We start from the raw sequence: 53,707 nt of genomic DNA, 5'->3' as shown, positions 1-53,707 counted from the left end.
AGTGGTCGTACCTGCCCGAGGCGCACAACGACTTCATCTTCGCCATCCTCGGGGAGGAGCCGCACCCCCGCGGCACCCGAGGCGCCCGCCGGGCTCGCCGCCCCCAGGGGCGGGGCGGCCGCGTCCGTCCCGCCGGGCGCGAGCCGCCGGCGCGCCGCGCCGACCGTGAGCTCCGGGCTCTCCGCCCGCAGGGCCGAGCGCAACGCCGCCGAGCGTCGTCTGCTGAGGCGCCGGGTCGCCCTCGCCGTCGGGGTCGTGGGGCTGCTCACGGCCGCGGCCTGGGTGCTCCTGGTCTCGCCGCTGCTGGCGCTCCAGGAGGACAAGATCGACGTCACCGTCACCGGGACCACCGTCGACCCCGCCGCCGTCCACGACGTGCTCGTGAGCGCCGTCGGCACGCCCCTGCTGCGCGTGGGACCGGCGGGCCTGGTGGACCGGCTCGAGGGCATCACCGAGGTCAAGGAGGCCCAGGTGTCCCGCGCGTGGCCGAACGGCCTCGCCGTGACCGTCGTCGCCCGCGAGCCCGTGGCGGCGGCCGCCACGGCCGACGGCTGGGTGCTCATCGACCCCGCCGGTGTGCAGGTCGGCACGGTCGCGGAGGTCCCGGAGGGGCTGCCCGTGGTCACCGTGCCGCTGGAGACGAGCGAGGCGACGGCCCCCGCGCTGGCGGCCGTCCTGACGGTGCTGGGCACCCTGCCGGAGGACCTGCTCGCGCAGGTCGCCGAGGCGGGCGCCACCACGCCGGGGCAGGTCACGCTGCGGCTCCACGACGGCGCGACCGTGCGCTGGGGGAGCGCGAGCGAGAACGAGCTGAAGGCCGCGGTGCTCGGGGTCCTCCGCCAGCAGCCGGCCCAGGTCTACGACGTCACGGTGCCGCGGACACCGACCACCGCCTGAGCGGGCGGGGAGACACGCGACACGCACGACACACCCGCGATGGTCGTTGCTGAGGGCACCCCGCCCACCTAGCGTCACTGATGGCAGAAATTGACATAAGTCTAACCCTGAAGTAGAGGTTTAGGGTTGGGCCCGGCAGCACAACGAGAGGGACCGACGTGGCGGCACCGCAGAACTACCTGGCGGTCATCAAGGTGGTCGGCATCGGCGGCGGTGGCGTCAACGCCGTCAACCGGATGATCGAGGTCGGGTTGAAGGGCGTGGAGTTCATCGCCGTCAACACCGACGCACAGGCCTTGCTGATGAGCGATGCCGACGTCAAGCTCGACGTCGGCCGTGAGCTGACACGGGGGCTCGGCGCGGGCGCCGACCCCGAGGTCGGCAAGAAGGCGGCCGAGGACCACGCGGAGGAGATCGAGGAGGTGCTCCGCGGCGCCGACATGGTCTTCGTGACCGCCGGCGAGGGCGGCGGCACCGGCACGGGCGGCGCGCCCGTCGTCGCCCGCATCGCCCGCTCCCTCGGTGCGCTGACCATCGGCGTGGTCACCCGCCCCTTCACCTTCGAGGGACGGCGCCGGTCCAACCAGGCCGAGTCCGGCATCGACGCCCTGCGCGCCGAGGTCGACACCCTCATCGTCATCCCCAACGACCGGCTGCTGTCCATCAGCGACCGCAACGTCTCGGTGCTCGACGCCTTCAAGTCTGCCGACCAGGTCCTCCTCTCGGGCGTCCAGGGCATCACCGACCTCATCACCACGCCGGGCCTGATCAACCTCGACTTCGCCGACGTCAAGTCCGTCATGCAGGGCGCGGGCAGCGCCCTCATGGGGATCGGCTCGGCCCGGGGCGAGGACCGTGCGGTCCAGGCCTCGGAGTTCGCCATCTCCTCCCCGCTGCTCGAGGCCAGCATCGACGGCGCCCACGGCGTCCTGCTGTCCATCCAGGGTGGCTCGGACCTCGGTCTCTTCGAGATCCACGAGGCCGCACGCCTGGTCCAGGAGGCCGCCCACCCCGAGGCCAACATCATCTTCGGTGCGGTCATCGACGACGCCCTGGGCGACGAGGTCCGCGTGACCGTCATCGCCGCCGGCTTCGACGAGGGCGCGGGCCCCGTCTCCAACCGTCAGCAGGCCGCACGCCCGGCCACCCAGGCCGCGCCGCCGGCCGCGCCGCCCGCCGCGCCGTCGCCGGAGAGCGCCGAGCAGCCCGCGCACCGCGCCCCCCTGCCCACGCCGGGCACGGAGCAGTACGCGACGTCGGTGCCCGCGCCCGCGGTCAGCAACGGCAACGGCCACGTGCCCGCCTTCATCGGCGAGGACGGCGAGCCGCAGCGGCGCTCCTTCGAGGTGCCCCGCGTCTTCGACGAGGAGCTGCCCCGGTCCCGCCGCGACGAGGACCTGGACATCCCCGACTTCCTCAAGTGACTTCTGCGGGAGGGGCGCCCCTGCTCCTGCCGGCCGATCTCGGCCCCGGCGCGCGTGGTGGGTTCACCACGCGCGCCGGCGGCGTCTCCGGGGGTCCCTACGCCGGCGGGCGGGCCGGTGGGCTCAACCTCGGTCGTCACGTCGGTGACGACCCGTCGGCGGTGCTCGCCAACCGCGGGCGGCTCGCCGCGGCGGTGGGCGCCCCGGTGGCCTGGATGGACCAGGTCCACGGCGCGCGGGTCCGCGTCCTCGACGGGCCGCCGCGGCCGGGGTCCGTCAGCGTCGGGGAGTGCGACGCCCTCGTCGCCGCCGGGCGCGCCGGTGCGGACCGCCCGGCTGCCGAGGGCGACGGTCGGGTCCCGGTGGCCGCCGACGGCGGACCGGTGCCGGTTGCCGCCGACGGGCCGGTCCCGGTCGCCGTGCTCGTCGCCGACTGCGTCCCCGTGCTGATCGCCGACGCCCACGGCCGCGGCGTCGCCGCCGTGCACGTCGGCCGGCAGGGCCTGGTCCGCGGCGTGCTGGCCGCCGCACTCGCGGAGCTGGCCGCCCGCGGCATCGCCGCGGGCGACCTCTACGCCGCCGTCGGGCCGAGCATCTGCGGGCGGTGCTACGAGGTGCCCGCGGCCCTGCGCCGGGAGGTGGACGCCCTCGTCCCCGGGACGGCGGCGACGACGTCGTGGGGCACGCCCGCCCTCGACCTGCCGGCCGGGGCCCTGCGCCAGCTCGGCGAGGCGGGCGTGGCGCGGATCTCGCACCTGGCCGCGTGCACCCTGGAGGACGACCGGTTCTACTCCTACCGGCGGGCGGCCAGGGACACCGGCTCCGCGGCGACCGGTCGCTTCGCGGGCGTCGTGATGGCGCGCCGGCCCGACGTGGCGGTGCCGCGGACGCACGCGGCGGGTGCACCGCGCTGACGTGCCCGGACGCGTCGACGACACGCCGCGCTGACGTGCCAGGACGTGCCAGCCCGCTGGTCTAGCGTCAACCCCAGCGGCACGCGCAAGCATGCGTCGGGCCCGCGGATGAGCGAACGGGGAGCAGCCATGGCTGGAACGATGCGCAAGATGATGGAGTACTTGTCCCTCGCCGAGCCGGAGGACGAGCTCTACGAGGACGCCGAGGCCGAGGGCTACCGCGACGAGGAGGAGCCCGCCCGCGAGGCCCGTCCCGACCGGACCGAGCACCGCGCCGAGGTCACCCCGATCTCCCGCGCCGCCGTCCTGAGGACCGAGGAGCCTGTCGTGACCGAGGACCTTCGTCGTATCGTGACGGTTCACCCGTCCACCTACAACGAGGCCCGCGTCATCGGAGAGGCCTTCCGCGAGGGGACGCCGGTCATCATGAACCTCACCGGCATGAGCGAGTCCGACGCCAAGCGCATGGTCGACTTCTCCGCCGGGCTCGTCTTTGGCCTCCACGGGGCGATCGAGCGGGTCACGAACCGTGTGTTCCTTCTCTCTCCTGCTACCGTCGAGGTCGACAACGACCGCCCGGACGGCGACCGCCGCTCTGGTCGCTTCTTCAACCAGAACTGAGCAATTGGCCCTCTTTCGCGAGATCCTCAGTCTCCTGCTGAGCCTGTACCTGCTGATCCTCATCGGACGGTTGGTCTTCGACTGGATCCAGGTGTTCGCACGCAGCTGGCGCCCCACGGGCATCGTCCTGGTGCTGGCGAACCTGCTCTACGGTCTGACCGATCCGCCGCTCCGCGCGCTGCGACGCCTCATCCCGCCGCTGCGCATCGGACCGGTGGCGATCGACCTCGGCTTCCTGGTGCTCTTCATCGCTGTCTCCATGCTCAGCAGGATCGTTTGACACTTCGCATTTCCCGCCTCGCGTGCGAGGCGGCTAATCTCCACGCAGGCAGGTTCCGCGAACGGTCCGCTACGGTGGCTCCGGTGAGCAGCGGGATCGAACGCTCATGACCGAACGACACATAGACCGAGGTGACGACTGATGGCGCTGCTCACAGCAGACGACGTCCTCAACAAGAAGTTCCAGCCCACCAAGTTCCGTGAGGGCTACGACCAGGACGAGGTCGACGACTTCCTGGACGAGGTGGTCAGCACGCTGCGCGTGGTGACGGGCGAGAACGAGGAGCTCAAGGCCAAGCTGGCGGCCGCCGAGCGGCGGATCGCGGAGCTGAGCCGCGGCGATGGTGCCGAGACCCGGTCTACGGAGGCGGAGAAGCCGGTCGTCGAGCAGCCCAAGCAGGCCCCCGCGGCCAAGCCGGCCCCGGCGCCCGCCTACGCCGCGGCGGCGCCGACCCCGGCGAACGAGCCCGAGTCCGCGACCGGCATGCTGGCCCTGGCCCAGCGTCTGCACGACGAGTACGTGCGCAACGGCAAGGAAGAGGGCGACCGCATCGTCTCCGAGGCCCAGGTCGAGGGGCAGCGGATCATCAAGGAGGCCGAGGACCAGCACAACCGGACCCTCACCCAGCTCGAGCAGGAGCGTTCGCTGCTCGAGCGCAAGATCGACGAGCTGCGCACCTTCGAGCGTGACTACCGCACCCGCCTGAAGAGCTACCTCGAGTCGCTCCTCAACAACGTCGAGGGCGGCGCGCCGGCCAAGGCCGAGGCCACCATCTGACGAGCCCGGCACCTGACGGCGACGACCCACCGGGTCGTCGCCGTCGGTCGTTCACGGGCGACGTGCTGCCCCGGTGCGCCGGCCCCGCGGTGGTCGGCGGGCGCCGACGACGGGCCACGCGTCGGGCGGGTGCCGGCGTCGGGCGGGTGCCGGCGTCGCCGGTCTCGGCCCGCCGCGACGGCGGGTCGCTGCGGCGTGGGACACTGCCTGCGATGGACATCCAGCCTGAGACGCCGCCCACCGTGCGCGGCGAGCGCCCGACCGACGCCCCCGACACCGCCCCGGCGCCGGCGGCCGCCGGCACCCCGGAGGGCGCACCCCCCGGGAGCGGCGAACGCACCGTGTCCCCGGAGCACCGGCGCAGGCTCCTCGCCACGCTGCTGGCCCTGACGGTGGTGATCACCGCCGTCGACCAGGTCACCAAGTACCTCGCCGAGTCGCGGATGACCCCCGGCACGCTGACCCCGGTCCTCGGCGACCTCCTCGGGCTCCAGCTCATCTACAACCCCGGGGCGGCCTTCTCCCTGGCCACCGGCATGACGTGGATCTTCACGCTGATCTCGCTCGTGGTCGTCGTCGTCGTGCTCCGCGTCTCCCGCCGGCTCGGCTCCCTCGGCTGGGCGGCCGCCCTCGGCATGCTGCTCGGCGGCTGCCTGGGCAACCTCATCGACCGGCTGCTGCGCGAGCCCGGCTTCGCCCGCGGCCACGTCGTCGACTTCATCAGCTACGGCGGCTACTTCGTCGGCAATGTCGCCGACATCGCGATCGTCTGCGCCGCGATCCTCATCGGGATCCTGGCCGTGCGGGGCCGTGAGATCGACGGCTCGCGCGCCGTGGAGCGTGCCGGGGCGGGCGGCGCCACCGACGGCGCGGCCGGGCGGGGCACGGCCGGGGACGGCGCGGCCGCCGGCGGTGCGACGTCCGCCGCGGGAGCGCGCGCCGCGGAGGCCAACGATGACTGACGTGCGTTCGCTGCCCGTGCCGGACGGGCTGGCGGGGGAGCGGGTCGACGCCGGCCTCGCCCGCCTGCTGGGCTTCTCCCGCACCCGGGCCGCCGAGCTCGCCACCGCGGGCCACGTGCGGCTCGACGGTCGCACCCTGGGCAAGTCCGACCGCCTCGTGGCCGAGGGCTGGCTCGAGGTCACGCTGCCCGACGTGGCGCCCGCCGAGACGCTCGCCCCGATCCCGGTCGAGGGCATGAGCATCGCCTACGAGGACGACGACGTCGTCGTCGTGGACAAGCCCGTCGGGGTGGCGGCGCACCCGAGCCCGGGCTGGGACGGCCCGACCGTCGTCGGCGCCCTCGCGGCCGCCGGGCACCGTATCTCGACCTCCGGGTCCGCCGAGCGGCAGGGCATCGTCCACCGGCTCGACGTCGGCACCTCCGGCCTGATGGTCGTGGCGAAGTCCGAGCTCGCGTACACGGTGCTCAAGCGCGCCTTCAAGGAGCGCACCGTCGAGAAGGTCTACCACTGCCTCGTCCAGGGGCACCCGGACCCCTCGACGGGCACGATCGACGCCCCGGTCGGCCGGCACCCCGTGCAGGACTACCGGATGGCCGTGGTGTCCGGCGGCAAGGAGTCGGTCACCCACTACGAGACCCTCGAGGCGATGGCCGGGGCCTCCCTCCTCGAGGTCCACCTGGAGACGGGGCGCACCCACCAGATCCGCGTGCACATGGCCGCGGTGCGCCACCCCTGCGTCGGGGACGTGACCTACGGCGCCGACCCCCGCCTGGCCGAGCGGCTCGGGCTGACCCGGCAGTGGCTGCACGCGGTCCGCCTCGGCTTCGACCACCCCAGCACCGGCCAGTGGATCCAGGTGAGCAGCGACTACCCCGAGGACCTGGCCGGGGCGCTGGAGAAGATGCGAGAGGGGATGCGCTGATGGCGGGGACGCTGACCGAGGACGACCGCACCCTGGACGACGGGACGCCGGGCGGCGTCGCCGTCGTGCGCGTGACCGGCCGCGACCAGCTCGAGCAGGCCTGGGCGGTGCGCATGGAGGTCTTCGTCGCCGAGCAGCACGTGCCCGCCGAGGAGGAGGTCGACGAGCTCGATACGGCCCCCACGACGACGCACGTGCTGGCCGTCGAGACCGCCAGCGGCGCCGTCCTCGGCACCGGCCGGCTGCTCACGGACCCGGCCCACCCGGGCGAGGTGCACCTGGGCAGGCTCGCGGTGCGCGCGGCGGCGCGCGGGCGCGGCGTGGGCGCCCGGATGGTGGTGGCCATCGAGGGCATCGCGCTCGCCGAGCACGGCACCGCGGCCGCGGCCGCCGCGCCGGAGCCGCTCTCGGTCACCGTGGTCCTCTCGGCGCAGGAGCAGGCCCTCGACTTCTACCGGCGGCTCGGCTACGAGCTCGTCAGCGGCGAGCGGTACCTCGACGCCGGGATCTGGCACCAGGACATGGCCCACCGCATCACGGCCTGACCGGCGCGGCCGGGTCCCGCTCGCGGTGTGCACGCGGCGCCCGCGCAGTCCGGCGGCGCCCGCGCACGTGCCGCCCGCCACACCTGGTGGCGCGCAGCCGCGCGGCTGCGGGACACGGCCTGGGGACACGCCGCCGGGCGCACGGGAGTGTCACCCGGGCGACCTAGACTGACGCCATGGCAGCTGGGAATGATGACTTCGTCCACCTGCACGTGCACACCGAGTACTCGATGCTCGACGGTGCGGCGAAGCTCGAGCCGCTGTTCGCGGAGGTCGACCGGCTGGGCCAGAAGGCCATCGCCATGACCGACCACGGCTACATGTTCGGCGCCTACGACTTCTGGAACAAGGCGACCAGGGCCGGCGTCAAGCCGATCATCGGGGTCGAGGCGTACCTGACGCCCGGCACCGCGCGCGCCGACAAGACGCGGGTGCGCTGGGGCGACGACTCCCAGAGCGACGACGACGTCTCGGCGCGCGGCTCGTACACGCACATGACCATGCTGGCCCGCACCACCGCGGGCATGCACAACCTCTTCCGGATGGCCTCCCTCGCCTCGCTCGACGGGCAGATGGGCAAGGCCCCGCGCATGGACCGCGAGCTGCTCACCACCTACGGGGACGGGCTGATCGCCACCACGGGGTGCCCCTCGGGGGAGGTGCAGACCCGCATGCGGCTGGGCCAGTACGACGAGGCCGTGCGCGCGGCCGCGGAGTTCCAGGACATCTTCGGCAAGGAGAACTACTACGTCGAGCTGATGCAGCACGGTCTCGACATCGAGCGTCGGGTCATCCCGGACCTGCTGCGCCTGTCCAAGGACATCGGCGCGCCGCTGCTGGCCACCAACGACTCGCACTACGTCAAGGCCGAGGACCACACGACCCACGATGCGCTGCTGTGCATCAACTCCGGGTCGGTGCTGGCGGACCCCAACCGGTTCAGGTTCACCGGCGACACCTACTACGTGCGCTCGGGCGCCGAGATGCGCGAGGTCTGGCGCGACCACCCCGACGCCTGCGACAACACCCTCCTCGTCGCCGAGCAGTGCGACGTCACCTTCCGCACCACCGCGGAGGGCGCCAACTACATGCCCCGCTTCGACGTCCCGGCGGGGGAGGACGAGAACTCCTGGTTCGTCAAGGAGGTCGAGAAGGGGCTGCACTTCCGCTACCCGGCGGGCATCCCGGACCACGTGCGCAAGCAGGCGGAGTACGAGGTCGGGATCATCACCCAGATGGGGTTCCCGGCCTACTTCCTCGTCGTCGCGGACTTCATCAACTGGGCCAAGTCCCAGGGCATCCGGGTGGGCCCCGGCCGTGGCTCCGGCGCGGGCTCGATGGTCGCCTACGCCATGCGCATCACCGAGCTGGACCCGCTCGAGCACGGGCTGATCTTCGAGCGCTTCCTCAACCCGGACCGCGTGTCCATGCCCGACTTCGACGTCGACTTCGACGAGCGCCGGCGCGGTGAGGTCATCGACTACGTCACCCGCAAGTACGGCGACGACCGCGTCGCGCAGGTGGTCACCTACGGCACCATCAAGGCGAAGCAGGCCCTGAAGGACTCCTCCCGGGTGCTGGGCTACCCCTACGCCATGGGCGAGAAGCTGACCAAGGCGATGCCACCGTCGGTCATGGGCAAGGACATCACCCTGTCGGGCATCTTCGACCCCAAGGACAAGCGGTACGCCGAGGCGGAGGAGTTCCGCCAGGTCCACGGCGCCGACCCCGAGGCCCAGAAGATCGTGGCGACCGCGCAGGGCCTCGAGGGCATCAAGCGGCAGTGGGGCGTGCACGCCTGCGCCGTGATCATGTCCTCCCACCCGCTGATCGACATCATCCCGCTGATGCGGCGCCCGCAGGACGGCGCCATCATCACCCAGTTCGACTACCCCACGTCCGAGACGCTCGGTCTGCTGAAGATGGACTTCCTGGGCCTGCGCAACCTCACGGTGCTCGGCGACGCCCTGAACAACATCGTCGCCAACGGCAAGGACCCGGTCGTCCTCGAGGACCTCACGCTGGACGACCCGACGGCGTACGCGCTGCTCGCCCGCGGCGACACCCTCGGCGTGTTCCAGCTCGACGGCGGCGGCATGCGCACCCTGCTCCGCCTCATGCGCCCCGACAACTTCGAGGACATCTCCGCCGTCGGCGCCCTGTACCGGCCGGGCCCGATGGGCGCGAACTCGCACACCAACTACGCCCTGCGCAAGAACGGCCAGCAGCCGATCGAGCCGATCCACCCCGAGCTCGAGGAGCCCCTCAAGGAGATCCTCGGCAAGACCTACGGCCTGATCGTCTATCAGGAGCAGGTCATGGCCATCGCGCAGAAGGTCGCCGGGTTCACCCTCGGCCAGGCCGACCTGCTGCGCCGCGCGATGGGCAAGAAGAAGAAGGCCGAGCTGGACAAGCAGTACGCCGGCTTCGAGGGCGGCATGCTCGAGCGGGGGTTCTCCAAGCCCGCGGTCAAGGCCCTGTGGGACATCCTGCTGCCGTTCTCCGACTACGCCTTCAACAAGGCGCACTCGGCCGCGTACGGCGTCATCTCCTACTGGACGGCCTACCTCAAGGCCAACTACCCGACCGAGTACATGGCGGCCCTGCTCACCTCGACGCAGGACAACAAGGACAAGCTCGGGATGTACCTGGCGGAGTGCCGCCACATGGGCATCACCGTCCTGCCGCCGGACGTGAACACCTCCGCGGCCAACTTCACCCCGGTCGGCACCGACATCCGCTTCGGTCTCGCCGCGATCCGCAACGTCGGCGCCAACGTGGTCGGCGCGATCATCGAGACGCGCGAGGCCAAGGGCTCGTTCGACTCCTTCACGGACTTCCTCGACAAGGTGCCCGCGGTGGTGTGCAACAAGCGCACCATCGAGTCCCTCATCAAGGCCGGCGCCTTCGACTCCCTCGGGCACACCCGCCGCGCGCTCGTCGCCCGCCACGAGGAGGCCATCGACGCCGTCGTCGACGTCAAGCGCAACGAGGCCGTCGGCCAGTTCGACCTCTTCGCCGCCCTCGGCGGGGACGACGGGGGAGCCGCGGGCTTCAGCGTGGAGATCCCAGACCTGCCCGAGTGGGACAAGAAGCAGAAGCTCACCTTCGAGCGGCAGATGCTGGGCCTGTACGTCTCCGACCATCCGCTCGCGGGGCTGGAGCACGTCCTCCAGCGGGCCGCCGACACGCAGATCTCGACGCTGCTCGAGGACGACTCCCGCCCGGACGGCTCGAGCGTGCACGTGGCCGGTCTGATCACCTCCCTCCAGCGGAAGATGACCAAGAACGGCAACCCGTGGGCGATCGCCACGGTCGAGGACATGGCCGGCTCCATCGAGGTGCTCTTCTTCCCGCAGACCTTCGCCACGGTCTCCACGGCGCTCGCGGAGGACACCATCGTCACCGTCCGCGGACGCCTCAACCGCCGCGACGACATCCCGACGATCTACGCGCAGGAGCTGACGCTGCCGGACGTCTCCGAGGCCGAGAACGGGCCTGTGAGCCTGACGATCCAGGAGTCCCGGTGCACCGGCCCGGTGGTCGAGCAGCTGCGGGTGGTGCTGAGCAACCACCCCGGCACGGCCGAGGTCCGGCTGCGGCTCACGACCGCCGGCCGGGCCCAGGTCTTCGCGCTGGCGGACCGCTTCCGGGTAGAGCCGGGGCCCTCCCTGTTCGGTGACCTCAAGGCGCTGCTCGGGCCCAGCTGCCTGGTGCACTAGCACCGGGAAACGCCGGAGGTCCGCGCCCCCACGGGCGCGGGCATCCGTGTCCGGTGGTGCGCCGGGTCAGGCCGTGGTGCGTGCCTTGATCCGCGCGCTGGCGTCCTCGTGCGTGACGCCGAAGTTTGCCCAGATCCCGGCGAGCATGACCGCCGCCACGATGGCGCACGCGCCGAAGAGCAGGAAGTTCGAGTTCACGCCCAGGCCGGCGGCGAGCAGGATGCCGCCCACCTGCGGGGCGGCGACCGCGCCGATGCGCCCCATCCCGAGCCCGAAGCCGAGGGCCGTGCCCCGGAGGTGGTCCGGGAAGTAGGTCGAGATCGCCGCGATGATCAGGCACTGCGTGCCGTGCGTGCCGACACCCGCGACGACGAGGACGACGTAGACCAGGGCCACCGGCGGGGTGGTCAGCAGGGCCAGCAGGGCGACGCCCGCCAGCCCGGCCGCGACCACCGCGGTGGGCACGGTTCCGAACCGGTCGCCTGCCCATGCGGTGAGCACCGATCCGGCGACGGCGCCGAGGTTGAGCGCGAGGGCGAAGAGCAGCGCGGACCCGAGGTTGTAGCCGGCGTCCTGCATGAGGTTCGGCAGCCACGTGCCCAGTCCGTACCAGGCCATCAGCGTCACGATGGTCGTGGTGGCGAACAGGATGGAGACGAACAGGAAGGGCGGCCGCAGGAGGGTCGTGAAGCCCGACGGCTCGCGGTCCGCCGCTCGGTCGGCAGGGCGGTCGTCGGGGAGCACCTTCCAGGCGAGGGGGACGAGGACGACGAGGGCCACGAGCGCGACGGCGAACATGGGCCGCCACCCGAATGCCGGGATCATCGGGATGCCCAGCAGGGCGGCGATCGACCCGCCGATCGGCACGCCGGACATCATGAGCGTGGCGACGCTCGCCCGCCAGCGCCGGGGCACCAGGTCCGCGGCGAGTGCGTTGGCGCTGGGCACGAGGCCGCCCAGGCCGAGCCCGGCGAGGAAGCGGAACGTGCCGAACATGACCGGGCCGGTGGACACGGCGCAGAGCGTGGTGAAAACCGACAGGACGATGGCGGAGGCGATGATGGCTCGGCGCCTGCCCACGCTGTCCGAGAGCCGGCCCGCGGCCAGCGCCCCGACCATCATCCCGAGGAAGGCGAGGGAGCCCACGGTGCCGGCCTGGGCGGCGCCGAGGGACCACTCCTCGCGCAGGAGCTTCTGCACGGTGCCGTAGACGATGAGGTCGTAGCCGTCGAACACGACGAACAGCCACGCCACGACGACCGCCACCATGGAGCTGCGGCGGTCCGGCGCCGGTGATGCGCCCGGGGGTGTGGCGGGGGTGGTCGTCTGAGCTAGCGCCATTGCCATGGGTTCTCCAGATTCATGATGCGAACCGGTCTGAGTGACCGGCATCACAACACGGGGACCTTAGTCCCGACTTCCGTCATGCACAAACCTTGAGAGGACTATTCTGCAGAGCGGAAAGATGACGCGGTGCGGGCGCGTCGCCGACGCCCGCCGACCAGGCGGCGCGCGGATCGCGCCACAACCGCCGCCGCCCTCACCGGTATCCCGCGGAACGGGCACGCCATCGCCCCCAATCGGGCAGCCGTTGTGGCGCGATCCGCGCGCCGGGCGCTCCGGCCGCGCGACGTGCCGGGCATGAAGGGTGCTCGCGCTGCGGTTTCGCGGCGCTCCGGCTCTTCGGCGCTCCGGCGCCAAGGCGCTCGGACCCACCGGGCTCCCTGCGCTCGGCACCCGGCTGCGCGTCCGCACTGCGGGTCCGCGGACCGCGACAGGCCACAGGTCCGGATGGCTCGGTGCCGGCTGGTGTGCTCGGCTGTCGGCGCCCGACCACTCCGCGTGCTGGGCGGGCCCTCAGCCGACCCGGGCGGCGATGGTGCCGGTGGGAAGGGCGACCTCGACGAGCATGCCCGGGGCGAGCTGACGGCCCCGCCGCGTCTCGACCTCGCCGTCCACGCTCACCTCGCCGTCCGTGATGAGCTCGCGGGCGTTCGCGCCGGACTCCGCGAGGTTGGCGAGCTTGAGGAACTGCCCCAGGCGGATGGTGCCGGTGGTCGGGACGGTGGGGATGAAGTCATCAGCGCTCATGCCACGATCCTGCCAGGCGGCGCGGCTGGTCCAGGGCGCAGACCGCGCCCGGCGGCGCGCCACGGCTCGCGCTGACGTGGCTCGTCCCGGGCGCAGACCCACCCGGCCCGCCACGGGCGTGGCCGTCCCGGACCCCAGCGCCCGCCCCGGACGTCCCGCCGGGCGGCCGCCGCCGCGAACTAGGATCGGGGCCATGCTCAAGCGCATCGACCTGCGAGGTCAGACCCTCAGCCCTGCCGAGCTCGCCACCGTCCTGCCGCGCGCGGCACTCGACGTCGAGGGCGCCATGGCGCAGATCCGCCCGGTGCTCGAGGACGTGCGGTCCCGTGGCGCCGCCGCCCTGCGCGACCTCGGCGAGAGGTTCGACGGCGTGCGTCCGGAGCACCTCCGCGTCCCGGCGGCCGCCCTGCGTGACGCCCTCGCGGACCTCGACCCCGCCGTGCGGGAGGCGCTCGAGATCTCCATCGCCCACAACCGCGCCGGGCACACCGCCCAGCTCCCGCGGGAGACGACCACGGAGATCACGGGCGGCGGCGTCGTCCGTCAGCGCTGGGTGCCGGTGCGCCGCGTGGGCCTGTACGTCCCGGGCGGCCTCGCGGTCTACCCCTCCAGCGTGGTGATGAACGCGGTCGCCGCGCAGGTGGCCGGGGTGGAGGAGCTGGTGATCGCCAGCCCGCCCCAGAAGGACTTCGGCGGGCTGCCCCACCCCGTGATCCTCGCCGCGTGCGCGCTGCTGGACGTGGACGAGGTCTACGCCGTCGGCGGCGCCCAGGCCGTGGCCATGCTCGCTTACGGCGCCCAAGTCGAGAACGACGTCGACCGCGCCGACGTGGCCGCCGCAGGCACGGCGGGGGAGACCCTGTGCGAGGCCGTCGACGTCGTGACCGGCCCGGGCAACATCTACGTCGCCGCCGCCAAGCGCGCCGTGATGGGCACGGTGGGCATCGACGCCGAGGCCGGCACCACCGAGATCGCCGTCCTCGCCGACGCCACCGCGGAGCCCGCCTACGTCGCCGTGGACCTCATGTCCCAGGCCGAGCACGACCCGGCGGCGGCCTCCGTCCTCATCACCGACTCGCCGGAGCTGGCGGACGCCGTCGACCGGGAGATCGACCGCCGCGTCCCGGCGACCAAGCACGCCGAGCGCATGCGCAGCGCGCTGTCCGGGCCGCAGTCGGGCACCGTGCTGGTCACCGACCTCGACCAGGCCGTCGCCGTCGCCGACGCCTACGGCGCCGAGCACCTGGAGATCCAGACGGCCGACGCGGCAGACGTCGCGGGACGGATCCGCAATGCGGGGGCGATCTTCGTGGGGCCGTACTCGCCGGTCCCGCTCGGGGACTACCTCGCCGGCTCCAACCACGTGCTCCCCACGGGCGGCACGGCACGGTTCGCCAGCGGCCTGAACGTCATGGCCTTCATCAAGTCGGTGCAGGTCATCGACTACGATGAGACCGCCCTCAAGGAGCTCGCCGGCCCGCTCACCGCGCTGGCCACGTCCGAGGACCTCCCCGCGCACGCCGAGGCCGTCAACGCCAGGTTCTGACCCGCCGCGGGGCGTCGGCCGGGGCAGCGGCGGGCGCACCGCTCAGGGATGGTGCGGCAGCACGACGGGTCGCCGGGGGCGCACGGCCCGGCCGGCGCGCCGGGCCAGGTTGCTGGTGAGCGCCTCGAGCGGGCCCCGGCCCACCCGCGCGCGCCAGACGACGGCGATCGCCAGCACGGCGACCACCTGCGCGACGTAACCCGCGGTGGCCCCCAGGACGTCGAACGGGGAGTTCACGAACAGCACGTGGGCGGTGTACAGCGTGAGGGTCATGCCGCCCGCGGCCGCCAGCGGCACCAGCAGCGCCCCCGCCACCCGGGCGAGCAGCAGCATCCCGCCCAGCAGGGCGACGGCGGACCCCCCGGTCTGCGCGAGGTCCACCGGGGTGGTGGAGTGCGGGGCGTCGCTGGCGAGCCACCACCAGGTCGAGGTCGGCGTCGTCCCGTCCGGGCCCCAGACCAGCAGGTCCGTGACCTGGGCGGTGCTCATGCCATCGGCCTCGGCCGCCGCGTAGATCCGGTCCTGGCCACCGAGCGCGCCGAGCAGGATCCCGGAGACGGCGGCGGCCGCGAGCGCCACCGTGACGCCGGCGGCGAGCAGGCCGGCGGCCACCCGGGTGTCCGTCAGCCGCAGCCGGCCGATCACCACGCCCACGCAGATGTAGGCCATCCACGGCAGCGCCGGGTACAGGCCGGTCAGGGACAGCTCGAGGCCAAGCCGCAGGGGGTGCTCGAGGAGCAGACCCAGGCTGGGGTTGTCCCCGAACGGCTCGGGCAGTCCCGGTCGCACCAGCTGGCTGAGCACCGGCACCACCAGTGCGACGCTCACGCCCGTGACCAGCACCGCACGGGTGCTGAGGAAGACCACCGGGATCGCCAGCAGGAAGAGCACGGCGTAGAACGTGAGGATGACGCTGGCGAGCTCGGGGTCCGTGAAGCCCAGCGCGAGCCCGATCGCGCCGACCACGAGCGCCCGCGTGGCGAGCGACGCGGCGACGTGGCCGCGGTCCGCGGCCGGCACCTGGCGGCGCCCGGTCATGAACGCGATCCCGATGCCGGCGAGCACCGCGAACGTGGCGGCGGAGCGTCCCGCCGCCAGCGCGTACGTCCACGTCACGTTGCCCTGGGCGTCGAACGCCCACAGGCTGTGCACAGCCATCATGCCCAGCAGGGCGACGCCGCGCGTGGCGTCGACCCCGACCACGCGGGGCTTCGCGGGGCGGGTGACCGCCCCCGGAGCCGGCGGTGAGACTTCTGCTCGCGTCATGCTCCTCACGATCGTCCCGTACCGCCCGGGAGGCATCCCCCGGCGGTCGGCTCTCACCCCCGCCGAGCGGCGGGGGTCCGGCCGCGGGCGCGCCCCGTTCCCCCTCTGCGGCGGTCGGCGATGGGGGATCATGAGGTGTCCGCGGGAGGAGGGATGGTCGTGATCCGCGCCATGATCGTCGACGACGAGGCCCTCGTGCGCTCCGGGCTCAGCCTCATCCTGGGCTCCGCCGCGGACATCGAGGTGGTCGCCGCGTGTGACGGCGTCCACGCCGTCGAGGAGGTGCAGCGGCACCGGCCCGATGTCGTCCTCCTCGACCTGCGGATGCCCGAGGTCGATGGGCTCACCGTCCTGCGCGAGCTGGCCCGCCGGCCCGGCCCGCCCGCCGTGGCGATGCTGACCACGTTCGACACCAACGACTACGTCGCGCAGGCGCTGGGCGCGGGCGCCGCGGGGTTCCTGCTCAAGGACACCGAGCCGGAGCAGCTCGTGCACGCGGTGCGCGTGCTGGCCGGCGGCGGCAAGATCCTGTCGCCCGGGGTCACGGAGGCGGTGATCGGCGGCTACCTCGGCTCGGGCGCCCAGCCGGGCCCGCGCGCGCGGATCGCCACGATGACCCCGCGGGAGCGGGACGTGCTGGCCCTGATCGGCGAGGGGCTGTCCAACGCCGACATCGGCCGCCGGCTCTACCTGAGCACGGCGACGGTCAAGGACCACGTGAGCGCGGTGCTGGCGAAGCTGGCCGTGACCAACCGGGTCCAGGCGGCGGTCATCGCCCGGGACGCGGGCATCGTGGCCGCCCCGCCGACCGGGCGATGAGCCCCGCCCCCTGGCGTCCCGTCGCGGTGGACGCCGCCCTGGTGGTCCTGGCGCTGCTCGACGCCCTCTTCAGCGCCGGCCGGGAGGGGGGCGCCCCGCTCGTCCTCTCCGTCGTCGCGGCCCTGGGCCTGGTGGTCCGCCGCCGGTGGCCGTACGCCGCCTTCGCCCTGAGCATGCCGGCGCTGTACGTCGCGTACGTCCTGGTCGCACCCCTGGCCGGCCTGTACGCGGTCGCCGCGAGCACGCGCGCGAAGATCCCGCTCGTGGTGTGCGGCGCGCTCGCGGCCGCGGGGTACTACCTGCCCTGGCCGCCGGGGGAGCTGGGCGGCCGCGTGGGCCCCCACGACCTCCTCGGGCTGATCTACACGGCCGTCTTCGTCGGCGCCCCCCTCGCGCTCGGTCTGCTCACGCAGACCCGCCATGACCTCGCCGACCGCCTCGCCGAGCTCCGCGCCGGGCAGGAACGCGAGCGCGAGCTCGTCTCCGAGCGCGTCCTCGCCGGGGAACGCGCGCGCCTCGCCCGGGAGATGCACGACGTCGTCTCCCACCAGGTCAGCCTCATCGCCGTCCAGGCCGGGGCGCTCCGCATCACCGCCCCGGACGCAGCGGTCCGAGAGACGGCGGCGACCATCCGCGAGCTCAGCGTGCGCACCCTCGACGAGCTTCGGCACATGATCGGCGTGCTGCGCGCGGCGGGCGGCCAGCCGGTGGAGCTGGCGCCCCAGCCGCGGCTGGCGGACCTGCCCCGCCTCGTCGCGGACAGCGGGCAGCGGGCCAGCGTGGACCTGCACGCCGTCGACGGGCGGGAGTGGGCCGAGCCCACCGAGCGGGCCGCCTACCGCACCGTCCAGGAAGGCCTGACGAACGTGGGCAAGCACGCCCCCGGGGCCGAGGTGGCCGTCCGGGCGGCGCCGCGGGGGACGGGCCTGCTGGTCACCGTGTGTAATGGACCCCCGGCCGAGGCGCCGGCGCCCGACCTCCCGGCCGGCGGGCACGGCCTGATCGGGCTGCGCGAGCGCGCCGAGCTGCTCGGCGGGGAGCTGACGGCGGGCCCGACGCCCGACGGCGGGTTCCTGCTCGAGGCCTACCTGCCCAACGCCCACGAGCCGCGCCGGGGCGCCCCCGCGTCATGAGGCGGAGCCCGCCACGGCCGGGGCACCGATCCCGGTGTTGCGCGCGGGCGGGCCGTCTCAGCGCTGGGCGAGGACGAACGGGTAGACGGCCGCCGCGCCCGCCTCCCGCAGGAGCCGCGCCGCGACGGTGAGCGTCCACCCCGAGTCGGTGTAGTCGTCGACCAGCACGACGGTGCGGCCGGGCAGCCCGGCCGCCGCGGCCTCGCTCAGCCCCAGCCGCAGCCGGTGCTGCACGCCCGCGAGCCGTTGCGCGGAGTTGACGTCGTGGCGGCCGGGCGGCCGACCGGGCTCCGGCGCGACGGCGCCGACGACGGGCGCCCGGAGGATCTGCGAGACCCCCTTGGCCAGGTGCGCCACCAGGTGCGGGCGGGTGGCCGAGGACACCACGACGATGCCGTCGACCCCCGGCGAGCCGTCGGCACGCCTCAGCGTGGGCGCCCACTCCTCGAGGACCTGCTGCACGGGACGGCGCAGGGCCGTCGGCAGCAGCCCGTCGGCGCCGCGGGCCGCCTCGGCGCGGGGGCCGGGCGCGGGGGAGCCGGTGCCGGTCTCGGAGGGGTCGTCGGCCGCCCGGGACGGGTCGCCGGGAGCCCAGGCGGGGGCGGCCGGGGCGCCGCCCGGCCCGGGCTCGAGCATCTCGCGCAGGGGCACCGACCAGCCGAGCCCGTCGAGGCGCCCCACGCCGCGCCCGGTCTCGGCGCGCTCCCCGTCGGGGATCTTGCCCCGGAGCTCCAGACCCAGCGCCTCCATCCCCGTGGGCCACTGCCGCCGCGGCGTGACTTCGATGCCCGGCCGGTCGAGCGCGGCCCGGGCCTGCTGCACCGCCCCGGCGTCGACCGTGGCGTCCAGGTCCATGCCGCCGCACAGGTCGCACCGCCCGCACCGCCAGCCCGGCGCCAGGTCCGGGTCGTCGAGCTGGTGGCGGAGGTAGGCCATCCGGCACGCGGCCGGGTCCAGGCGTTCGTAGTCGAGCATGGCCTGCTGCTCCGACCGGCGGGTCGCGGCGACGCGGGCGTACCGGTCCGCGTCGTAGGCCCACGCCCGCCCGGTCGCCTCCCACCCTCCCTTGACCCGGCGGACCGCACCGTCGACGTCCAGGACCTTGAGCATGGTCTCCAGCCGGCTGCGCCTCAGGTCCACGTGGGTCTCGAGCCTGGCGGTGGACATGGTGCCGCCCTCGGTGAGCGCCGCGAGCGACTCGCGCACGGCGCGCTCCGGCGGGAAGGCCAGGGACCCGAAGTAGTCCCAGATCTGCTGGTCCTCGCGGCCGGGCAGCAGGACGACGTCGGCGCGGTCGACGCCGCGGCCCGCACGGCCGACCTGCTGGTAGTAGGCGATCGGCGACGCGGGTGCACCGAGGTGGATGACGAACGCGAGGTCGGGCTTGTCGAAGCCCATGCCCAGGGCCGAGGTCGCCACGAGCGCCTTGACCCGGTTCGCCTTGAGGTCCGCCTCGAGCTGCTCGCGCTCGGTCGTGTCCGTCTGCCCGGTGTAGGCGCGCACCTCGTGCCCGGCGGCGCGCAGCTGCTCGGACACCTCCTGTGCCGCGGCGACCGTGAGGGTGTAGATGATCCCTGAGCCCGTGTGGCGGCCGAGCTGCTGCCCGAGCCACGCGACTCGGCTCGGCTGGTCCGGCAGGCCGAGGACGCCCAGGTGCAGGGACGGCCGGTCGAGGGACCCGCGCAGCACGAGGACGTCGTCGTGCCCCTGGCCCACGCCGAGCTGCTCCGCGACGTCGGCGCTGACCCGCTCGTTCGCCGTCGCCGTTGTCGCCAGGACGGGGATGCCCGCGGGAAGCTCACCGAGCAGCGTGCGGATGCGCCGGTAGTCGGGGCGGAAGTCGTGGCCCCAGTCCGAGATGCAGTGCGCCTCGTCCACGACGACGAGCCCGGCCGTCGCGGCAAGCCGGGGGAGCACCTCGTCCCGGAAGCCGGGGTTGTTCAGGCGCTCGGGCGAGCAGAGGAGCACGTCGACCTCGCCGTCGGCGATGGCCGCGTGGATCTGGTCCCACTCGGTGACGTTGGCGGAGTTGATCGTCACGGCACGGATCCCGGCCCGGGACGCCGCACCGATCTGGTCGCGCATGAGGGCCAGGAGCGGGGAGATGATCACCGTGGGCCCCGCCGGTGCCCGGCCGCCGGCGCCCGCGCGGAGCAGCGCGGTGGCGACGAAGTACACCGCGGACTTGCCCCACCCGGTCCGCTCGACGACCAGGGCGCGCCGCCGGCCGGCGACCAGCGCCTCGATGGCGGTCCACTGGTCCTCCCGCAGCCGCGCGTCGTCGCGGCCGACCAGCGCGCGGAGGGCGGACTCTGCCTGGGCGCGCAGGTCCGCGTCGGCGTCCCGGTGGTTCGTGGTGGCGGTCAGGTGCTCGCTCATCGGTGGTCCTCTCGGTCGGGTGCCACGCTCTCACAGTCCGCCCACACGGCCTCGACGGGCGGCGCCGGCCTGGGGGTACCGCGCCGCCCGGCGGCGCGGGCCGTGGGGACCAGAACCGTCCGCAGCCGCCCCGATGCGCCAGGATGAGCCTGACCGTCCGGGAGAGGGAGCACGAGCATGGGCACCACGGTCTGGGACGCCGGCGTCTACGACACCTTCGCCGAGCAGCGGGCGCGCCCCGTGGCCGACCTCCTGGCGCGGGTCGGCGCGGCGGCGCCGCGGCTGGTCGTGGACCTCGGGTGCGGCGCCGGGGCGTCGACCCGGCCGCTCCTGGCCCGGTGGCCCGGGGCCCACGTCATCGGCGTCGACTCCTCGCCCGAGATGCTCGCCCGTGCCCGCGCGATCGACACGGAAGGCCGCATCGAGTGGGTCGAGGCCGACATCACCAGGTGGTCCGTCCCCGCCCCGGCCGACGTGATCGTCACCAACGCCGTCCTGCAGTGGGTGCCGGGGCACCTCGACCTGCTCGCGGGCTGGGTGGCGGCGCTCGCGCCCGGCGGGTGGTTCGCCATGCAGGTGCCGGGGAACACCGACGCCCCGAACCACACGCTCCTGCGCGACCTCGTCCGCGACCTCCCCGAGGGGCCGGCGCTGGGCCGGCTCCTCCTCGACAAGGGCGGCAGCCACGACCTCGCCGGGTACGCCGAGGCGCTCCACTCCGCCGGCTGTGACGTGGACGCCTGGGAGACGACCTACCTGCACCTGCTCGACCCCGCCGGCGCGCAGGCCAGCCCCGTGCTCGAGTGGATGCGCGGGACCGGCCTGCGCCCCGTGCTGGGCCGCCTCGGGCCGGAGCGGGAGGCGGAGCTGCTGCGCCGTTACGGTGACGCACTCGCCCGCGCCTACCCGCGTGGGCCCGCCGGCGTGCCGATGCCCTTCCGGCGGGTCTTCGCCGTCGGGCACCGGCGCCCGCGGCCCTGAGCCGGGCCGTCCCTCGGCCCGCCGCGGCGCTGAGCCGGGCCGTCCCTCGGCCCGCGGCGGCCCTGAGCCGGTCCGTCCCTCGGCCGGCTCCGCCGGCGCCCGCCGCGCCGCCTAGACTTCTCGGCGTGACAACCACGCCCGCGACCGAGGCCACCGGCGCCGCCGTCCGCCTGCCGCTGCGCGCCGGCCTGGAGGGCCTGACGCCCTACGGCGCCCCGCAGCTCGACGTGCCGGTCCTGCTCAACGTCAACGAGAACCCGTACCCGCCCTCCGACGCCGTCGCCGCGGACATCGCCGACGCGGTCCGCAAGGCCGCCCACGGCCTGAACCGCTACCCGGACCGCGACTTCGGCGAGCTGCGGGCCGAGCTCGCCGAGTACCTGCGCGTGGAGTCCGGCGTCACCCTGGCCCCCGAGCAGATCTGGGCCGCGAACGGCTCCAACGAGGTCATGCTCCACCTCCTCCAGGCGTTCGGGGGGACCGGGCGCACGGTGCTCTCCTTCGCGCCGACGTACTCGATGTACCCGGAGTACGCGCGCGACACCCTCACCGCCTGGGTGGCCGGCAGCCGCGAGGAGGACTTCACCCTCGACCCCGAGCAGGTGCGCGCCCAGCTCGCCGAGCACCGGCCCGCCGTCATCCTCCTGGCCAGCCCCAACAACCCCACGGGGACCGCGCTGCCCCTGGCCACCATCGAGGCGATCTGCGACGCGGCCGCCACCGCCGGGCCGACGGCGCCCGACGGCGGGGCCACCGCGTGTGTCGTCGTGGTGGACGAGGCGTACGGGGAGTTCCGCCGGGAGGGCACGCCGAGCGCGCTCGCGCTCCTGGGCCGCTACCCGCACCTCGCCGTCTCGCGCACCATGTCCAAGGCCTTCGGCATGGCCGGGTTGCGCCTGGGCTACCTCGCGGCCGACCCGGCGCTCGTCGACCTGCTGCGCGTGGTCCGGCTGCCCTACCACCTCTCCGCGCTCACGCAGGCCGCCGCGCTCGCGGCGCTCCGCCACCGCGGCGAGCTGATGGGGCAGGTGGCGTCCCTGCGGGCCGAGCGGGACGCCCTCGTCGGCTGGCTGCGCGAGCGCGGCCACCGGGTGGCGGACTCGGACGCGAACTTCGTGCTGTTCGGCCTCTTCGAGGACCGTCACGCGGTATGGAATGGTCTGCTGGAACGCGGGGTCCTGATCCGCGAGGTCGGACCCCAGGGTTGGCTGCGCGTGTCTGTCGGCACACCGCAGGAGACGGCCGCCTTCAAGGCGGCCCTGAAGGAGGTGCTGGGCCGGTGACGGAGCAGGGCATGAGGCTCATGGAGCAGAGCACGACCGGCCGTACGGCACGGGTGGAGCGCAAGACGTCGGAGTCCGACGTCGTCGTCGAGCTGGACCTCGACGGCACCGGGAGGACGGACATCTCCACCTCGGTGCCCTTCTACGACCACATGCTCACGGCGCTCGGGAAGCACTCCCTGATCGACCTGACCGTGCGCGCAACCGGCGACATCGAGATCGACGTGCACCACACCGTCGAGGACGTCGCGATCTCCCTCGGCGAGGCGCTGCGCCAGGCGCTCGGGGACAAGCGGGGCATCTCCCGCTTCGGGGACTCGCTGGTGCCGCTGGACGAGGCGCTGGCCCAGGCCGTCGTCGACATCTCCGGGCGCCCGTACCTCGTCCACACCGGCGAGCCGGCCGGGCAGGAGTACCACCTCATCGGCGGACACTTCACGGGCTCGATGACCCGCCACGTCTTCGAGGCCCTGGCCTATCACGCCGGGATCTGCCTGCACGTGCGGGTCCTGTCCGGACGCGACCCGCACCACATCGTCGAGGCGCAGTTCAAGGCGCTGGCCCGCGCGCTGCGCGCCGCCGTCGCGCTCGACCCGCGCGTCGAGGGCGTGCCCTCCACGAAGGGGGCGCTGTGAGCACGGCCGACGGCACCCCCGACGAGGCGGCCGGCGGCCGGCCGGCGGACGCGCCACTCACCGAGGCCGACATCCAGCACATGCTCGCGGCACTGGGCGACGTCGCGGAGACGGCCGAGCCGGGGCCCAGCCCCGAGGGCGCCCCCGCGGGTGCCCCTGAGGGCGCGCCCGCGGGGGCGCCCGCGCAGGGCCGCGCCCATGGCACGCCCGCCAAGATCGCGCTCGTGCTGACGCCGGTCGCCTCGGCGCCGGCCCTGGCGGGGCTGTGCGCGATGAGCGGGATCGACGTGGACGTCGTGCCCTCGCCGTCCGGCGCCATCGCGGTCCTCGAGCTCGCCGCGAAGGAGGCCCCCGCGGACGAGTGGGACATGTCCGAGCTGGTCGGCGAGAACGGCGGGGCGAGCCTGCCCCCGGAGGCGGAGGAGCTGGCTCTCGCCCTCTCCCGCCTGGCGCGCGCCGGCGTCGTGCTCCTCAGCGCCGACCTGGCCACGGACGTCGGGATCGAGTCGGGGCTGTCCGGCCAGGTCCACGCCCGGCAGTACACCGGCGGGGAGGCCGGGGACGACGTGCCCGCCGGCCTCGTCCTTGCCGGCGCCGACCAGGTGGTCGAGGACCTCATCCTCGGCCGCGTCCGCCCCGACGCCGTCCGCGGGCACCTGCGCTCCGGCACCCTGCCCCGGTGGAAGGCCACGCGGATGTTCACCCGCGGGCTCAAGCGGAGAAAGCCATGAGCCCGCGCGTCGTCGTCCTGAACTACGGGTCGGGCAACGTGCGCTCGGCCGTCCGCGCGCTCGAGCGCGTGGGCGCCGACGTCGAGCTGACCGCCGACCGGGGTGCCGTGGCCGCGGCCGACGGCCTGGTGGTGCCCGGCGTCGGCGCCTTCGCGGCCGTCATGGACCAGCTCCGCTCCGTGGGCGGGGACCGCATGATCGAGCGGCGTCTCGCCGGCGGTCGGCCCGTGCTGGCCATCTGCGTCGGCCTGCAGGTGATGTTCACCTCCGGGAAGGAGCACGGCGTGACCACCCCGGGCCTGGACCAGTGGCCCGGCGAGGTCGTCCGGCTCGAGGCGGACGTCGTGCCGCACATGGGCTGGTCCCCGGTCGAGGCGCCCGAGGGCACCGTGCTCTTCGACGGCGTCGAGGACGAGCGCTTCTACTTCGTCCACTCCTACGGCGTGCAGACCGACCCGGCCGCGGCGCTGAAGCAGGACACCGCCCTCGCCCCGCCGCTGGTCACGTGGGCGGAGCACGGCTCCCGGTTCGTCGCCGCCGTCGAGAACGGCCCGCTCTCCGCGACCCAGTTCCACCCCGAGAAGTCCGGCGACGCCGGCGCCCACCTGCTGCGCAACTGGGTCACGTCCCTGCGCTGACCGCTGCCGGGACGACCCTGACGAGAAGAGAGAGACACCACACATGAGTACACCGCGCCTGGAGCTGCTGCCCGCCGTCGACGTCGTGAACGGCCAGGCGGTGCGCCTCTTCCAGGGCGAGGCCGGCTCGGAGACCGCCTACGGCGACCCCGCCGAGGCCGCCCGCGCCTGGACGTCCCAGGGCGCCGAGTGGATCCACCTCGTCGACCTCGACGCCGCCTTCGGGCGCGGCAGCAACCACGAGCTGCTCGCCCGCATCGTCGCCGAGCTGGACGTCAAGGTCGAGCTCTCCGGCGGCATCCGCGACGACGAGTCGCTCGAGCGGGCCCTCGGCTCGGGCGCCCGGCGCGTCAACCTCGGCACCGCCGCGCTGGAGGATCCGCAGTGGACCGCCCGCGCCATCGCCAAGCACGGCGACAAGGTCGCCGTCGGCCTCGACGTGCGCGGCACCACGCTCGCCGCCCGCGGCTGGACCCGTGAGGGCGGCGACCTGTGGGAGGTCCTCGAGCGCCTCGACGGTGACGGCTGCGCCCGGTACGTCCTGACGGACGTCACCAAGGACGGCACGCTGCGCGGGCCGAACGTCGAGCTGCTGCAGGAGGTCTGCGCGCGCACCCAGGCGCCCGTCGTCGCCTCCGGCGGGGTGGCGAACCTGCACGACATCGAGGCGCTGCGGGCCCTGACCGACGTCGGCGTCGAGGGCGCCATCGTCGGCAAGGCCCTGTACGCCGGCGCGTTCACGCTCACCGAGGCGCTCGACGTCGCCGGGCGGCCATGAGCGGGCGCGACGAGCCCCCGTCGGGTGAGCACGGCCCGCGGGGGGACGCCGCGCAGGTGCTGCGCGGCCACAACCCGGGGCTCGTCCAGCCCGGCGGCCGCCCCGCTCTGCCGGCGGACTCGGCGGGCCAGCCGTGGGCGGGGCGGGCGCTGAAGTCCAACCCGTTCGCCGGCGACGACGGCACGATCGAGTCGTCCATGGCGGCTGCCCTGGCCCGCACGGACGACGGCGAGCGGGTCCGCGCCGTCGTCGAGGCGATGCGCGCCGGCCGGGTCCTGGTCCCGGTGGTCGCCCACGAGCACCCGGGCACCGACGCCGAGGGCCGGGTCGCGACCCACGACTCGGACAAGTTCCGCACCGGTGACCGCGCCGCCGACGCGATGGCGTCCGCCGCCATGGTCTCGGTCCGCACCCCCGACGGCCGCGCGGCGCTGCCCGTCTTCTCCTCCATCGAGGCGCTGCTGCGCTGGGACGCCACGGCCCGGCCCGTGCCGGTGGAGGCCACCCGCGCGGCGCTGTCGGCGGTGGGGAAGACCGACTCGCTCCTCGTCCTCGACCCGGGCAGCGAGGTCACGGTGCTCGTGCCGCGCCCCGCGGTGTGGGCGCTCGCCCAGCAGCGCCCCTGGACGCCGTCGTGGGCGGACCCGGAGCTGCCCGGGCTGGTGGTGGCGGCGCTGCGGGGCATCCCCGAGCTCGTCGGCGTGCGGCTCGAGCGGGGCGGGCGCGCGGAGCTGCGGATCGTCCTCGCGGTGCACGCCGGCCTGACGCCCGAGCAGCTCAGGGAGCCGGTCGCCCGCGCCGGCCAGGCCCTCGCGGACGCGACCGAGGTGCGCGAGCGGGTGGACTCCATGGAGCTCTACCCGGTGGCCGCCGAGGCCGCCCCGTAGCCGCCGGTCAGCCGCACGGCTCCAGCGGCGCGAACGCGGCGTCGTCGGCGAGCAGGCCGGCGAGGAGGCTCACCGGGACCAGGAGGCTGTGCCCCTGGTCGTCGCCGGCGTAGACGACCCCGACCACCCGGCCATCCGGGTCCAGGGCCGCGCTGCCCGAGCTGCCGCCCGCCACGACCGCGTCGGAGACGATCACCTGGTCCATCCCGGTGGCCAGCGGGTCCGGGGCCGTGCCGAGCACCGTGCCGCGGCTGGTGGTCGGGGCGCCGCCGCGCGGGTACCCCACCACGACGAGGCCGGTGCCGACCGCCGGGTCGACGCCCGCCAGGCCGGGGACCTGAGGGAGCGGCTCGGCGGTGCGGATCAGGGCGAGGTCGGCGACGGCGGCGCGGCTGACCGAGACGACATCGAGGTCCTGCCCGTCGTAGGTGGAGACCTGGAGCTCGGCCGAGTCCTCGACGACGTGCCGGTTCGTGACCACCGTGTGCTCGTCCAGCGCGAAGCCGGAGCCGGTGGACAGCGACCCGCAGCCCACGTTGCGCACCCGCACCGCCATGCGCTGGGCCCCGGCGACCCCGTCCGGGCTGAGCACACCCGCGCCGGCCACCTCGGGCGCGGTGACCGCCGGCACCCAGGACGACGGCGTCGGTCCGGGCATGGGCGGCAGGACGCCGCAGCCCGCCACGAGGACCGGCGCCAGGAGGACGGCGGCCGCGAGGCGCGCGCCGGGCGCCGCGGGCCTCACCGGTCCAGCTCACGCTGGAGACGGTCGTTCGCGGCAGCCGCCTGGTCGCACAGCGTGGCCACCTCCCCCTCGAAGCGGGCGAGTTCGGCGGGGTCGTACAGGTCCGCCTCGTGGAGGTACCCGATGAGCGTGTCCTGGCCCGCGACACAGCTCTGCAGCGAGGACGCGACCGAGGCCGCCGCCTCGGAGACACGCTCCTGGGAGGTGGCGAGCTGGCGCTGGACCTCCCGGTCGTCACCGGTGCGGGCCTTCTCGTCCGCCAGCTCGATGATGCGCGCCTGCGCCGTGTCGAGCTGCGCCGTCGCCGTGCCCAGCTCGGAGGTGCGCTGGTCGAGGTCGGCCTCGGCGCGCGCCAGGCGGGTCCCCAGGTCGGTCGCGGTGGCCTCGAGGGCGCCGGCGCGCACGGACCAGGAACGGGCCAGCACGCCCAGATAGGTGCCGCCGGCCAGCGCGGCGACGAGCACCACGACGAGGGCGACCACGAGCCGGCGCGGGCGCCGCGGCGGCGCACCGGTGACCTCGGGCGCGGTATCCCCGGCGGCCTCGCCCGTGGCGGCGTGCGCGAGAACCCCCTCGGCGTCGTCGGCGGTGTCCGCGGAGCCGGCGCCGCGGGGCGGGCGGCCGGCCTCGACCGTGGGCGACGGCGCCGTGCCAGGCGCGGCCGGTGTGGCCCGCGTCTCGTCGGTCAACGCGCTGCGGACCTGGAGGGTGCGTGCATGCGTGGTAGTCTTTCAGATCGACCGACCCGGATCGTGCTGCGCGAAGTGCGTGGCGCGCCCCGGGCGCGCAAGCGGAGATTCTCCCACCTTGGTCGCGACTGACCGCCGAGAGGCGGCCGACGGCGACCGGGTCCTGGTCGACGAGGGTTCGCCCTCGTCACTGCCCGTGCGGGCGGCGCCTCCGGCGTCCCCACCGCGGCAGACCGTCCGGGCCTCCGCGTGCGACTGCACGACGGGGGCCTTCCTCGTTTCGGCGGCGGTCGTGACAAGAAACGAGAGGAGCACAGCATCAGCGAGCCCCGTATCAACGATCGGATCCGCGTTCCCGAGGTACGTCTGGTCGGCCCCGCCGGCGAGCAGGTCGGCGTGGTCCGGGTCGAGGACGCCCTGCGCCTGGCGCAGGAGGCAGATCTGGATCTGGTCGAGGTCGCCCCCGACGCACACCCGCCGGTCGCCAAGCTCATGGACTACGGCAAGTTCAAGTACGAGTCCGCCATGAAGGCGCGCGACGCCCGCCGCAACCAGGCCAACACGGTTCTCAAGGAGATCCGCTTCCGCCTGAAGATCGACCCGCACGACTACGCGACCAAGAAGGGTCACGTCGTCCGGTTCCTCGAGGGCGGCGACAAGGTCAAGGTCATGATCATGTTCCGTGGCCGCGAGCAGTCGCGCCCGGAGATGGGTATGCGTCTGCTGCAGCGTCTGGCGGAGGACGTCTCCGACCTCGGCTCGGTCGAGTCGTCGCCGCGCCTGGACGGCCGCAACATGACGATGGTCATCGGCCCCCACAAGAAGAAGGCCGAGGCCAAGAGCGAGCAGCGGCGCAAGCGCGAGGAGGAGCGGGTCGCCAAGACCGCTCCCGCCGAGGCCGCTCCCGCCGCGCCCGAGGCCGCTCCCGCCACGAAGCCCGCCGCCGTTCCCGAAGCGACGCCCGCTGCGGCCACCCCGGCCGCCGCTCCCGCGGATCCGGCCACGCCCGTCGCGGCTCCCGCGGTTCCGGCCACGCCCGAGGCCGCTCCCGCGGCTCCGGCCACGCCCGAGCCCGCTCCCGCGGCAACGCCCGCCCCGGCGACGCCCGCCCCGGCGACGCCCGCCCCGGCTCCGGTGGCGACGCCCGTTCCGACGCCCGCGCCGGCCCGGACACCCGCCCCGGCCCCCGCGCCGCGGGCACCCGCCCGGCCGAGGCCCACCCCTGCTGCTGGAGAGCCCACCGCCTCGTAGCGCACCACCTGTAAGACGCCCCTGGTCCCCACCGGGCCAGGGCTGGACAGATCTGCGCCGGAACGTCGGCGCAGTCGACCGAGGGACGAAAATGCCGAAGAACAAGACGCACTCGGGTGCGAAGAAGCGCTTCCGGACGACCGGCAGCGGCAAGCTCATGCGTGAGCAGGCGAACAAGCGTCACCTGCTCGAGCACAAGTCGAGCAAGCGCACGCGCCGCCTGTCGATGGACCAGGTCGTCGCCCCGAGCGACGCCAAGAAGATCAAGAAGCTGCTCGGCATCTAAAGCCGTCCCAACGTAAGGAGATTGACGTGGCACGCGTCAAGCGGGCGGTCAACGCCCAGAAGAAGCGCCGCACGACCCTCGAGCGCGCCAGCGGTTACCGCGGCCAGCGCTCGCGCCTGTACCGGAAGGCGAAGGAGCAGGTCACCCACTCGATGACCTACGCCTACCGCGACCGTCGCGCCCGCAAGGGCGACTTCCGCCGTCTGTGGATCCAGCGCATCAACGCTGCGGTCCGCGCGGAGGGCATGACCTACAACCGCTTCATCCAGGGCCTCAAGGCCGCCGGTGTCGAGGTGGACCGTCGCATGCTCGCCGAGCTCGCCGTGACCGACATCGCCGCGTTCAACGCGCTGGTCGCGACGGCCCGGGCGGCGCTGCCGGCCGACGTCAACGCCCCGGCCGCCGCCTGAGGCGAACGCACGCGCCGCTGACCGCCGCCGTCGCGGCGGGCGCGAGCACTGACATGACCGAGCGCCTGGACATCCCCGACCTGACCAACGCCCGCGCCGACCGCGTGGCCCGGGTCAAGGGGCTGGCCAGGCGCTCGGCGCGTCAGCGGCACCGGCAGTTCCTCGTCGAGGGGCCGCAGGGCGTGCGCGAGGCGGTCCGCCACGCGCCCGGCCAGGTCCGCGACGTCTACGTGACCCCGGAGGCCGCGGGGCGGTACCCGGAGATCGTGGGCGCCGCGCGCGCCGCCGGCCGCCACGTGCACACCGCCACCCCGGACGTGCTGGCCGCCATGAGCGCCGACGCCCAGGGCGTCCTGGCGGTGCTCGGCAGCGACGGGCCCACGACCTCGCCGTCCTTGGCGGACCTTGCCGCCCTCCGCGGCGGCGCGGGCCCCCGGCTGGTGGCCGTGCTCGCCGAGGTCGCCGACCCCGGTAACGCCGGCACCGTCATCCGCGCCGCCGACGCCGCGGGCGCCGACGCCGTCGTCCTCGCCGCGGGCAGCGTCGAGGTGCTCAACCCCAAGGTGGTGCGCTCCACTGCCGGCTCCCTGTTCCACCTGCCCGTGGTCACCGGCGCCTCCCTCGCCCAGACCCTCGCTACCTTGCGCGGCGCCGGGCCCACCCCGCCGGCCGTGCTCGCCGCCGACGGCGCGGGGGAGTGGGACCTCGACGAGCTCCAGGACCGTGCGCACTCCGCCGTGGCCGCGCCGCTGCTGCCCGAGCCGTGGGGGTCGGGCGAGCTCGCCGCCACGGCGCTGGTCGCCCCGGACCTGGCGGCCCCCACCGTGTGGGTCTTCGGCAACGAGGCCCGCGGGCTCGGGGAGGACGAGCGCGCGCTGTGCGACGCGGCCGTGCGCGTGCCCATCCACGGCCTGGCCGAGTCCCTCAACCTCGCCACCGCCGCGACCCTGTGCCTGTACGCGTCGTCGCGCGCCCAGCGGCGCGCGGCGGAGGACCGGTGACGCAGCCGGACCCGGCCGGCCCCGAAGGCCCCGGCGCGGCGCCGTCGGTAGTCCTCAGCGCCACCCCGTCGGACGTCTCGGCGCTGGTCGCCCGCGTCCAGGCCGTGGTCGGCCGCGGCGGTCCCGGCCGGGCGGGGCGGGCGCTCATCGGCATCGTGGGCGCCCCGGGGGCCGGCAAGTCCACCCTCACCGCGGTCCTGGCGCGCGCGCTGGCCGACGCGGGCACGGCCAGCGTCGTCGTGGGCATGGACGGCTTCCACCTCGCCCAGGCCGAGCTCGACCGGCTCGGCCGCGCCGACCGCAAGGGCGCCCCGGACACCTTCGACGCCGAGGGTTACGTGGCGCTCGTGCGCCGCATCCGGGTGCAGCGTCCGGGCGCGCCCGCCGTCTACGCGCCCCGCTTCGACCGCGGCCTCGAGGAGCCCGTCGGCAGCGCCGTGCCCGTCTTCGCCGACACGCCCGTGGTGCTCACCGAGGGCAACTACCTGCTCCTCGGCGCCGAGCCCTGGCACCGGCTGCGGCGCCTGTTGGACGAGACGTGGTTCGTCGAGGTCGACGAGGGCGACCGCCGACGGCGGCTCCTCGACCGGCACCTCTCCTTCGGGCGGCCGCGCGAGTTGGCGGAGGCCTTCGCGCACGGCTCGGACGAGCGCAACGCCCACCTGGTCGCCGCCACCCGGGGCCGCGCCGACCTGGTGGTGCGCTGGGGCTGACTGGCCCCGTCAGGCGGTGGCCGGCCGGCCCTGCTGCACGTACTTGACGAGCTCGTCCCGCTCGCCCTCGAGCTCGTCCAGGCGCTGCTTGACGATGTCGCCGATGCTCACGATCCCCACGAGGCGTCCGTCGACGACCACCGGCAGGTGCCGCACCCGGCGGTCTGTCATCGTGCGCGCGAGGGACTCGAGATCGTCCTCCGGGGCGCAGGTGACCACCTCGGCGGACATGAGGTCGCGGACGTGCGCCCCCAAGGACGCCGAGCCGTCCCGGAGGTGCAGCACGATGTCGCGCTCGCTGACGATGCCGTCGACGCGCGAGCCGTCGTCGGAGACGACCACGGCGCCGATGCGGCGGGTGGCAAGAAGGTCGAGCAGCTCCGCCAGGGTCGCGTCGCTGCGGATCGTGGTCACGGTCGCGCCCTTGCGCCGGAGCACCTCTGAGATTCGCATGCCCGACGGTACTGCGAACCGCCGCTCTGGGCCAGGACATGGCGCTGCGGAGGCCGGCTGGGGCGCCCGGAGGGCTGCCGGTCGACGACCCGCCCTCGCGGGGCAGGGCCTGCGCCACCCGTTGACCGCGCCCCCGGCGAGCGGGATCATCCCGGCATGAGCGTCGTCCCGATCCCGCCGCACACCCGCTGGGTCGGTGACCCGCGCGGCGGCGGGCGCGGCCTCCGGGTCTCGTCCCACGCCGCGGCGGGCGTGCTCGTGCTGAGCGTCTGGCGGGCGGACGAGTGCGTCGCCACCGTGCGGCTGCGGCCCGACGAGGCCGCCGCGCTGGTCAGCGGCGTGGTCGAGGGCCTCGCGGATCTCACGCAGGGGACGACCGCCACGCGTGACGTCTCCTAGCCGCGGCGCCCGTGCCACGATGAGTTGATGAGGCTCTTCGTCGCCCTCGCGCTGCCCGCCGACGTGCAGGCGCACCTCGACCTGGCGGTGGGGGCGATGTGGCCGGATGGCGCGGTGGACGACCCGCGGCGCGGGCCCCAGCCGCTGCGCTGGGTGCCGCTCGACCAGCGCCACGTGACCCTGGCCTTCTACGGGGAGGTGCCCGACGGCGTGCTGCCGGAGGTGGAGGTCTCGCTCGGCGAGGCGGCGGCGCGCTTCGCCCCGCTGCGCCTGGAGCTGCGGGGCGCCGGGGTGTTCTCCCACCGGACCCTGTGGGTGGGCGTGCACCAGCCGGCGGACGGCGGGGCGAGTGGGGACGACGCGACCTCGGACGGCGGCGTGGTCGGGGGCGCGGTCGGGGGCGTGGGCGCGGCCGGTGACGCGGGAGCGGTCGGCGGCCCGGTGAGCGAGGACGGCCTCGTCCGCCTCATGTCCGCCTGCGAGGACGCCGGCGAGCCGTTCGCCCGCGTCGAGCGGCGCGACCGGCACCGGGCCCACGTGACCATCGCCCGGCTCAGCGCACGGCGGCCCGCCTCCGACGAGCTCGCGAGCCGGGCGCACGCCCTGTCCGTGTACGCGGGGCCGCCGTGGACCGCCACGGAGGTCGACCTGGTGGCCTCGCGGCCCGGTGCGGGCAAGAGCGGCGGCCCGCTCTACGAGGTGCTCGCGCGGTTCCCGCTCGGCGGGACGGCCGGCGACGAGGCCCGCACCCCCCGCCCGCCGGCCGGCTGAGTGCGGGCCCCGGCAGGCGCCGCACGCCGACGATGACGTACGCGGGGCCCTGGCGCGCCGCTCCTCGGGCGCCCTAGGCTGGCAGCCCGCCGGCGCACCGTGGCGCCGGCGCCACGGAGGAGGCAGCCATGTCCGGTCGTGTGGTGCACTTCGAGATCCCGTTCGACGACGCCGAGCGCGCGCGCAGGTTCTACAGCGAGGCCTTCGGCTGGCAGATGCAGGGGATGCCCGAGCTCGACTACACGGTGGTCTCCACCGGGCCCTCGGCGCCGGACGGCGGCATGCCCGCGGAACCGGGGTACATCGGCGGCGGGATGATGCAGCGGCAGGAGCCGGTCCGTTCCCCCGTCGTGGTCATCGACGTCGACGACATCGACTCGGCGCTCGAGAAGGTCGCCTCCCTCGGCGGGTCGACCGTGGTGCCCAGGCAGCCCATCGGCGACATGGGTTACTCGGCGTACTTCAAGGACAGCGAGGGCAACCTCGTCGGGCTCTGGCAGAACGCGACCCCGGGCGCCTGAGAGCCGCGGACCCGGGCCGCGCCGCGACGGCGCGACCCGGCTTCGCCGCGACGGCGCGACCCGGCGCCGCCGGCTTCCGTGAGAGCATGGCGGCGTGCGCCGCGTCGTCGTCGTGCCCGGCCGCGCCGGGCGATTTACCGGGCCCGCCCAGGGCCCGGTCTGACGCGTCTGCAAGACCCTTCCGTGCCCGGGCGGGCGCCCGAACTAGACTGACCCGCTGGCGGAGCGCCGACCGATCGCGCGCGCCGCCGCCCCGACCCGCCCGGAAGGTACGCATGACCTCCTCAGACCCTGCCCCGATCTCCCCGCTCGACGAGACGGCCGTCGCCGCCGCCGTCGAGCACGGCCTCGCCGCCGTCGCCGCCGCCGCCACCCTCGAGCAGCTCAAGGAGGCGCGCCTCGCCCACACCGGCGACCGCAGCCCCCTCGCCCTGGCCAACCGGGCCATCGGCGGGCTGGACAACACGGACAAGGCGGCCGCCGGCAAGCTCGTCGGCCAGGCGCGGGGACGGCTGGGCAAGGCCATCGCCGCCCGGCAGGCCGAGCTCGAGATCGAGCGCGACGAGCTGGTCCTGCGCACCGAGACCGTCGACGTCACACTGCCCACCACCCGCGACCCGCGGGGCGCCCGCCACCCCCTCGAGACGCTCATGGAGGACGTCTCCGACTTCTTCGTCGCCATGGGCTGGGAGATCGCCGAGGGCCCCGAGGTCGAGCACGAGTGGTTCAACTTCGACGCCCTGAACTTCGGCGCCGACCACCCGGCGCGCCAGATGCAGGACACCTTCTACGTCGAGGCCCCCGGCGACGGCGCGACCTCCGGCCTGGTGCTGCGCACGCACACCTCCCCGGTGCAGGCCCGCACCTTGCTCGCCCGGGACCTGCCCGTCTACATCGCGTGCCCCGGCAAGGTCTTCCGCACCGACGCGCTCGACGCCACGCACACCCCCGTCTTCCACCAGGTCGAGGGGTTGGCCGTGGACAAGGGGCTGACGATGGCGCACCTCAAGGGCACCCTCGACCACTTCGCCCGCGCCATGTTCGGCCCGGAGGCGCGCACCCGCCTGCGGCCGAGCTTCTTCCCGTTCACCGAGCCGAGCGCCGAGATGGACCTGTGGTTCCCGCAGAAGAAGGGCGGCCCGGGCTGGATCGAGTGGGGCGGCTGCGGGATGGTCAACCCGCAGGTCCTCATCGCCGCCGGGATCGACCCTGACGTCTACTCCGGCTTCGCGTTCGGCATGGGCATCGAGCGGACCCTCATGCTCCGCCACGGTATCGCCGACATGCACGACATGGTCGAGGGTGACGTGCGCTTCTCTCTCCAGTTCGGCACCACCGGAAGGGGCAACTGACATGCCGTACGTCCCGCTGACCTGGCTCGCCGAGCACACCCAGGTGCCCGCCGGCACCACCGCCGCGCAGCTCGCCGCCGCCCTCGTCAAGGTCGGACTCGAGGAGGAGCGCATCGTCGAGCCCTCCGTGACCGGCCCCCTCGTGGTCGGCCGCGTGCTCTCCGTCCTCAAGGAGGAGCAGACGAACGGCAAGACGATCAACTACTGCCGCGTCGACGTCGGGCCGGAGCACAACGACGCCCCCGGCACGGGCAAGGAGCCCGCGGAGGTGCCCAGCCGCGGCATCATCTGCGGCGCGCACAACTTCACCGAGGGCGACCACGTCGTCGTCGCGCTGCCCGGCGCCGTCCTGCCCGGCCCGTTCCCCATCGCCTCGCGCAAGACGTACGGGCACCTCTCCGACGGCATGATCTGCTCCGCCCGCGAGCTCGGGCTCGGGGAGGACCACTCCGGCATCATCGTCCTCGAGGAGCTGCTCGGCGCCGACCACGTGCCCGCCGTCGGCACCGACGCCCTCGCGCTGCTCGGCCTGGCCGCGGAGGTCCTCGAGATCAACGTGACCCCCGACCGCGGGTACTGCTTCGCCATGCGCGGCGTGGCCCGGGAGTACTCGCACTCCACCGGGGCCGCCTTCACGGACCCCGCCCTGCCCGAGAACCTCCCGTGCACGCTGCCGGCCCCGACCGCGGACGGCTTCGCCGTCGAGGTCGACGACGCCGCGCCGCTCAACGGCGCGGCGGGCTGCGACCGGTTCGTCACCCGCGTCGTGCGCGGCGTCGACCCCGCCGCGCCGACCCCGGCGTGGATGAAGGAGCGCCTCACCCAGGCCGGCATGCGCCCGATCTCCCTGGCCGTGGACGTGACCAACTACGTCATGCTCGACCTGGGACAGCCCCTGCACGCGTACGACCTCGGGCTCGTCAGCGCCCCGATCATCGTGCGGCGCGCGCGGGCGGGGGAGAGGCTCACCACCCTCGACGACGTCTCCCGCGCCCTCGACCCCGAGGACCTCCTCATCACGGACTCGCCCGACGGCGCGCGCGGCTCCCGCGTGCTCGGCCTGGCCGGCGTCATGGGCGGGGCCTCCACCGAGGTCGGCCCCGCCACCACCGACGTGCTCGTGGAGTCCGCCCACTTCGACCCCGTCACCGTGGCCCGCACGGCACGGCGCCACCGGCTTCCCAGCGAGGCCGCCAAGCGGTTCGAGCGCGGCGTCGACACGGCGCTGCAGGCCGTCGCCGCCCAGCGCGTGGTGGACCTCCTCGTGGATCACGGGGGCGGCAGCGCGGACCCGGCCGTGAGCGACCTCGACGCCACCACGGCGCCGGCCCCGATCGACTTCGACCCCGCCGAGGCCTCCCGGCTCGTCGGCGTCGACTACCCGCGCGAGCAGGTGCTGGGCATCCTCCGCGAGATCGGTTGCACCGTCACGGCCAACGCCGACGGCGACCGGACGCTGGCCGCCGACGGCGCCGACGACGCCCTGCCCACCGTCACCGTCACCCCGCCGACCTGGCGCCCCGACCTCACCGGCCCGGCCCACCTCGTCGAGGAGGTCGCCCGCCTGGCGGGCTACGACGCGATCCCCTCGGTGCTGCCCGCCGCCCCCGCCGGGCGGGGGCTGACGGCGGACCAGCGCCGGCGCCGGGACGTGGCCCGGGCCCTGGCCGAGCACGGCCTCACGCAGGTGCTCTCCTACCCCTTCATCGGCGACGTCCACGACCGCATGGGCCTGCCCGCCGACGACCGGCGGCGCCGGGCTCTGCGCCTGGTCAACCCGCTCGCCGACGACGCCCCGGCGCTGCGCACCTCGCTCCTGGACACCCTGCTCGACACCGCGCGCCGCAACGTCAGCCGCGGCACGTCCGAGCTCGCCGTCTTCGAGATCGGACTGGTCACCCGGCCGGACGGGACGACCGCCGCCGCGGCGCCCGGCGTGGACCGCCGGCCCACGGACGCCGAGATCGCCGGCCTGCTCGCCGGCGTCCCCGCCCAGCCCCGGCACGTCGCCGGCGTCCTGGCGGGGCAGCGGGTCCCGGACGGGGTCTGGGGCCCCGGCCGCCCGAGCGACTGGGCGGACGCGGTCGAGGCCGCCCGGGTCGCGGCGCGCACCGTGGGCGTGGACCTCGCCGTGCGCGCGGGCGACGTCGCCCCGTGGCACCCCGGCCGGTGCGCCGAGCTCGTCCTCGGCTCCGGCGCGGGGAAGCAGGTGGTCGGCCACGCAGGCGAGCTCCACCCGAACGCCTGCGCCGCGCTCGAGCTCCCGGCCCGCGCCGCGGCCTTCGAGCTCGACCTCGACGCCGTGCTGGCCGCTGCGGCGGGCGAGCCCGAGCAGGTCGCGCCCGTCTCCACGTTCCCCCTCGCCAAGGAGGACGTCGCGCTCGTCGTCGACGCGGACGTGCCCGCCGCCGAGGTGCTCGCCGCGGTGCGCGAGGGCGCCGGCGAGCTCGCCGAGGAGGTCCGCCTCTTCGACGTCTACACCGGCGACCAGCTGGGGGAGGGCAAGAAGTCCCTCGCCTTCGCCCTGCGGCTGCGGGCCGCGGACCGCACGCTGACGGCCGAGGAGACCGCGGCCATCCGCGAGAGCATCGTCCGGACCGCCGGCGCCCGCGTGGGCGCCGTGCTGCGCAGCTGATGTCCGTGCCCGTCCCCGGCGGGCGGCAGGGCCCGCCCGCCGGGCAGGCCCTGCCGCCCGCGCGCACCGCACTCGTCACGGGCGCGTCGCGCGGCATCGGGCGCGCCCTCGCGGTCGGCCTGGCCCGGGCGGGGCTCGACGTCGCCGTCCTGGCCCGCGACGCCGAGCGCCTGACCGAGGTCGCGGAGGAGATCCGCGGCCTCGGGCACCGCGCGGTGGTGGCGCCGGCGGACGTGACGGACGCCGACGCCGTCGCCGCCGCGGCCCGGGCGGCGGAGGCCGGGCTCGGGTCGATCGACCTGCTCGTCAACGGCGCCGGCCGCATCGACGCCGAGGTGCCGCTGTGGGAGGCCGACCCCGACGAGTGGTGGTCGGTGGTGGAGACCAACGTCCGCGGGCCCTTCCTGCTGGCCCGCGCCGTCGTGCCCGGCATGCTGGCCCGGGGCGGGGGACGGGTGGTGGATCTCAGCTCCGGGGCCGGCACCCGGGACAACGCCGACGCCACCGCCTACAACGTCTCCAAGACGGCGCTCTTCCGGATCGGCGGCAGCCTCCACGAGGCGGGCTTCGCCCGCGGCCTGCGCGCCTTCGAGGTGGCGCCCGGCGTGGTGGTGACCGACATGACGCGCTCGATGCGGGCGCACGAGCACCGCACCGAGTGGACCGACGTGGCCGAGGTGGTCGAGCTGGTCGTCGTCATCGCGCGGGGCGGGCTGGACGACCTGTCCGGGCGCTACCTCCGCGCCGGCACCGACACCGCGGCGTCGCTGCGCTTCCTCGCCTCCCTGGGACGGGCGGACGACGACGCCCGCCGGCTGCGGGTGCGTGACTGGTCGCGGTGACCGCGGGGACATTGGTCCCTCGATCTTTGCCGCCCCGCTGGCGAGGCTGGGAAGATGAAGATTCTCGTCGTCGTCGCGTCCAAGCACCAGACCACGGCCGAGATCGGCGACGCGATCGTCGAGGAGCTGCGCGCCGCCGGCCACCAGGCCCGGCGCGTCGCCCCGGCGGACGTGCGCTCGCTCGCCGGCATCGACGCCGTCGTCCTCGGCTCGGCGGTCTACATGACCCAGTGGATGGAACCGATGCGCGCCCTCGTCGCGGACCGCGCCGAGGAGCTCCGCCGGCTGCCGGTGTGGGTCTTCTCCTGCGGCCTCGCCGGGCTGGCGTCCGGCCAGGTGCAGGATCCCGCCCGGGCCTCGGGACTGATCCGCCAGCTCGACCCCGTGGCGGTCACGACCTTCAAGGGGCGCCTGGACGCGGCCACGCTCGGCCTGCGCGAGCGGGCCGTCACGCGGATGGGAGGCGCGGCGGAGGGCGACTACCGCGAGTGGGACACGATTCGCGCGTGGGCACGCGGCATCGCGGCGCACCTCGGCGAGCGGCTGGCCGAGGCCGGCTGAGGCGGTCGCGCCCGGCTGAGGCGGGCCGGGCCGGCTGAGGCGGCCCGGCCCGGCGACCCGGGCGGGACCGCCTGCGACCCGCGCTACGGGACCAGCAGCACCTTGCCGGTGGTCGCGCGGCCCTCGAGCGCCTCGTGCGCGGCCGCCGCGTCCGCGAGGGGGAACTCCGCGCCGACGCGCACGTCCAGCGTGCCCGCCGAGACGGCGTCGAAGAGCTCCCCGGCCCGCCAGAGCAGCTCCTCCCGGTCCGCGACGTAGTGCCCCAGGGTGGGCCGCGTCAGGTAGAGCGAGCCCGCCGCGTTCAGCCGCTGCGGGTTGACGGGTGGGACCTGGCCGCTCGCCCCGCCGAAGAGCACGAGCATGCCGCGGCGGCGGATGGAGGCCAGGGAGGCGTCGAACGTGTCCTTGCCGACGCCGTCGTAGGCCACGTGCACGCCCTCGCCGCCGGTCATCTCGCGCACGAGCGCGGGCAGCTCGGTGGTGAGGTCGCCCAGCTCGGTGTAGCGGATCACCTCGGCGGCGCCGGCGCCGCGGGCGAGGGCCTCCTTCTCCGCGCTGCCCACGAGCCCGATCACGCGGGCGCCGCGCGCGACGGCGAGCTGGGTCAGGAGCAGCCCGACCCCGCCGGCTGCGGCGGTGAGCAGCAGCGTCTGGCCCGCCTGCACCGGGAACGTCGAGGCCACGAGGTAGTGGGCGGTCATGCCCTGCAGCGGCAGGGCCGCGGCCGTCCTCAGGTCCACCCCGGCCGGGACGGGCAGGGCGGCGTCGACCCGGACGACGACGCGCTCGGCATACGACCCGGGCGCCTCGGCCCAGGCCACGGCGTCCCCGACGGCGAACGTGTCGACACCCTCGCCCACCGACAGGACGGTGCCCGCCCCTTCGGAGCCCGGCACGTGCGGGAAGGGCATCGGGTACACGCCCGCCCGCTTGTACGTGTCGATGAAGTTCACCCCGGCCGCGGCGAGCTCCACCACGAGCTCGCCGGGCCCGGCGCTGGGCTCGGGCAGGTCGACGACGGACAGGACCTCGGGGCCACCGGCTTCGGTGGCGTGGATGGCACGCATGACGACCAGCATGGCCCCCGTGACCCGCCGGACAAAAATCCGGGGGGACCTGGTCCGGCGCGGGTCAGCGGGCGCCGGCGGCCAGCTCGAGCGCGACGTCGATGATCATGTCCTTCTAGCCGCCCACGTACCCGCGCTCGCCGACCTCGCGGAGGATGCCGTGGGCCGGCACGCCGTACCGGGCGGCGGCCCGCTCGGCGTGCAGCAGGAAGGAGTTGTAGACGCCGAAGCCACCCTGGACCATCGAGGACCGGTCGGCCACCGGCAGGCCGGGGGACCATCGGGCGGAGCACGTCTTCGGCGGCGGCGTGGCGGCCGGCGCGCCGCCCGCGCCCGTCGAGGCGGGGCCCCCCGCCTGACGCGGCGCGCCGCGCCTTCGCGCCACCACGTGATGCATGTTTGTGTATTGTTATGCAGGTGACTTTCACTGCAGCGGTGGCCGGCGCCTCCGGCTACGCCGGCGGCGAGGTGCTGCGCCTGCTCCTCGCCCACCCGGAGATCGAGATCGGCGCCGTCACGGCGCACGGCAACGCCGGCCAGCGTCTGGGGGAGCTGCACCCGCACCTGCTGCCCCTGGCCGACCGGGTGCTGGTCCCGACCGTCGCCGACGAGCTCGCGGGGCACGACGTCGTCTTCCTCGCCCTGCCCCACGGGAAGTCGGGGGAGCTGACCGCGGCCCTCGAGGCCGCCGGGTCCGGGGCGCTGGTGCTCGACTGCGGGGCGGACCACCGCCTCGCCGACGCCGCCGCGTGGGAGGAGTTCTACGGCAGCGCCCACGCCGGCACCTGGCCGTACGGGCTCCCCGAGCTGCTCCTCGCCGACCCGGCCACGGCGACCGGCGCGGCGGCTCCCGCTGGCGGGGCGGCACCCGCGAGTGCGGCGACCCCCGCCGGTGCGGCGGCACCCGCGCGGCAGCGGGACGTCCTGCGCGGCGCCCGGCACGTGGCCGTGCCCGGCTGCAACGTCACCGCCGTCACCCTCGCGCTGCAGCCCGGCGTGGCTGCTGGCGTGGTCGACCCCGCCGACGTCGTCGCGGTGCTGGCCGTCGGCTACTCCGGGGCCGGCAAGGCCGCCAAGACGCACCTGCTCGCCGCCGAGGCCCTCGGCTCGCTGGCGCCCTACGCGGTGGGCGGGACCCACCGGCACGTCCCCGAGATCGAGCAGAACCTCCGCGCCGCCGGTGCCGGGCGCGTGGGCCTGTCCTTCACCCCCGTGCTCGCGCCAGTCTCGCGGGGCATCCTCGCCACCGTCACCGCGCCCCTGGCCGCCGGCGCGGACCCCGCCGCGGTGCGGGCGGCGTGGGAGGCCGCCTACGCCGACGAGCCGTTCGTCCACCTCCTCCCGGCGGGCAGCTGGCCCACCACCGCGATGGTCACCGGCGCCAACACCGCCGCCGTGCAGGTCACCGTGGACAAGCGCGCCGGCCGGGTGGTGGCCGTGTGCGCCATCGACAACCTCGTCAAGGGCACGGCGGGCGCCGCCGTGCAGTCCATGAACCTCGCCCTCGGCCTGCCCGAGACGACGGGCCTGACCACCGTGGGAGTCGCCCCGTGAGCATCACCGCCCCGCTCGGGTTCCGCGCCGCCGGCGTGACCGCCGGGCTGAAGGCCTCCGGCCGCCCCGACGTCGCGCTCGTCGTCAACGACGGCCCCGAGCACGTGACCGCCGGCGTCTTCACGTCCAACCGCATCGTGGCGGCCCCCGTGCTGTGGTCCCGCACCGCCGTCGGCGACGGCGTGGCCCACGCCGTCGTCCTCAACTCCGGCGGCGCGAACGCCTGCACCGGATCCGAGGGCTTCGCGGACGCCCACCGCACCGCCGAGCACGTCGGCGAGGTGCTCGGGGTCTCGCCCGGCGACGTCGTGGTGTGCTCCACCGGCCTGATCGGCGAGCGCCTCGACATGCCCGCGCTGCTGGGCGGCGTCGACGCGGCGGCCGCGGCCCTGGGCCGGGGCGGCGGGGAGGACGCCGCGCACGCGATCATGACCACCGACACCGTCCCCAAGCAGGTCCTGGTCCGCCGTCCCGGCGCCGCCGGGGCGCCGCCGTGGTCCGTCGGCGGGATGGCCAAGGGCGCCGGCATGCTGGCCCCCGGCCTGGCGACGATGCTGTGCGTGCTCACCACCGACGCCGCCGTCGACCCCGAGAACGCCGACGCCGCCCTGCGCGCGGCGACCGCGGTCACCTTCGACCGGGTCGACTCCGACGGCTGCATGTCCACCAACGACACCGTCGTGCTCCTGGCCTCCGGGGCGTCCGGCGCCCGGGTGGGCGCCGACGCCCTCACGGAGGCGCTGACCGAGGCGTGCGCCTCCCTGGCGCGGGCGCTGGTGGCCGACGCCGAGGGCGCGTCCCACGACATCGCCGTGACCGTGCGGGGCGCGACCACCGAGGCAGCAGCGGTGGCCGTGGCCCGCGCGGTGACCCGGTCGAACCTGTTCAAGGCCGCAGTCTTCGGCAACGACCCGAACTGGGGCCGGGTGCTCTCCGCCGTCGGCACGGTCCCCGCCCAGGTCGCACCGTTCGAGGCCGACGAGGTCGACGTGTCCATCAACGGCGTCATGGTCTGCCGGGGCGGAGGCGTGGGGGAGGACCGCGCCGGGGTGGACCTCGCCGCCGCCCGGGAGGTCCACGTCGACGTCGACCTGCACGCCGGCGACGCCGGGGCGACGGTGTGGACCAACGACCTCACCCACGACTACGTCCACGAGAACAGCGCGTACGCGACATGAGCGAGACCAGGCCGGTGGGACCCAGCCTCCACCTCGACACGCAGACGGACCTCTACCCGTACCAGAAGGCCGAGGTCCTCATCCAGGCGCTGCCGTGGCTGCAGCACTTCTCCGGCGCCCGCGTGGTGATCAAGTACGGCGGCAACGCCATGGTCGACGAGCGGCTCAAGCGCGCCTTCGCGCAGGACGTCTCCTTCCTCCACCAGGTGGGCCTGCGCCCGGTCGTCGTGCACGGCGGCGGGCCGCAGATCTCCCACATGCTCCAGCGCGTGGGCCTGGAGTCCGAGTTCCGCGGCGGGCTGCGCGTGACCACCCCCGAGGTCATGGCCGTGGTCCGCATGGTGCTCACCGGGCACGTGCAGCGTGAGCTCGTCAGCCTCCTCAACGTCGACGTCGCCCACGCGGTGGGCCTCTCGGGCGAGGACGGGCAGCTGCTGCGCGCCGAGCGCCGGCCCGCCATGGTGGACGGCGAACCGGTCGACATCGGGCTCGTCGGCGACGTCGTCGCCGTCGACCCCAAGGCCGTGGAGGACCTCCTCGACGCCGGGCGCATCCCCGTGGTCTCGACGGTGGCCGTGGACGCCGCCGACCCCGGGCAGGTCCTCAACGTCAACGCCGACACCGCGGCCGCGGCGCTCGCGGTCGCGCTCGGCGCCACCAAGCTGGTCGTGCTCACCGACGTCGAGGGCCTCTACGCCAGCTGGCCGGACCGGTCCTCGCTGATCAGCCAGCTCACCGCGAGCGAGCTGGAGCCCATGCTGGGCTCCCTGGAGTCGGGGATGGTGCCGAAGATGGAGGCCTGCCTCCGGGCCGTGCGCGGCGGCGTGGCCCAGGCCCACGTGATCGACGGGCGCAAGGAGCACTCGATGCTCCTGGAGATCTTCACCGACGCCGGCGTGGGCACCCTCGTGGTGCCCGACCCGGCCGGACCGAGCGGGACCGAGGGAGACTCATGAGCGGGAACGTGACGGGCGACGGCGCACGCATGGCGGCGCGCGGCGCGGCGGGCAACGCGGCGTGGACCGAGCGCTACCGCGGCGCGGTGATGAACACCTTCGGCGACCCGCAGCGCGTGCTGGTGCGCGGCGAGGGTCCCTACGTGTGGGACGCGGACGGCCGCCGCTACCTCGACCTGCTCGGCGGCATCGCCGTCAACGCCCTGGGCCACGCCCACCCCGCGCTCGTGGCCGCCGTCGCCGACCAGGTGGCCACGCTCGGGCACGTCTCGAACTTCTTCACCACCCCCGCGCAGGTCACCCTGGCCGAGAAGCTCCTCGAGATCGTGAGCCCGGGCGGCGCGCCGGCCGGCTCCCGGGTGTTCCTCGCCAACTCGGGCACGGAGGCCAACGAGGGCGCGCTGAAGCTGGCCCGCCGCCACGGCGGCCCCGCCCGCCCCCGCGTCCTCGCCCTCGAGGGCGCCTTCCACGGTCGCACCATGGGGGCGCTCGCCCTGACCCACAAGGCCGCCTACCGCGAACCCTTCGAGCCGCTGCCCGGGGGAGTGGAGTTCCTGCCCTTCGGCGACGTCGCCGCGCTCGAGGCCGCGATGGGCGACGACGTCGCCGCGGTGTTCCTCGAGCCGATCCAGGGCGAGGCCGGGGTCCGCGCCCTGCCCGAGGGCTACCTCGCCCGGGCCCGCGCCCTGACCACGGCGCACGGCGCCCTGCTGATCCTCGACGAGGTCCAGTCCGGGATGGGACGCACCGGCACCTGGATGGCCCACCACCTCGGCCACATCGGCGGCGGCGTCGTCCCCGACGTCGTCACCCTGGCCAAGGGGCTGGGCGGCGGCGTGCCGATCGGCGCCGTCGTCGCGCTGGGCACCGACGCCGCGACCCTCCTCGGGCCCGGCCAGCACGGCACGACCTTCGGCGGCAACCCGCTCGCCTCCGCCGCGGCGCTGGCGGTCATCGACGTCATCGAGCGCGAGGACCTGCGTGCGCACGCCGCCGACCTCGGCGCGGACCTGCGCGCCCGGCTGTCCGCCGTCGACGGCGTGACGGCGGTGCGCGGGGAGGGCCTGCTCATCGCGGCCCAGCTCGCCGGCCCGGTGGCCAAGGAGGCCGCGGCGGCGCTCCTCGCGGCCGGGTTCATCGTCAACCCCGTCCGGGAGGACACGCTGCGGCTCGCCCCGCCGCTGATCCTGACCGCCGAGCAGGCGGGCACCTTCGTCGCGGCGCTGCCCGCGGCGCTGGCGTCCGCGGCGACCGCGGCCCGGGACCGGTCATGACGGGGGCGACGGCGGACCGGGCCGTGGGCGGGAGCGACGCCGCCGCGGGCCGCGAGGACGGGCCGGACCGCGACGCCGCCGCGGGCCGCGAGGACGGGCCGGGGGCCGGCGGGACGGTGGCGGCCACCAAGGCGGGCCGGCACGCGCTGATCGCCCAGATCCTCGGCCACTCCGCCGTCCGGTCGCAGACCGAGCTGCGCGCCGCCCTGGCCGACCACGGCGTCCGCACCACCCAGGCCACGCTCTCGCGCGACCTGGACGAGCTGCGCGCCCAGAAGGTCCGGGGCCCGGACGGCGAGCAGATCTACGCGCTGCCCGCGGAGGGGACCGCCACGCCCCCCGGCCCCGCCGCGTGGGGGACCGGCGAGCAGGAGCAGATCGCCGCGCGCCTGCAGCGCTGGTGCGCCGAGGTGCTCGTCACCGCGGACACGACCGCCAACCAGGTCGTGCTGCGCACCCCGCCGGGCGCCGCCCAGCTGCTGGCCTCGGCGATCGACCACTCCGTGCTGCCGGGCGTGCTCGGCTGCATCGCCGGGGACGACACCGTCCTGGTCCTCACGCGCGACATCGCCAGCGCCGAGGCCCTGACCCACCGACTCCTCGACCTCGCGCGCCGAGGCCGAGCCCAGCCCGGCACCGGACCGGGCGAGACCAGCACCTACTCACCCCCTGCCCCCGCCGGCGCCAGCCCCGCGGGACCGAACGACCCAGGAGAGACCACCGATGACTGAGAACACCCCCCCCGCCGGCACGAAGGACCGGGTCGTCCTGGCCTACTCCGGTGGCCTGGACACCTCCGTGGCGATCGGCTGGATCGGTGAGCGCACCGGTGCCGAGGTCATCGCCGTCGCCGTCGACGTCGGCCAGGGCGGGGAGGACCTGGAGGTCGTGCGCCAGCGGGCGCTGGACTGCGGCGCCGTCGAGGCGTACGTGGCCGACGCGCGCGACGAGTTCGCCGAGGAGTACTGCATGCCCGCGCTGCGCGCCAACGCCCTGTACATGGACTCCTACCCGCTGGTCTCGGCGCTCTCGCGCCCCGTGATCGTCAAGCACCTCGTGAAGGCGGCGCGCCAGTTCGGTGCGGGCACCGTCGCCCACGGCTGCACGGGCAAGGGCAACGACCAGGTGCGCTTCGAGGTGGGCATCACCTCCCTCGCGCCGGACCTGAAGTGCATCGCCCCCGTGCGTGACCTCGCCCTGACGCGCGACGTCGCCATCGAGTACGCCAACAAGCACAAGCTGCCGATCGAGACGACCAAGCACAACCCGTTCTCGATCGACCAGAACGTGTGGGGCCGCGCCATCGAGACCGGCTTCCTCGAGGACATCTGGAACGAGCCCACCAAGGACGTCTACAGCTACACCGACGACCCCACGTACCCGCCGCTGCCGGACGAGGTCGTCCTCACGTTCAAGGAGGGCATCCCCGTCGCCATCGACGGTCGCCCCGTGACGCCGCTGCAGGCCATCCAGGAGATGAACCGCCGCGCCGGCGCGCAGGGCATCGGCCGCATCGACATCGTCGAGGACCGCCTGGTCGGCATCAAGTCCCGCGAGGTCTACGAGGCCCCCGGCGCGATGGCCCTGGTCGCCGCCCACAAGGAGCTCGAGAACGTCACCATCGAGCGCGAGCAGGCACGGTTCAAGAAGACCGTCGGCCAGCGCTGGACCGAGCTCGTCTACGACGGCCAGTGGTTCTCCCCGCTGAAGCGCTCCCTGGACGCCTTCGTCGACGACACCCAGCGCTACGTCTCCGGCGAGATCCGCATGGTCCTGCACGGCGGCCGCGCCACCGTCACCGGCCGGCGCAGCGAGCAGAGCCTGTACGACTTCAACCTCGCGACCTACGACACCGGCGACGCCTACGACCAGTCGCAGGCCAAGGGCTTCATCGAGATCTTCGGGCTGACCACCAAGCTCTCGGCCGCCCGCGACGTGAAGTTCGGCAACGGCGTGTCCTTCGGCGAGGGCAGCCTCTCCGCCCGGTAGGGGCCCGGCCCGGCGCCGCGCCGGCAGTGAACAGGGCCCCCGCTCGTCCGAGCGGGGGCCCTGTTCACTGCTGGGGCGCCGGCGCGCCCGTGCTCAGGCCATCGTCGCGACGAGCACGGCCTTGATCGTGTGCATGCGGTTCTCCGCCTGGTCGAAGACGACCGACGCCGCCGACTCGAAGACCTCGTCGGTCACCTCGAGGGCATCCATGCCGGTGCGCTCGTAGATCTCCCGCCCGACCGCCGTGCCCAGGTCGTGGAACGCGGGCAGGCAGTGCATGAACTTCACGTCCGGGTTGCCGGTCGCGGCCATGAGACCGGCGTTGACCTGGTAGTCGCGCAGCAGCGCGATCCGCTCGTCCCAGGCCTCCTTCTTCTCGCCCATGGACACCCACACGTCGGTGGAGACGAAGTCCACGCCCCGCACGCCCGCCGCGACGTCGTCGGTCACGCTCAGCCGGGCCCCGGTGCGCTCCGCGACCCCCTCCGCCAGGGCCACGACGGCCGGCTCGGGCTGCAGGCCGGCGGGCGCGACGAGGCGGACGTCCATGCCGAGGATGGCCCCCGACACGAGGAGGGAGTGGGCGGTGTTGTTGCGGGCGTCGCCGACGTAGGCGAACGCGATCTCCTCGTCACGCTTGCGGCGCCCGCCCGTCACGGGGGCGTGCTCCCGCATCGTCAGCTGGTCCGCCAGCATCTGCGTCGGGTGCCACTCGTCGGTCAGCCCGTTGAAGACCGGCACGCCCGAGAACTCGGCGAGGGTCTCGACGTCGGCCTGACGTGCGCCGCGGTACTCGATGCCGTCGAAGAACCGGCCAAGCACGCGGGCGGTGTCCTTGACCGACTCCTTGTGGCCGATCTGCGAGGCCGTCGGGTCCAGGAAGGTCACGTGCGCGCCCTGGTCGTGGGCGGCGACCTCGAAGGCGGTGCGCGTACGGGTGGAGGTCTTCTCGAAGATCAGTGCGATGTTCTTCCCGGCGAGCCGGCGCTCCTCCGTCCCGGCCCGCTTCGCGGCCTTGAGCTCGGCCGCCAGGTCGAGCAGCGAGCGCCACTCCTCGGTGGTGAAGTCCAGCTCCTTGAGGAAGCTCCGTCCGCGCAGGTCGCTGGTCACGCCCGATACCCCTGTTCTTCTGTCGTCAGATGCCTTCGCGAATGGTAGGACAGCTCATGCAGTGGGGGCCGCCGCGTCCGCGCCCGAGCTCCCCGCCCGGCACGGCGAGCACCTCGACGCCCATCTGGCGCAGGTAGGCGTTGGCGGTGGCGTTGCGGTCGTAGGTCACCACGACGCCGGGGGCGAGGGCGAGCGCGTTGCACCCGTCGTCCCACTGCTCCCGGGCGGCGGTGTGGGCGTCCTGCTCGGGCGTGAGGAAGCGGACGTCGACCCCCATGGCCTCGGCGATCACGGCGTGCATGAGGTCTGGCTCCTCGGCCCGCATCCGCAGCTCGCCGGGCGCGGCGCCGGGCGTGATCGTGTACGACGGCAGCATGCCCAGGCCCGCGTACTTGATGAAAGAGTGGGCGTCGACCATCGTCATGACCGTGTCCAGGTGCATGAACTGACGCGCCTTCGGCATGGTCAGCGCGACGACACGGTCGGCAGTGCCGCCGGCGAACAGCCTGGCGGCGAGGCGCTCGACCGCCTGCGGGGTGGTGCGCTCACCCATCCCGACCAGGACCGCGCCGTCGCCCAGGACCAGGACGTCCCCGCCCTCCACGGCGGGCGCGCCGAGCGCCGGGGCGGCGGACCAGCGCTGGAACGTGGCGCCCGCGAAGCGGGGGTGCCAGCTGTAGATGGCGTCGTAGTGCACCGACTCCCGCACGCGGGCCTGCCTGCGCATCGCGCTCAGGGCGACGCCGTCGTAGACCCACGACGACGTGTCGCGCGTGAAGAGGTGGTTGGGCAGCGGGGAGAGCACCAGGTCGTCGAGCCCGAGGCCGTGCATGACCACGGACCGCGGCTCGGGGATGCGCTCGAGCACCTCCCGCTTGGTGAGCCCGCCGATCAGGGCGGTCGCCAGGTCGGCGTCGTCCATGGCCGCGGCCATCGCGTGCAGCGCCGGGGCGGCACCCCGGCCGTGGCTGCGCTCGTCGAAGGTGCGGTCGAGGATGTGGTGCTTGGCCTCGGGGACCGCGAGGGTCTCGCGCAGCAGGTCCGCGAGCAGCAGCACCTCGACGCCCGCGTCCGCGAGGACCGCGGAGAACTGGTCGTGCTCCTCCTGCGCGCGGCGCACCCACAGCAGGTCGTCGAAGAGCAGGTGGTCCATGTTCTGCGGCGTCAGCCGCTGCAGCTCCGGGCCGGGGCGGTGGAGGATGACCTGGTGGAGCTGACCGACCTCCGACCCCACCCCGAGGGCGCGCGTCTTCTGGATGACCGGGGCGGCCCGGTTCTTCGACGGCATGAGCACCTCGCACTGGCTTGACGACGGCGGCAGCACGCTCACCGTCTCACGCGCCGCCCGCGCGCGAAAGCGAACGGGTCGGACACCGGCCCCGGTGCGCCGGGCCGGACGCTGGACGCATGTGCGTGCGGCGCCCGGTTCGCGGCAAGATCGCTGTCATGGACACCTCCGCCGACTCCGCGCAGCCCGACGCCCCCGCCCCCGAGGGCGCAGGTGAGCACCTCAGCCTGTGGGGTGGGCGCTTCGCCGGTGGCCCCGCCGACGCCCTCGCCGCGCTGAGCAGGTCCACCCACTTCGACTGGCGGCTGGCGCGCTACGACATCGCCGGGTCCCGTGCCCACAGCCGGGTGCTGCACAGCGCCGGTCTCCTCCATGACGAGGAGCTCGCCGGCATGCTCGACGCCCTGGACCGCCTCGACGCCGACGTCGCCGCCGGCGCCTTCGCCCCCGCGCCGGACGACGAGGACGTGCACACCGCCCTGGAGCGCGGCCTCATCGAGCGGGCGGGCGCCCAGCTCGGCGGGAAGCTGCGCGCGGGCCGCTCCCGCAACGACCAGGTCGCCACCCTCGTGCGCATGTACCTGCGCGACTCCGCCCGCCAGCTCGGCGCCGGCGTGCTCGACGTCGTCGACGCCCTGGTGGCGCAGGCGGCGGCGCACCCGGATGCCGTCATGCCCGGCCGCACGCACATGCAGCACGCCCAGCCGGTCCTGCTGGCGCACCACCTGCTCGCCCACGCCTGGCCGCTGCTGCGCGATGTCCAGCGCTGGATCGACTGGGACGCCCGCGCGGCGGTCTCGCCCTACGGGTCGGGCGCGCTGGCGGGCTCCTCCCTGGGCCTCGACCCCGACGCCGTCGCCGCCGACCTCGGCTTCGACGCCTCGGTGGAGAACTCCATCGACGGCACGGCCTCGCGCGATGTCGTCGCGGAGTTTGCCTTCGTCGTCGCGATGACGGGGGTGGACCTCTCGCGCCTCAGCGAGGAGATCGTGGTCTGGGCGACCAAGGAGTTCGGGTTCGTACGGCTCGACGACGCCTTCTCCACCGGGTCGAGCATCATGCCGCAGAAGAAGAACCCCGACGTCGCCGAGCTCGCCCGCGGCAAGGCCGGGCGGCTCATCGGCGACCTCACCGGGCTCCTCGCGACGCTCAAGGGCCTCCCGCTTGCCTACAACCGGGACCTGCAGGAGGACAAGGAGCCGGTGTTCGACGGCGTGGACACCCTCGACGTGCTCCTGCCCGCGGTGGCCGGCATGGTCGCGACGCTCACGTTCGACACCGCGCGGATGGCCGAGCTCGCGCCCCAGGGGTTCTCCCTGGCGACGGACGTGGCCGAGTGGCTCGTGCGGCAGGGCGTGCCCTTCCGCGTCGCCCACGAGGTCGCGGGCGCCTGCGTGCGCGAGTGCGAGGCCCAGGGCAAGGAGCTGTGGGACCTCACCGACGCCGAGCTGGCGGCGATCAGCGAGCACCTCACCCCGGCGGTGCACGAGGTCCTGACCGTCGAGGGGTCGATCTCCTCCCGGGACGGGCACGGCGGCACCGCCCCGGTGCGCGTGGTCGAGCAGCTCGCCCGGGCGGCGGACCTCGCCGCGGACCTGCGCCGGTGGTCGGAGGGCGACGAGGAGGAGGCCGCCGGGGCCGGCGTCGCCGGGGCCGAGGGTGGTGCCGTCCGGGCGTGACCGGTCATGACGACGGCGCCGCCGCCCACCGGACGGTCGACGAGCGCTGGGAGCCGCTGCTGCGGCGCCCGGCCCTCGAGGTGGCGCCCCGCCTCCTCGGCGCCGTCCTGACCGTCCGCGGCGCCCCGGGGGAAGAGGAGCGAGAGGACGCGGTGGCGGTGCGCCTCACGGAGGTGGAGGCGTACGCCGGCGAGGTGGACCCCGGCTCACACGCCTACCGCGGACCGACGGCGCGCACCGCCCCCATGTTCGCGGCCGGCGGCCGGCTGTACGTGTACTTCACCTACGGGATGCACTGGTGCGCCAACATCGTCTGCGGCTCCGAGGGCACCGCCTCCGCCGTCCTGCTGCGCGGCGGCGAGATCGTGGCCGGGCACGACCTGGCGCGGTCACGGCGCACGGCCGCGCGAAGCGACCGGGACCTGGCGCGAGGTCCCGCCCGGCTGGCCCAGGCGCTGGGCCTCACGGGCGCGGACAGCGGTCTGGTGCTCGCCGCCGGCGGGCGGGCGGAGCTGGAGCTGGGCGCGCCCGTCCCCGCGGACCGGCTGCGCTCCGGTCCGCGGGTGGGCGTGGCGGGCGCCGGCGGCGACGCCGCGACGTTCCCGTGGCGGTACTGGCTCGACGGCGAGCCCACGGTCTCGGCGTACCGCCCGGCGACGCGGCGGCGAGGCTGAGCGAGCAGGTGCGCGGGAGTCGCGGCCGGGGAGTCGCGGCCGTGCGGACCGATGCACGGCGTGAGGCCTCGGCGCGGCACACTGGTAGCCGTGCCCGGGGCCTGACCCGGGCACTGAGACGGAAGGCAGAAGAGTGACAGACATCCTCGACGAGCTCCAGTGGCGGGGCCTCCTGGCCCAGTCCACCGACATCGACGCCCTGCGTGCGGTGCTGGCCGAGGGACCGATCACCTTCTATTGCGGGTTCGACCCCACAGCCCGGAGCCTGCACATCGGCAACCTCGTCCAGATCCTCACCGTGCGACGCCTGCAGCTCGCCGGTCACAAGCCCCTCGCGCTGGTCGGCGGCGCCACCGGCCTGATCGGCGACCCCAAGATGACGGGCGAGCGCACGCTGAACGAGCGCGAGGTCGTGGCGGACTGGGTCGAGCGGATCCGCCGTCAGATCGAGCCGCTCCTCGACTTCGAGGGACCGTGGGCCGCGCGCATGGTCAACAACCTCGACTGGACGGCGAAGCTCTCGGCCATCGACTTCCTCCGCGACATCGGGAAGCACTTCCGGCTCGGCACGATGCTCGCCAAGGACACGGTGGCCCGGCGGCTCGCCAGCGACGACGGCATCTCCTTCACCGAGTTCAGCTACCAGATCCTCCAGGGCATGGACTACCTCGAGCTGCACCGCAGGTACGGCTGCGTGCTGGAGACTGGTGGCAACGACCAGTGGGGCAACCTGCTCTCGGGCGTCGAGCTGGTCCGCAAGGTGGAGGGCGTGACCGTCCACGCCATCACCACGCCGCTGATCACCAAGGCGGACGGCACCAAGTTCGGCAAGACGGAGTCGGGCACCGTCTGGCTCGACCCCGAGCTGACCAGCCCGTACGCCTTCTACCAGTTCTGGCTCAACACGGCGGACGCGGACGTCCTGCACTACCTCAAGGTCTTCACCTTCCGCAGCCGGGAGGAGCTGGCAACGCTGGAGGAGTCGGTCGCCGAGCGCCCGCAGTCCCGGGAGGCTCAGCACGCCCTCGCCGAGGACGTCACCACCCTGGTCCACGGAGCCGAGGCCACCGAGCGGGTGCAGCAGGCCTCCCAGGCGCTCTTCGGCCGCGACGACCTGCGCGCTCTCGACGCCGGCACCCTCCGTGACGCGGTCGCGGAGCTTCCCCGGGGTCAGGTGAGCGCGGGGGAGTCCACCATGGTCGACCTCCTCCTCGCCACAGGCCTGGAGAAGGGTCGTTCCGCCGCGCGCCGCACGATCGCGAGCGGCGGCGCCTACCTGAACAACGAGAAGATCGACGACGAGGACCGGGTGTTGGCGCCCGGCGACCTCCTAGCCGGGGGATACGTGCTGCTGCGGAAGGGCCGCCGGAACCTCGCCCTCGGACGGACGGACGGCGTCGTCGCCGACTGACCGGATGACGAAGTCGGTGCAGGCGCGGCCCCAGAACCATGGTTCTGGGGCCGCGCCTGCGGCCGTTGCGGGCCACGCTCCGGGCCGCCGGCGCTCCGCCCGAAAGGCGTGGCCGCTCCCGTAGCACGGGGGCACCCGACTGCCCCATGCAACTGCCGAGATGCGTCCGCAAGTCGACTCGCCCGCGCCCACCTGTGGGTCAGGTCTCGAAAGTTGCCGCACCCGCCAGGCGGGCCGCCGCGAGGGGCCTCGGGCAGCAAAGCCGCAGGTCAGAGTGGGTGCGCCGGCCACGAAACCTGCCCGAAACACGAAGTTGACTGTCCCCCGGGGCAGTCGTAGTGTTCTTCCTGCCGCACCGAACGGGGGGCACGGACGACAGGGACCATGAGGTCCCTAAGGCCGGACCCCGCGGAGCGGAACCTTGGATACTCGGCCGGTGGGAGATCACCGGGGAACGAGCGCCCGAGGGGCCAGGCAATTCGGCTTCGTCGAAAATCCACGGAAACCTCGGGGATTTGACGGAACGGGGTTGTGTGGTTAGGCTTGAGAGGTTGCCCCGGGACGGGTTCGGGTGTGGGTTGCCTGGGTTTCGTGCGGTGTGTGTCTGTTCTTTGAGAACTCAACAGTGTGCCAAGTTTTTGATGCCATATGGCTCTTGGCTGTT

Annotated in this window: 52 protein-coding genes; 41 read left to right on the top strand and 11 right to left on the bottom strand. The window is 74.6% G+C overall.

Going from position 1 to position 53,707, the window contains the following annotated elements; translation table 11 throughout:
- From EJK16_RS08460 to dnaE, 10 genes are all read left to right on the top strand, one after another.
- The coding region (locus EJK16_RS08460; protein ID WP_205739670.1) for a cell division protein FtsQ/DivIB at nucleotides 1-897 on the top strand (897 nt) is incomplete at its 5' end.
- 158 nt (nucleotides 898-1,055) lie between these two features.
- A complete protein-coding gene (gene ftsZ / locus EJK16_RS08455; RefSeq protein WP_127128297.1) occupies nucleotides 1,056-2,321 on the top strand; it encodes a cell division protein FtsZ in 1,266 nt (421 codons plus the stop codon).
- Nucleotides 2,318-3,235 carry a polyphenol oxidase family protein gene (locus EJK16_RS08450; RefSeq protein ID WP_127128295.1) on the top strand — a complete coding sequence of 306 codons (918 nt, stop codon included), beginning with the start codon at nucleotides 2,318-2,320 and terminating at the stop codon, nucleotides 3,233-3,235. Before ftsZ ends, EJK16_RS08450 begins: the two co-directional genes overlap by 4 nt.
- 129 nt (nucleotides 3,236-3,364) lie before the next feature.
- Complete coding sequence (locus tag EJK16_RS08445) at nucleotides 3,365-3,856, top strand: cell division protein SepF (RefSeq protein ID WP_127128293.1); 492 nt, start codon at nucleotides 3,365-3,367, stop codon at nucleotides 3,854-3,856.
- A gap of 4 nt (nucleotides 3,857-3,860) precedes the next feature.
- Nucleotides 3,861-4,136 carry a YggT family protein gene (locus EJK16_RS08440; protein ID WP_127128291.1) on the top strand — a complete coding sequence of 92 codons (276 nt, stop codon included), beginning with the start codon at nucleotides 3,861-3,863 and terminating at the stop codon, nucleotides 4,134-4,136.
- 141 nt (nucleotides 4,137-4,277) lie between these two features.
- A complete protein-coding gene (locus EJK16_RS08435; RefSeq protein WP_127128289.1) occupies nucleotides 4,278-4,913 on the top strand; it encodes a DivIVA domain-containing protein in 636 nt (211 codons plus the stop codon).
- Nucleotides 4,914-5,125: 212 nt separating this feature from the next.
- Nucleotides 5,126-5,875, top strand: a complete 750-nt coding sequence (lspA, locus tag EJK16_RS08430; RefSeq protein WP_127128287.1) for a signal peptidase II — start codon at nucleotides 5,126-5,128, stop codon at nucleotides 5,873-5,875.
- On the top strand, nucleotides 5,868-6,800 hold the full coding sequence (locus tag EJK16_RS08425; RefSeq protein ID WP_127128285.1) for an RluA family pseudouridine synthase: 933 nt from the start codon (nucleotides 5,868-5,870) through the stop codon (nucleotides 6,798-6,800). The genes lspA and EJK16_RS08425 overlap by 8 nt, the downstream gene beginning before the upstream one ends.
- Nucleotides 6,800-7,345, top strand: a complete 546-nt coding sequence (locus tag EJK16_RS08420) for a GNAT family N-acetyltransferase (RefSeq protein WP_127128283.1) — start codon at nucleotides 6,800-6,802, stop codon at nucleotides 7,343-7,345. Before EJK16_RS08425 ends, EJK16_RS08420 begins: the two co-directional genes overlap by 1 nt.
- 176 nt (nucleotides 7,346-7,521) lie before the next feature.
- Nucleotides 7,522-11,067 (top strand): DNA polymerase III subunit alpha, encoded by a 3,546-nt coding sequence (gene dnaE, locus EJK16_RS08415; RefSeq protein ID WP_127128280.1) that lies wholly within the window; start codon nucleotides 7,522-7,524, stop codon nucleotides 11,065-11,067.
- A gap of 66 nt (nucleotides 11,068-11,133) precedes the next feature.
- Here dnaE and EJK16_RS08410 read toward each other — a convergent pair whose 3' ends face one another.
- Together EJK16_RS08410 and EJK16_RS08405 are read right to left on the bottom strand one after the other, a co-directional pair.
- On the bottom strand, nucleotides 11,134-12,408 hold the full coding sequence (locus tag EJK16_RS08410) for an aromatic acid/H+ symport family MFS transporter (protein WP_127128278.1): 1,275 nt from the start codon (nucleotides 12,406-12,408) through the stop codon (nucleotides 11,134-11,136).
- A 516-nt stretch (nucleotides 12,409-12,924) separates the two neighbouring features.
- Entirely contained in the window at nucleotides 12,925-13,158 is a 234-nt protein-coding gene (locus tag EJK16_RS08405; protein WP_127128276.1) for an RNA-binding S4 domain-containing protein, read from the bottom strand.
- Nucleotides 13,159-13,351: 193 nt separating this feature from the next.
- Between EJK16_RS08405 and hisD the strand changes: the two genes are divergently transcribed.
- Nucleotides 13,352-14,704 (top strand): histidinol dehydrogenase, encoded by a 1,353-nt coding sequence (gene hisD / locus EJK16_RS08400; protein ID WP_127128274.1) that lies wholly within the window; start codon nucleotides 13,352-13,354, stop codon nucleotides 14,702-14,704.
- A 42-nt stretch (nucleotides 14,705-14,746) separates the two neighbouring features.
- Here hisD and EJK16_RS08395 read toward each other — a convergent pair whose 3' ends face one another.
- Entirely contained in the window at nucleotides 14,747-15,970 is a 1,224-nt protein-coding gene (locus EJK16_RS08395; RefSeq protein WP_127128272.1) for a heparan-alpha-glucosaminide N-acetyltransferase domain-containing protein, read from the bottom strand.
- Between the two features lie 159 nt (nucleotides 15,971-16,129).
- Between EJK16_RS08395 and EJK16_RS08390 the strand changes: the two genes are divergently transcribed.
- Complete coding sequence (locus EJK16_RS08390) at nucleotides 16,130-16,789, top strand: response regulator transcription factor (RefSeq protein WP_205739673.1); 660 nt, start codon at nucleotides 16,130-16,132, stop codon at nucleotides 16,787-16,789.
- Entirely contained in the window at nucleotides 16,786-17,922 is a 1,137-nt protein-coding gene (locus EJK16_RS08385) for a sensor histidine kinase (protein WP_127128270.1), read from the top strand. The genes EJK16_RS08390 and EJK16_RS08385 overlap by 4 nt, the downstream gene beginning before the upstream one ends.
- Before the next feature lie 57 nt (nucleotides 17,923-17,979).
- On the opposite strand, the gene EJK16_RS08380 is transcribed toward EJK16_RS08385, so the two are convergent.
- Nucleotides 17,980-20,301, bottom strand: a complete 2,322-nt coding sequence (locus tag EJK16_RS08380) for a RecQ family ATP-dependent DNA helicase (protein ID WP_127128268.1) — start codon at nucleotides 20,299-20,301, stop codon at nucleotides 17,980-17,982.
- A gap of 177 nt (nucleotides 20,302-20,478) precedes the next feature.
- Here EJK16_RS08380 and EJK16_RS08375 point away from each other — a divergent pair, with 177 nt between their 5' ends.
- The 7 genes from EJK16_RS08375 (at nucleotide 20,479) to EJK16_RS08345 (ending at nucleotide 26,234) form a co-directional block, all read left to right on the top strand.
- Nucleotides 20,479-21,282, top strand: a complete 804-nt coding sequence (locus EJK16_RS08375; RefSeq protein WP_127128266.1) for a methyltransferase domain-containing protein — start codon at nucleotides 20,479-20,481, stop codon at nucleotides 21,280-21,282.
- 125 nt (nucleotides 21,283-21,407) lie between these two features.
- Nucleotides 21,408-22,565, top strand: coding sequence for a histidinol-phosphate transaminase (locus EJK16_RS08370; protein WP_127128264.1), 1,158 nt, complete (start codon nucleotides 21,408-21,410; stop codon nucleotides 22,563-22,565).
- A gap of 11 nt (nucleotides 22,566-22,576) precedes the next feature.
- Entirely contained in the window at nucleotides 22,577-23,200 is a 624-nt protein-coding gene (hisB, locus tag EJK16_RS08365) for an imidazoleglycerol-phosphate dehydratase HisB (RefSeq protein ID WP_240645878.1), read from the top strand.
- A complete protein-coding gene (locus tag EJK16_RS08360) occupies nucleotides 23,197-23,931 on the top strand; it encodes a hypothetical protein (protein ID WP_127128262.1) in 735 nt (244 codons plus the stop codon). The genes hisB and EJK16_RS08360 overlap by 4 nt, the downstream gene beginning before the upstream one ends.
- Complete coding sequence (gene hisH, locus EJK16_RS08355) at nucleotides 23,928-24,569, top strand: imidazole glycerol phosphate synthase subunit HisH (RefSeq protein ID WP_127128260.1); 642 nt, start codon at nucleotides 23,928-23,930, stop codon at nucleotides 24,567-24,569. Before EJK16_RS08360 ends, hisH begins: the two co-directional genes overlap by 4 nt.
- 43 nt (nucleotides 24,570-24,612) lie before the next feature.
- The gene (gene priA / locus EJK16_RS08350; RefSeq protein ID WP_127128258.1) at nucleotides 24,613-25,347 is read left to right on the top strand and encodes a bifunctional 1-(5-phosphoribosyl)-5-((5-phosphoribosylamino)methylideneamino)imidazole-4-carboxamide isomerase/phosphoribosylanthranilate isomerase PriA; all 735 of its coding nucleotides are present in this window, start codon (nucleotides 24,613-24,615) and stop codon (nucleotides 25,345-25,347) included.
- Nucleotides 25,344-26,234: an SseB family protein gene (locus EJK16_RS08345; protein WP_127128256.1), complete on the top strand. Its 891-nt coding sequence runs from the start codon at nucleotides 25,344-25,346 to the stop codon at nucleotides 26,232-26,234. Before priA ends, EJK16_RS08345 begins: the two co-directional genes overlap by 4 nt.
- A gap of 7 nt (nucleotides 26,235-26,241) precedes the next feature.
- On the opposite strand, the gene EJK16_RS08340 is transcribed toward EJK16_RS08345, so the two are convergent.
- Together EJK16_RS08340 and EJK16_RS08335 are read right to left on the bottom strand one after the other, a co-directional pair.
- Nucleotides 26,242-26,979, bottom strand: a complete 738-nt coding sequence (locus EJK16_RS08340) for a serine protease (protein ID WP_240645877.1) — start codon at nucleotides 26,977-26,979, stop codon at nucleotides 26,242-26,244.
- Entirely contained in the window at nucleotides 26,976-27,668 is a 693-nt protein-coding gene (locus EJK16_RS08335) for a hypothetical protein (protein WP_240645876.1), read from the bottom strand. Before EJK16_RS08335 ends, EJK16_RS08340 begins: the two co-directional genes overlap by 4 nt.
- Before the next feature lie 249 nt (nucleotides 27,669-27,917).
- Between EJK16_RS08335 and infC the strand changes: the two genes are divergently transcribed.
- The 5 genes from infC (at nucleotide 27,918) to EJK16_RS08310 (ending at nucleotide 31,329) form a co-directional block, all read left to right on the top strand.
- The gene (gene infC / locus EJK16_RS08330; RefSeq protein ID WP_164737245.1) at nucleotides 27,918-28,919 is read left to right on the top strand and encodes a translation initiation factor IF-3; all 1,002 of its coding nucleotides are present in this window, start codon (nucleotides 27,918-27,920) and stop codon (nucleotides 28,917-28,919) included.
- A gap of 91 nt (nucleotides 28,920-29,010) precedes the next feature.
- Nucleotides 29,011-29,205 (top strand): 50S ribosomal protein L35, encoded by a 195-nt coding sequence (gene rpmI, locus EJK16_RS08325; protein WP_127128254.1) that lies wholly within the window; start codon nucleotides 29,011-29,013, stop codon nucleotides 29,203-29,205.
- A gap of 26 nt (nucleotides 29,206-29,231) precedes the next feature.
- Nucleotides 29,232-29,615: a 50S ribosomal protein L20 gene (gene rplT, locus EJK16_RS08320; protein WP_127128252.1), complete on the top strand. Its 384-nt coding sequence runs from the start codon at nucleotides 29,232-29,234 to the stop codon at nucleotides 29,613-29,615.
- Between the two features lie 53 nt (nucleotides 29,616-29,668).
- The gene (locus EJK16_RS08315) at nucleotides 29,669-30,616 is read left to right on the top strand and encodes an RNA methyltransferase (RefSeq protein ID WP_127128250.1); all 948 of its coding nucleotides are present in this window, start codon (nucleotides 29,669-29,671) and stop codon (nucleotides 30,614-30,616) included.
- The gene (locus EJK16_RS08310; RefSeq protein WP_127128248.1) at nucleotides 30,613-31,329 is read left to right on the top strand and encodes a nucleoside/nucleotide kinase family protein; all 717 of its coding nucleotides are present in this window, start codon (nucleotides 30,613-30,615) and stop codon (nucleotides 31,327-31,329) included. The genes EJK16_RS08315 and EJK16_RS08310 overlap by 4 nt, the downstream gene beginning before the upstream one ends.
- Nucleotides 31,330-31,338: 9 nt before the next feature.
- Here the strand turns inward: EJK16_RS08310 and EJK16_RS08305 are convergent, their stop codons facing one another.
- The gene (locus EJK16_RS08305) at nucleotides 31,339-31,782 is read right to left on the bottom strand and encodes a CBS domain-containing protein (protein WP_127128246.1); all 444 of its coding nucleotides are present in this window, start codon (nucleotides 31,780-31,782) and stop codon (nucleotides 31,339-31,341) included.
- A 156-nt stretch (nucleotides 31,783-31,938) separates the two neighbouring features.
- Between EJK16_RS08305 and EJK16_RS08300 the strand changes: the two genes are divergently transcribed.
- From EJK16_RS08300 to EJK16_RS08270, 7 genes are all read left to right on the top strand, one after another.
- Nucleotides 31,939-32,181, top strand: coding sequence for a hypothetical protein (locus EJK16_RS08300; protein WP_127128244.1), 243 nt, complete (start codon nucleotides 31,939-31,941; stop codon nucleotides 32,179-32,181).
- 27 nt (nucleotides 32,182-32,208) lie between these two features.
- A complete protein-coding gene (locus tag EJK16_RS08295) occupies nucleotides 32,209-32,952 on the top strand; it encodes a 2'-5' RNA ligase family protein (RefSeq protein WP_127128242.1) in 744 nt (247 codons plus the stop codon).
- Between the two features lie 128 nt (nucleotides 32,953-33,080).
- Nucleotides 33,081-33,473 (top strand): VOC family protein, encoded by a 393-nt coding sequence (locus EJK16_RS08290; protein ID WP_127128240.1) that lies wholly within the window; start codon nucleotides 33,081-33,083, stop codon nucleotides 33,471-33,473.
- 275 nt (nucleotides 33,474-33,748) lie between these two features.
- Nucleotides 33,749-34,825 carry a phenylalanine--tRNA ligase subunit alpha gene (gene pheS, locus EJK16_RS08285; protein WP_127128238.1) on the top strand — a complete coding sequence of 359 codons (1,077 nt, stop codon included), beginning with the start codon at nucleotides 33,749-33,751 and terminating at the stop codon, nucleotides 34,823-34,825.
- A 1-nt stretch (nucleotide 34,826) separates the two neighbouring features.
- Entirely contained in the window at nucleotides 34,827-37,460 is a 2,634-nt protein-coding gene (gene pheT, locus EJK16_RS08280; RefSeq protein WP_127128236.1) for a phenylalanine--tRNA ligase subunit beta, read from the top strand.
- Nucleotides 37,460-38,302, top strand: a complete 843-nt coding sequence (locus EJK16_RS08275) for an SDR family NAD(P)-dependent oxidoreductase (protein WP_127128234.1) — start codon at nucleotides 37,460-37,462, stop codon at nucleotides 38,300-38,302. The genes pheT and EJK16_RS08275 overlap by 1 nt, the downstream gene beginning before the upstream one ends.
- Nucleotides 38,303-38,356: 54 nt before the next feature.
- A complete protein-coding gene (locus EJK16_RS08270) occupies nucleotides 38,357-38,863 on the top strand; it encodes a flavodoxin domain-containing protein (protein ID WP_127128232.1) in 507 nt (168 codons plus the stop codon).
- Nucleotides 38,864-38,946: 83 nt separating this feature from the next.
- Here EJK16_RS08270 and EJK16_RS08265 read toward each other — a convergent pair whose 3' ends face one another.
- A complete protein-coding gene (locus EJK16_RS08265) occupies nucleotides 38,947-39,930 on the bottom strand; it encodes a quinone oxidoreductase (RefSeq protein WP_127128230.1) in 984 nt (327 codons plus the stop codon).
- A gap of 115 nt (nucleotides 39,931-40,045) precedes the next feature.
- Nucleotides 40,046-40,327, bottom strand: coding sequence for a hypothetical protein (locus EJK16_RS20135; RefSeq protein ID WP_240645875.1), 282 nt, complete (start codon nucleotides 40,325-40,327; stop codon nucleotides 40,046-40,048).
- A 20-nt stretch (nucleotides 40,328-40,347) separates the two neighbouring features.
- Between EJK16_RS20135 and EJK16_RS08255 the strand changes: the two genes are divergently transcribed.
- From EJK16_RS08255 to EJK16_RS08230, 6 genes are read left to right on the top strand one after another with little or no spacing between them, the layout of a single operon-like run.
- Nucleotides 40,348-41,484 carry an N-acetyl-gamma-glutamyl-phosphate reductase gene (locus EJK16_RS08255; RefSeq protein WP_127128228.1) on the top strand — a complete coding sequence of 379 codons (1,137 nt, stop codon included), beginning with the start codon at nucleotides 40,348-40,350 and terminating at the stop codon, nucleotides 41,482-41,484.
- On the top strand, nucleotides 41,481-42,662 hold the full coding sequence (argJ, locus tag EJK16_RS08250) for a bifunctional glutamate N-acetyltransferase/amino-acid acetyltransferase ArgJ (protein ID WP_127128226.1): 1,182 nt from the start codon (nucleotides 41,481-41,483) through the stop codon (nucleotides 42,660-42,662). Before EJK16_RS08255 ends, argJ begins: the two co-directional genes overlap by 4 nt.
- Nucleotides 42,659-43,618: an acetylglutamate kinase gene (argB, locus tag EJK16_RS08245; protein ID WP_127128224.1), complete on the top strand. Its 960-nt coding sequence runs from the start codon at nucleotides 42,659-42,661 to the stop codon at nucleotides 43,616-43,618. The genes argJ and argB overlap by 4 nt, the downstream gene beginning before the upstream one ends.
- Nucleotides 43,615-44,892 carry an acetylornithine transaminase gene (locus EJK16_RS08240; protein ID WP_127128222.1) on the top strand — a complete coding sequence of 426 codons (1,278 nt, stop codon included), beginning with the start codon at nucleotides 43,615-43,617 and terminating at the stop codon, nucleotides 44,890-44,892. Before argB ends, EJK16_RS08240 begins: the two co-directional genes overlap by 4 nt.
- Nucleotides 44,889-45,623, top strand: a complete 735-nt coding sequence (locus EJK16_RS20130) for an ArgR family transcriptional regulator (RefSeq protein ID WP_127128220.1) — start codon at nucleotides 44,889-44,891, stop codon at nucleotides 45,621-45,623. Before EJK16_RS08240 ends, EJK16_RS20130 begins: the two co-directional genes overlap by 4 nt.
- Nucleotides 45,616-46,881 carry an argininosuccinate synthase gene (locus EJK16_RS08230; RefSeq protein WP_127128218.1) on the top strand — a complete coding sequence of 422 codons (1,266 nt, stop codon included), beginning with the start codon at nucleotides 45,616-45,618 and terminating at the stop codon, nucleotides 46,879-46,881. Before EJK16_RS20130 ends, EJK16_RS08230 begins: the two co-directional genes overlap by 8 nt.
- Before the next feature lie 93 nt (nucleotides 46,882-46,974).
- Here EJK16_RS08230 and argF read toward each other — a convergent pair whose 3' ends face one another.
- Together argF and EJK16_RS08220 are read right to left on the bottom strand one after the other, a co-directional pair.
- Nucleotides 46,975-47,991, bottom strand: a complete 1,017-nt coding sequence (gene argF, locus EJK16_RS08225; protein WP_127128216.1) for an ornithine carbamoyltransferase — start codon at nucleotides 47,989-47,991, stop codon at nucleotides 46,975-46,977.
- Nucleotides 47,992-48,016: 25 nt separating this feature from the next.
- Nucleotides 48,017-49,279, bottom strand: coding sequence for an arginine deiminase (locus EJK16_RS08220; protein ID WP_127128214.1), 1,263 nt, complete (start codon nucleotides 49,277-49,279; stop codon nucleotides 48,017-48,019).
- A 158-nt stretch (nucleotides 49,280-49,437) separates the two neighbouring features.
- Between EJK16_RS08220 and argH the strand changes: the two genes are divergently transcribed.
- The 3 genes from argH to tyrS all read left to right on the top strand — a co-directional run bounded on the left by argH (nucleotide 49,438) and on the right by tyrS (nucleotide 53,043).
- Nucleotides 49,438-50,958, top strand: a complete 1,521-nt coding sequence (gene argH / locus EJK16_RS08215; protein WP_205739669.1) for an argininosuccinate lyase — start codon at nucleotides 49,438-49,440, stop codon at nucleotides 50,956-50,958.
- A complete protein-coding gene (locus EJK16_RS08210; protein WP_127128210.1) occupies nucleotides 50,955-51,632 on the top strand; it encodes a DNA-3-methyladenine glycosylase in 678 nt (225 codons plus the stop codon). The genes argH and EJK16_RS08210 overlap by 4 nt, the downstream gene beginning before the upstream one ends.
- 133 nt (nucleotides 51,633-51,765) lie before the next feature.
- A complete protein-coding gene (tyrS, locus tag EJK16_RS08205; RefSeq protein WP_127128208.1) occupies nucleotides 51,766-53,043 on the top strand; it encodes a tyrosine--tRNA ligase in 1,278 nt (425 codons plus the stop codon).
- The last annotated feature ends 664 nt before the right edge of the window (nucleotides 53,044-53,707 follow it).

The organism is Georgenia sp. SYP-B2076 (assembly GCF_003991205.1).
In the GTDB taxonomy this organism is placed as follows: domain Bacteria; phylum Actinomycetota; class Actinomycetes; order Actinomycetales; family Actinomycetaceae; genus Georgenia.
The sequence above is the reverse complement of the archived record's forward strand: the minus strand, read 5'-3'. Positions and strand labels throughout refer to the sequence as shown.

Bases quoted from the DNA above. Each gene is read 5' to 3' on its own strand.
- EJK16_RS08445 (WP_127128293.1), top strand. From the start codon at position 3,365: ATGGCTGGAACGATGCGCAAGATGATGGAGTACTTGTCCCTCGCCGAG.
- EJK16_RS08435 (WP_127128289.1), top strand. From the start codon at position 4,278: ATGGCGCTGCTCACAGCAGACGACGTCCTCAACAAGAAGTTCCAGCCC.
- lspA (WP_127128287.1), top strand. From the start codon at position 5,126: ATGGACATCCAGCCTGAGACGCCGCCCACCGTGCGCGGCGAGCGCCCG.
- EJK16_RS08425 (WP_127128285.1), top strand. From the start codon at position 5,868: ATGACTGACGTGCGTTCGCTGCCCGTGCCGGACGGGCTGGCGGGGGAG.
- EJK16_RS08420 (WP_127128283.1), top strand. From the start codon at position 6,800: ATGGCGGGGACGCTGACCGAGGACGACCGCACCCTGGACGACGGGACG.
- dnaE (WP_127128280.1), top strand. From the start codon at position 7,522: ATGGCAGCTGGGAATGATGACTTCGTCCACCTGCACGTGCACACCGAG.
- EJK16_RS08410 (WP_127128278.1), bottom strand. From the start codon at position 12,408: ATGGCGCTAGCTCAGACGACCACCCCCGCCACACCCCCGGGCGCATCA.
- EJK16_RS08405 (WP_127128276.1), bottom strand. From the start codon at position 13,158: ATGAGCGCTGATGACTTCATCCCCACCGTCCCGACCACCGGCACCATC.
- hisD (WP_127128274.1), top strand. From the start codon at position 13,352: ATGCTCAAGCGCATCGACCTGCGAGGTCAGACCCTCAGCCCTGCCGAG.
- EJK16_RS08395 (WP_127128272.1), bottom strand. From the start codon at position 15,970: ATGACGCGAGCAGAAGTCTCACCGCCGGCTCCGGGGGCGGTCACCCGC.
- EJK16_RS08385 (WP_127128270.1), top strand. From the start codon at position 16,786: ATGAGCCCCGCCCCCTGGCGTCCCGTCGCGGTGGACGCCGCCCTGGTG.
- EJK16_RS08380 (WP_127128268.1), bottom strand. From the start codon at position 20,301: ATGAGCGAGCACCTGACCGCCACCACGAACCACCGGGACGCCGACGCG.
- EJK16_RS08375 (WP_127128266.1), top strand. From the start codon at position 20,479: ATGGGCACCACGGTCTGGGACGCCGGCGTCTACGACACCTTCGCCGAG.
- hisB (WP_240645878.1), top strand. From the start codon at position 22,577: ATGAGGCTCATGGAGCAGAGCACGACCGGCCGTACGGCACGGGTGGAG.
- hisH (WP_127128260.1), top strand. From the start codon at position 23,928: ATGAGCCCGCGCGTCGTCGTCCTGAACTACGGGTCGGGCAACGTGCGC.
- priA (WP_127128258.1), top strand. From the start codon at position 24,613: ATGAGTACACCGCGCCTGGAGCTGCTGCCCGCCGTCGACGTCGTGAAC.
- EJK16_RS08345 (WP_127128256.1), top strand. From the start codon at position 25,344: ATGAGCGGGCGCGACGAGCCCCCGTCGGGTGAGCACGGCCCGCGGGGG.
- rpmI (WP_127128254.1), top strand. From the start codon at position 29,011: ATGCCGAAGAACAAGACGCACTCGGGTGCGAAGAAGCGCTTCCGGACG.
- EJK16_RS08315 (WP_127128250.1), top strand. From the start codon at position 29,669: ATGACCGAGCGCCTGGACATCCCCGACCTGACCAACGCCCGCGCCGAC.
- EJK16_RS08305 (WP_127128246.1), bottom strand. From the start codon at position 31,782: ATGCGAATCTCAGAGGTGCTCCGGCGCAAGGGCGCGACCGTGACCACG.
- EJK16_RS08300 (WP_127128244.1), top strand. From the start codon at position 31,939: ATGAGCGTCGTCCCGATCCCGCCGCACACCCGCTGGGTCGGTGACCCG.
- EJK16_RS08295 (WP_127128242.1), top strand. From the start codon at position 32,209: ATGAGGCTCTTCGTCGCCCTCGCGCTGCCCGCCGACGTGCAGGCGCAC.
- EJK16_RS08290 (WP_127128240.1), top strand. From the start codon at position 33,081: ATGTCCGGTCGTGTGGTGCACTTCGAGATCCCGTTCGACGACGCCGAG.
- pheS (WP_127128238.1), top strand. From the start codon at position 33,749: ATGACCTCCTCAGACCCTGCCCCGATCTCCCCGCTCGACGAGACGGCC.
- pheT (WP_127128236.1), top strand. From the start codon at position 34,827: ATGCCGTACGTCCCGCTGACCTGGCTCGCCGAGCACACCCAGGTGCCC.
- EJK16_RS08275 (WP_127128234.1), top strand. From the start codon at position 37,460: ATGTCCGTGCCCGTCCCCGGCGGGCGGCAGGGCCCGCCCGCCGGGCAG.
- EJK16_RS08270 (WP_127128232.1), top strand. From the start codon at position 38,357: ATGAAGATTCTCGTCGTCGTCGCGTCCAAGCACCAGACCACGGCCGAG.
- EJK16_RS08265 (WP_127128230.1), bottom strand. From the start codon at position 39,930: ATGCGTGCCATCCACGCCACCGAAGCCGGTGGCCCCGAGGTCCTGTCC.
- EJK16_RS20135 (WP_240645875.1), bottom strand. From the start codon at position 40,327: ATGCATCACGTGGTGGCGCGAAGGCGCGGCGCGCCGCGTCAGGCGGGG.
- argB (WP_127128224.1), top strand. From the start codon at position 42,659: ATGAGCGAGACCAGGCCGGTGGGACCCAGCCTCCACCTCGACACGCAG.
- EJK16_RS08240 (WP_127128222.1), top strand. From the start codon at position 43,615: ATGAGCGGGAACGTGACGGGCGACGGCGCACGCATGGCGGCGCGCGGC.
- EJK16_RS20130 (WP_127128220.1), top strand. From the start codon at position 44,889: ATGACGGGGGCGACGGCGGACCGGGCCGTGGGCGGGAGCGACGCCGCC.
- EJK16_RS08230 (WP_127128218.1), top strand. From the start codon at position 45,616: ATGACTGAGAACACCCCCCCCGCCGGCACGAAGGACCGGGTCGTCCTG.
- EJK16_RS08220 (WP_127128214.1), bottom strand. From the start codon at position 49,279: ATGCCGTCGAAGAACCGGGCCGCCCCGGTCATCCAGAAGACGCGCGCC.
- argH (WP_205739669.1), top strand. From the start codon at position 49,438: ATGGACACCTCCGCCGACTCCGCGCAGCCCGACGCCCCCGCCCCCGAG.